58 protein-coding genes and 1 tRNA gene are annotated in these 54,432 nt (G+C 67.1%); 28 read left to right on the forward strand and 31 right to left on the reverse strand.

Annotation, left to right across the window (positions count from 1 at the left end; translation table 11 throughout):
- Together GQE99_RS18730 and GQE99_RS18735 are read right to left on the reverse strand one after the other, a co-directional pair.
- On the reverse strand, positions 1 to 91 hold a 91-nt coding region (locus tag GQE99_RS18730), incomplete at its 3' end, for a GTP-binding protein (protein ID WP_202530955.1).
- 222 nt (positions 92 to 313) lie between these two features.
- The gene (locus GQE99_RS18735) at positions 314 to 1,054 is read right to left on the reverse strand and encodes a hypothetical protein (RefSeq protein ID WP_161353442.1); all 741 of its coding nucleotides are present in this window, start codon (positions 1,052 to 1,054) and stop codon (positions 314 to 316) included.
- Between the two features lie 98 nt (positions 1,055 to 1,152).
- Here GQE99_RS18735 and GQE99_RS18740 point away from each other — a divergent pair, with 98 nt between their 5' ends.
- Positions 1,153 to 2,526: a cytochrome P450 gene (locus tag GQE99_RS18740; RefSeq protein WP_161353444.1), complete on the forward strand. Its 1,374-nt coding sequence runs from the start codon at positions 1,153 to 1,155 to the stop codon at positions 2,524 to 2,526.
- Here GQE99_RS18740 and GQE99_RS18745 read toward each other — a convergent pair.
- From GQE99_RS18745 to GQE99_RS18755, 3 genes are read right to left on the reverse strand one after another with little or no spacing between them, the layout of a single operon-like run.
- On the reverse strand, positions 2,523 to 3,701 hold the full coding sequence (locus GQE99_RS18745; RefSeq protein ID WP_202530958.1) for a M48 family metallopeptidase: 1,179 nt from the start codon (positions 3,699 to 3,701) through the stop codon (positions 2,523 to 2,525). The two genes, GQE99_RS18740 and GQE99_RS18745, sit on opposite strands and share 4 nt — an antisense overlap.
- Positions 3,698 to 4,894, reverse strand: a complete 1,197-nt coding sequence (locus tag GQE99_RS18750) for a DUF898 family protein (protein WP_161353446.1) — start codon at positions 4,892 to 4,894, stop codon at positions 3,698 to 3,700. The genes GQE99_RS18745 and GQE99_RS18750 overlap by 4 nt, the downstream gene beginning before the upstream one ends.
- 3 nt (positions 4,895 to 4,897) lie before the next feature.
- The gene (locus GQE99_RS18755) at positions 4,898 to 7,351 is read right to left on the reverse strand and encodes a DNA topoisomerase IV subunit A (protein ID WP_161353448.1); all 2,454 of its coding nucleotides are present in this window, start codon (positions 7,349 to 7,351) and stop codon (positions 4,898 to 4,900) included.
- 177 nt (positions 7,352 to 7,528) lie between these two features.
- Between GQE99_RS18755 and GQE99_RS18760 the strand changes: the two genes are divergently transcribed.
- From GQE99_RS18760 to GQE99_RS18785, 6 genes are all read left to right on the forward strand, one after another.
- Positions 7,529 to 8,089, forward strand: a complete 561-nt coding sequence (locus GQE99_RS18760) for an SH3 domain-containing protein (protein WP_161353451.1) — start codon at positions 7,529 to 7,531, stop codon at positions 8,087 to 8,089.
- Complete coding sequence (locus GQE99_RS18765; RefSeq protein ID WP_161353453.1) at positions 8,086 to 8,919, forward strand: SDR family NAD(P)-dependent oxidoreductase; 834 nt, start codon at positions 8,086 to 8,088, stop codon at positions 8,917 to 8,919. Before GQE99_RS18760 ends, GQE99_RS18765 begins: the two co-directional genes overlap by 4 nt.
- Positions 8,920 to 8,981: 62 nt before the next feature.
- Positions 8,982 to 9,185, forward strand: coding sequence for a twin transmembrane helix small protein (locus GQE99_RS18770; RefSeq protein WP_161353455.1), 204 nt, complete (start codon positions 8,982 to 8,984; stop codon positions 9,183 to 9,185).
- Between the two features lies 1 nt (position 9,186).
- Entirely contained in the window at positions 9,187 to 9,759 is a 573-nt protein-coding gene (locus GQE99_RS18775) for a cob(I)yrinic acid a,c-diamide adenosyltransferase (RefSeq protein ID WP_161353457.1), read from the forward strand.
- Positions 9,760 to 9,920: 161 nt separating this feature from the next.
- Positions 9,921 to 10,754, forward strand: coding sequence for a cytochrome b/b6 domain-containing protein (locus GQE99_RS18780; RefSeq protein ID WP_161353459.1), 834 nt, complete (start codon positions 9,921 to 9,923; stop codon positions 10,752 to 10,754).
- Positions 10,751 to 11,503, forward strand: coding sequence for a molybdopterin-dependent oxidoreductase (locus GQE99_RS18785; RefSeq protein WP_161353461.1), 753 nt, complete (start codon positions 10,751 to 10,753; stop codon positions 11,501 to 11,503). Before GQE99_RS18780 ends, GQE99_RS18785 begins: the two co-directional genes overlap by 4 nt.
- A 4-nt stretch (positions 11,504 to 11,507) precedes the next feature.
- Here GQE99_RS18785 and fmt read toward each other — a convergent pair whose 3' ends face one another.
- From fmt to def (GQE99_RS18800), 3 genes are read right to left on the reverse strand one after another with little or no spacing between them, the layout of a single operon-like run.
- The gene (gene fmt, locus GQE99_RS18790; protein ID WP_161353463.1) at positions 11,508 to 12,407 is read right to left on the reverse strand and encodes a methionyl-tRNA formyltransferase; all 900 of its coding nucleotides are present in this window, start codon (positions 12,405 to 12,407) and stop codon (positions 11,508 to 11,510) included.
- Positions 12,404 to 12,901 (reverse strand): peptide deformylase, encoded by a 498-nt coding sequence (gene def / locus GQE99_RS18795; protein ID WP_161353465.1) that lies wholly within the window; start codon positions 12,899 to 12,901, stop codon positions 12,404 to 12,406. The genes fmt and def (GQE99_RS18795) overlap by 4 nt, the downstream gene beginning before the upstream one ends.
- The gene (gene def / locus GQE99_RS18800; RefSeq protein WP_161353466.1) at positions 12,901 to 13,422 is read right to left on the reverse strand and encodes a peptide deformylase; all 522 of its coding nucleotides are present in this window, start codon (positions 13,420 to 13,422) and stop codon (positions 12,901 to 12,903) included. The genes def (GQE99_RS18795) and def (GQE99_RS18800) overlap by 1 nt, the downstream gene beginning before the upstream one ends.
- A 93-nt stretch (positions 13,423 to 13,515) precedes the next feature.
- On the opposite strand from def (GQE99_RS18800), the gene GQE99_RS18805 reads away from it, so the two are divergent.
- Complete coding sequence (locus GQE99_RS18805) at positions 13,516 to 14,691, forward strand: MalY/PatB family protein (protein ID WP_161353468.1); 1,176 nt, start codon at positions 13,516 to 13,518, stop codon at positions 14,689 to 14,691.
- Between the two features lie 100 nt (positions 14,692 to 14,791).
- Here GQE99_RS18805 and GQE99_RS18810 read toward each other — a convergent pair whose 3' ends face one another.
- Together GQE99_RS18810 and GQE99_RS18815 are read right to left on the reverse strand one after the other, a co-directional pair.
- Positions 14,792 to 15,466: a DsbA family protein gene (locus tag GQE99_RS18810; protein ID WP_161353470.1), complete on the reverse strand. Its 675-nt coding sequence runs from the start codon at positions 15,464 to 15,466 to the stop codon at positions 14,792 to 14,794.
- A gap of 10 nt (positions 15,467 to 15,476) precedes the next feature.
- The gene (locus GQE99_RS18815; RefSeq protein WP_161353752.1) at positions 15,477 to 15,968 is read right to left on the reverse strand and encodes a DUF721 domain-containing protein; all 492 of its coding nucleotides are present in this window, start codon (positions 15,966 to 15,968) and stop codon (positions 15,477 to 15,479) included.
- 111 nt (positions 15,969 to 16,079) lie between these two features.
- Between GQE99_RS18815 and mutY the strand changes: the two genes are divergently transcribed.
- Together mutY and GQE99_RS18825 are read left to right on the forward strand one after the other, a co-directional pair.
- Complete coding sequence (mutY, locus tag GQE99_RS18820; protein WP_161353472.1) at positions 16,080 to 17,129, forward strand: A/G-specific adenine glycosylase; 1,050 nt, start codon at positions 16,080 to 16,082, stop codon at positions 17,127 to 17,129.
- 56 nt (positions 17,130 to 17,185) lie between these two features.
- Positions 17,186 to 18,325 carry an alkane 1-monooxygenase gene (locus GQE99_RS18825; protein WP_161353474.1) on the forward strand — a complete coding sequence of 380 codons (1,140 nt, stop codon included), beginning with the start codon at positions 17,186 to 17,188 and terminating at the stop codon, positions 18,323 to 18,325.
- A gap of 135 nt (positions 18,326 to 18,460) precedes the next feature.
- Here GQE99_RS18825 and GQE99_RS18830 read toward each other — a convergent pair whose 3' ends face one another.
- The 3 genes from GQE99_RS18830 to GQE99_RS18840 all read right to left on the reverse strand — a co-directional run bounded on the left by GQE99_RS18830 (position 18,461) and on the right by GQE99_RS18840 (position 20,947).
- Entirely contained in the window at positions 18,461 to 19,558 is a 1,098-nt protein-coding gene (locus GQE99_RS18830) for a site-specific DNA-methyltransferase (RefSeq protein WP_161353476.1), read from the reverse strand.
- Positions 19,559 to 19,658: 100 nt separating this feature from the next.
- Positions 19,659 to 20,282, reverse strand: coding sequence for a ribonuclease HII (locus GQE99_RS18835; RefSeq protein WP_161353478.1), 624 nt, complete (start codon positions 20,280 to 20,282; stop codon positions 19,659 to 19,661).
- A gap of 140 nt (positions 20,283 to 20,422) precedes the next feature.
- Entirely contained in the window at positions 20,423 to 20,947 is a 525-nt protein-coding gene (locus GQE99_RS18840) for a hypothetical protein (protein WP_161353479.1), read from the reverse strand.
- Positions 20,948 to 21,122: 175 nt separating this feature from the next.
- Here GQE99_RS18840 and GQE99_RS18845 point away from each other — a divergent pair, with 175 nt between their 5' ends.
- Positions 21,123 to 21,416, forward strand: a complete 294-nt coding sequence (locus GQE99_RS18845; protein ID WP_161353481.1) for a hypothetical protein — start codon at positions 21,123 to 21,125, stop codon at positions 21,414 to 21,416.
- The gene (locus GQE99_RS18850) at positions 21,388 to 22,092 is read left to right on the forward strand and encodes a winged helix-turn-helix domain-containing protein (protein ID WP_161353483.1); all 705 of its coding nucleotides are present in this window, start codon (positions 21,388 to 21,390) and stop codon (positions 22,090 to 22,092) included. The genes GQE99_RS18845 and GQE99_RS18850 overlap by 29 nt, the downstream gene beginning before the upstream one ends.
- On the opposite strand, the gene GQE99_RS18855 is transcribed toward GQE99_RS18850, so the two are convergent.
- Positions 22,093 to 22,731: a lysoplasmalogenase gene (locus tag GQE99_RS18855; protein ID WP_161353485.1), complete on the reverse strand. Its 639-nt coding sequence runs from the start codon at positions 22,729 to 22,731 to the stop codon at positions 22,093 to 22,095. It lies immediately after the preceding gene.
- A 323-nt stretch (positions 22,732 to 23,054) separates the two neighbouring features.
- Here GQE99_RS18855 and GQE99_RS18860 point away from each other — a divergent pair, with 323 nt between their 5' ends.
- The 6 genes from GQE99_RS18860 (at position 23,055) to GQE99_RS18885 (ending at position 28,172) form a co-directional block, all read left to right on the forward strand.
- Positions 23,055 to 24,224, forward strand: a complete 1,170-nt coding sequence (locus tag GQE99_RS18860; protein ID WP_161353486.1) for an ABC transporter substrate-binding protein — start codon at positions 23,055 to 23,057, stop codon at positions 24,222 to 24,224.
- A 58-nt stretch (positions 24,225 to 24,282) separates the two neighbouring features.
- Positions 24,283 to 25,146, forward strand: coding sequence for a branched-chain amino acid ABC transporter permease (locus tag GQE99_RS18865; protein WP_161353488.1), 864 nt, complete (start codon positions 24,283 to 24,285; stop codon positions 25,144 to 25,146).
- Positions 25,143 to 26,129: a branched-chain amino acid ABC transporter permease gene (locus GQE99_RS18870; RefSeq protein WP_161353490.1), complete on the forward strand. Its 987-nt coding sequence runs from the start codon at positions 25,143 to 25,145 to the stop codon at positions 26,127 to 26,129. The genes GQE99_RS18865 and GQE99_RS18870 overlap by 4 nt, the downstream gene beginning before the upstream one ends.
- Positions 26,126 to 26,881: an ABC transporter ATP-binding protein gene (locus GQE99_RS18875; protein WP_161353492.1), complete on the forward strand. Its 756-nt coding sequence runs from the start codon at positions 26,126 to 26,128 to the stop codon at positions 26,879 to 26,881. Before GQE99_RS18870 ends, GQE99_RS18875 begins: the two co-directional genes overlap by 4 nt.
- Positions 26,874 to 27,587, forward strand: a complete 714-nt coding sequence (locus tag GQE99_RS18880) for an ABC transporter ATP-binding protein (protein WP_161353494.1) — start codon at positions 26,874 to 26,876, stop codon at positions 27,585 to 27,587. The genes GQE99_RS18875 and GQE99_RS18880 overlap by 8 nt, the downstream gene beginning before the upstream one ends.
- Positions 27,588 to 27,665: 78 nt before the next feature.
- Positions 27,666 to 28,172, forward strand: coding sequence for a MarR family winged helix-turn-helix transcriptional regulator (locus GQE99_RS18885; RefSeq protein WP_161353496.1), 507 nt, complete (start codon positions 27,666 to 27,668; stop codon positions 28,170 to 28,172).
- Between the two features lie 40 nt (positions 28,173 to 28,212).
- On the opposite strand, the gene GQE99_RS18890 is transcribed toward GQE99_RS18885, so the two are convergent.
- The 8 genes from GQE99_RS18890 to GQE99_RS18925 all read right to left on the reverse strand — a co-directional run bounded on the left by GQE99_RS18890 (position 28,213) and on the right by GQE99_RS18925 (position 36,514).
- Positions 28,213 to 28,629, reverse strand: coding sequence for an acyl-CoA thioesterase (locus GQE99_RS18890; RefSeq protein ID WP_161353498.1), 417 nt, complete (start codon positions 28,627 to 28,629; stop codon positions 28,213 to 28,215).
- Entirely contained in the window at positions 28,629 to 30,047 is a 1,419-nt protein-coding gene (locus GQE99_RS18895; RefSeq protein WP_161353500.1) for a phenylacetate--CoA ligase family protein, read from the reverse strand. Before GQE99_RS18895 ends, GQE99_RS18890 begins: the two co-directional genes overlap by 1 nt.
- A gap of 49 nt (positions 30,048 to 30,096) precedes the next feature.
- Positions 30,097 to 31,296: a thiolase family protein gene (locus tag GQE99_RS18900; protein ID WP_161353501.1), complete on the reverse strand. Its 1,200-nt coding sequence runs from the start codon at positions 31,294 to 31,296 to the stop codon at positions 30,097 to 30,099.
- 85 nt (positions 31,297 to 31,381) lie between these two features.
- Entirely contained in the window at positions 31,382 to 32,836 is a 1,455-nt protein-coding gene (locus GQE99_RS18905; RefSeq protein ID WP_161353503.1) for an aminomethyl transferase family protein, read from the reverse strand.
- A 198-nt stretch (positions 32,837 to 33,034) separates the two neighbouring features.
- Positions 33,035 to 33,111 (reverse strand) — tRNA-Arg (locus GQE99_RS18910).
- A gap of 40 nt (positions 33,112 to 33,151) precedes the next feature.
- Positions 33,152 to 34,204, reverse strand: a complete 1,053-nt coding sequence (locus GQE99_RS18915; protein WP_161353505.1) for a LacI family DNA-binding transcriptional regulator — start codon at positions 34,202 to 34,204, stop codon at positions 33,152 to 33,154.
- A 200-nt stretch (positions 34,205 to 34,404) separates the two neighbouring features.
- Positions 34,405 to 35,181, reverse strand: coding sequence for an inositol monophosphatase family protein (locus tag GQE99_RS18920; RefSeq protein ID WP_161353507.1), 777 nt, complete (start codon positions 35,179 to 35,181; stop codon positions 34,405 to 34,407).
- Positions 35,168 to 36,514 carry a TldD/PmbA family protein gene (locus GQE99_RS18925; protein ID WP_161353509.1) on the reverse strand — a complete coding sequence of 449 codons (1,347 nt, stop codon included), beginning with the start codon at positions 36,512 to 36,514 and terminating at the stop codon, positions 35,168 to 35,170. The genes GQE99_RS18920 and GQE99_RS18925 overlap by 14 nt, the downstream gene beginning before the upstream one ends.
- A gap of 118 nt (positions 36,515 to 36,632) precedes the next feature.
- On the opposite strand from GQE99_RS18925, the gene GQE99_RS18930 reads away from it, so the two are divergent.
- Both GQE99_RS18930 and GQE99_RS18935 read left to right on the forward strand, forming a co-directional pair.
- Complete coding sequence (locus GQE99_RS18930) at positions 36,633 to 37,385, forward strand: SDR family oxidoreductase (RefSeq protein WP_161353511.1); 753 nt, start codon at positions 36,633 to 36,635, stop codon at positions 37,383 to 37,385.
- The gene (locus tag GQE99_RS18935) at positions 37,382 to 37,987 is read left to right on the forward strand and encodes an enoyl-CoA hydratase/isomerase family protein (RefSeq protein WP_161353513.1); all 606 of its coding nucleotides are present in this window, start codon (positions 37,382 to 37,384) and stop codon (positions 37,985 to 37,987) included. Before GQE99_RS18930 ends, GQE99_RS18935 begins: the two co-directional genes overlap by 4 nt.
- A gap of 55 nt (positions 37,988 to 38,042) precedes the next feature.
- Here the strand turns inward: GQE99_RS18935 and GQE99_RS18940 are convergent, their stop codons facing one another.
- A complete protein-coding gene (locus GQE99_RS18940) occupies positions 38,043 to 38,357 on the reverse strand; it encodes an HNH endonuclease (protein WP_161353515.1) in 315 nt (104 codons plus the stop codon).
- Positions 38,358 to 38,371: 14 nt separating this feature from the next.
- On the opposite strand from GQE99_RS18940, the gene GQE99_RS18945 reads away from it, so the two are divergent.
- Entirely contained in the window at positions 38,372 to 39,535 is a 1,164-nt protein-coding gene (locus GQE99_RS18945; RefSeq protein WP_161353517.1) for a TIGR03862 family flavoprotein, read from the forward strand.
- Here GQE99_RS18945 and GQE99_RS18950 read toward each other — a convergent pair.
- The 4 genes from GQE99_RS18950 to GQE99_RS18965 all read right to left on the reverse strand — a co-directional run bounded on the left by GQE99_RS18950 (position 39,532) and on the right by GQE99_RS18965 (position 44,565).
- Positions 39,532 to 40,128, reverse strand: a complete 597-nt coding sequence (locus tag GQE99_RS18950; protein ID WP_161353519.1) for a glutathione S-transferase family protein — start codon at positions 40,126 to 40,128, stop codon at positions 39,532 to 39,534. The two genes, GQE99_RS18945 and GQE99_RS18950, sit on opposite strands and share 4 nt — an antisense overlap.
- Positions 40,129 to 40,373: 245 nt before the next feature.
- On the reverse strand, positions 40,374 to 41,399 hold the full coding sequence (gene holA, locus GQE99_RS18955) for a DNA polymerase III subunit delta (protein ID WP_161353520.1): 1,026 nt from the start codon (positions 41,397 to 41,399) through the stop codon (positions 40,374 to 40,376).
- A 15-nt stretch (positions 41,400 to 41,414) separates the two neighbouring features.
- Positions 41,415 to 43,961 (reverse strand): leucine--tRNA ligase, encoded by a 2,547-nt coding sequence (leuS, locus tag GQE99_RS18960; protein ID WP_161353522.1) that lies wholly within the window; start codon positions 43,959 to 43,961, stop codon positions 41,415 to 41,417.
- An 85-nt stretch (positions 43,962 to 44,046) separates the two neighbouring features.
- Positions 44,047 to 44,565: a DUF3576 domain-containing protein gene (locus tag GQE99_RS18965; RefSeq protein ID WP_161353753.1), complete on the reverse strand. Its 519-nt coding sequence runs from the start codon at positions 44,563 to 44,565 to the stop codon at positions 44,047 to 44,049.
- A 308-nt stretch (positions 44,566 to 44,873) separates the two neighbouring features.
- Between GQE99_RS18965 and GQE99_RS18970 the strand changes: the two genes are divergently transcribed.
- Positions 44,874 to 45,728: a porin gene (locus GQE99_RS18970; protein WP_161353524.1), complete on the forward strand. Its 855-nt coding sequence runs from the start codon at positions 44,874 to 44,876 to the stop codon at positions 45,726 to 45,728.
- 98 nt (positions 45,729 to 45,826) lie between these two features.
- The gene (locus GQE99_RS18975) at positions 45,827 to 46,480 is read left to right on the forward strand and encodes a YggS family pyridoxal phosphate-dependent enzyme (RefSeq protein WP_161353526.1); all 654 of its coding nucleotides are present in this window, start codon (positions 45,827 to 45,829) and stop codon (positions 46,478 to 46,480) included.
- On the opposite strand, the gene GQE99_RS18980 is transcribed toward GQE99_RS18975, so the two are convergent.
- Both GQE99_RS18980 and ribA read right to left on the reverse strand, forming a co-directional pair.
- Complete coding sequence (locus GQE99_RS18980) at positions 46,471 to 46,995, reverse strand: L,D-transpeptidase family protein (RefSeq protein WP_161353528.1); 525 nt, start codon at positions 46,993 to 46,995, stop codon at positions 46,471 to 46,473. The two genes, GQE99_RS18975 and GQE99_RS18980, sit on opposite strands and share 10 nt — an antisense overlap.
- The gene (gene ribA / locus GQE99_RS18985; protein WP_161353530.1) at positions 46,992 to 48,077 is read right to left on the reverse strand and encodes a GTP cyclohydrolase II; all 1,086 of its coding nucleotides are present in this window, start codon (positions 48,075 to 48,077) and stop codon (positions 46,992 to 46,994) included. Before ribA ends, GQE99_RS18980 begins: the two co-directional genes overlap by 4 nt.
- 140 nt (positions 48,078 to 48,217) lie before the next feature.
- Between ribA and GQE99_RS18990 the strand changes: the two genes are divergently transcribed.
- Positions 48,218 to 48,904 carry a response regulator transcription factor gene (locus GQE99_RS18990; RefSeq protein ID WP_161353531.1) on the forward strand — a complete coding sequence of 229 codons (687 nt, stop codon included), beginning with the start codon at positions 48,218 to 48,220 and terminating at the stop codon, positions 48,902 to 48,904.
- Positions 48,905 to 49,097: 193 nt separating this feature from the next.
- On the opposite strand, the gene GQE99_RS18995 is transcribed toward GQE99_RS18990, so the two are convergent.
- Positions 49,098 to 50,414 (reverse strand): MFS transporter, encoded by a 1,317-nt coding sequence (locus GQE99_RS18995; RefSeq protein WP_161353533.1) that lies wholly within the window; start codon positions 50,412 to 50,414, stop codon positions 49,098 to 49,100.
- Between the two features lie 51 nt (positions 50,415 to 50,465).
- Entirely contained in the window at positions 50,466 to 51,413 is a 948-nt protein-coding gene (gene thpD, locus GQE99_RS19000) for an ectoine hydroxylase (protein WP_161353535.1), read from the reverse strand.
- A 292-nt stretch (positions 51,414 to 51,705) separates the two neighbouring features.
- Here thpD and GQE99_RS19005 point away from each other — a divergent pair, with 292 nt between their 5' ends.
- From GQE99_RS19005 to GQE99_RS19020, 4 genes are all read left to right on the forward strand, one after another.
- The gene (locus GQE99_RS19005) at positions 51,706 to 52,503 is read left to right on the forward strand and encodes an exodeoxyribonuclease III (protein WP_161353537.1); all 798 of its coding nucleotides are present in this window, start codon (positions 51,706 to 51,708) and stop codon (positions 52,501 to 52,503) included.
- Positions 52,504 to 52,580: 77 nt separating this feature from the next.
- Positions 52,581 to 53,495, forward strand: a complete 915-nt coding sequence (gene trxA, locus GQE99_RS19010; protein ID WP_161353538.1) for a thioredoxin — start codon at positions 52,581 to 52,583, stop codon at positions 53,493 to 53,495.
- Position 53,496: 1 nt separating this feature from the next.
- Positions 53,497 to 54,135: an LON peptidase substrate-binding domain-containing protein gene (locus GQE99_RS19015; RefSeq protein WP_161353539.1), complete on the forward strand. Its 639-nt coding sequence runs from the start codon at positions 53,497 to 53,499 to the stop codon at positions 54,133 to 54,135.
- A complete protein-coding gene (locus GQE99_RS19020) occupies positions 54,132 to 54,314 on the forward strand; it encodes a Trm112 family protein (protein WP_161353540.1) in 183 nt (60 codons plus the stop codon). Before GQE99_RS19015 ends, GQE99_RS19020 begins: the two co-directional genes overlap by 4 nt.
- Positions 54,315 to 54,432: the final 118 nt, after the last annotated feature.

Raw genomic sequence — 54,432 nt, forward strand, 5'->3', positions numbered from 1 at the left:
CCGCCGTCAGCGTCGTCTTCCCGTGGTCAACGTGGCCGATGGTGCCGATGTTGACGTGCGGTTTGGAGCGTTCAAACTTTTCCTTAGCCATTGGCCATGCGCCTCGTCTGTCTTTGGGGGCCCACCGCGGGCCCGGTTCAATGCACGGTGGGGCAAGTAGCCAAAGAACGGGGGAAAATCAAGCGCAGAAGGATCACCGACGCGCCATGCACGGCTTTCGGGGCCTACCGGGGCCGGGCGGTCACAGCCGCAGGTCTGAAATGCGCGGGGCGCGGCATTGCCACGCCCCGAAAAAGCCGGTTGAAACGGTCCGTCAGGAGGACGGCTGGGTCGCCTTCGCCTCGGCGTTCTGGGCCGCGTCGGTCTTCACGCCGGACGAGGTTCCGCCGACCTCTTCGCCACCCGACAGAGTCGCGCCGTCTTCGCCTTCCTCGACGCGGGCGAACTGCGGCGGGATGGTGCCGGCGGTCGGCGCCGGGCGCCCGGCCGACGTGGTCTCGGGATCCATCAGGGAGGCGTCGCCGAACCACTCGGGGTTCTCCAGCATCCAGGTGTGGATGCTCTTGGCGAGCGAGCGGGCCAGCGACAGCATCTGCTCGTCGGCGGTCTTGGTCAGGCCGGTGCCGATCAGCTGGTCGAAGCCCAGTTCCTCGGACACCGTGATGATCTCGGGCTCCTCGTTGATCGGGGCCCCCTTTTCGTCGTCCCAGACGGTGACCGAGGCCACCAGCACGGACTTCGGCGTGAAGATCAGCGGCACGCCGATCATGGCGAGCGCGTAGCCGTCGACCTTGGTCGCGATGTGGAAATACTTGTCACCGTCGTAGCGCCCGAACCGCTCCTCGATGGCGAAATCGATCGCGGCCTCCCAGGCTTCGTCGGTCGCTTCGCGCGAGAACGGGCCGATTTCCGGCTCTTCGACGACGGTCACGACATGGCCGAGGAGGAAACGCCCCATCGGCTCCGGGACGTTCTCGAGATCGCTCGTCGTCGCGCAGGCCGACAGCAGGAACGCGGCGGCAACCGGGGCAGCAAAAGATGTCAGGCGGGGCATGCTCACTCCTAGCAAGGTTTACCTGTGCATACCCTTTGACACGAAACGGTTCAATTCACGTCCTTGCTTGTGGCGCCGAAGGCGGCGAATGTTGCTTTATGGACGCCAGACCCGACCCCCGGCGCACGCCGGTCGCCGTGCCGATTCCCGAGCGCCCCCGCCGCTTTCTCGAAGCCGTGCGCGCCATGCAGCACAATGCGCTGGCGCTCCTGCCCCGCATCGCGTTCACCCAGCCGATCGTGTCGGGTCACGTCGTGCGCCGGTTCCACATGGTGATGGATCCGCCATCCCTGCGGCGTATATTGAAGGACGCACACGAGGATTACCCGAAGAGCGAGGAAGCCTCGGCCATGTTGCGCCCGGCCGTCGGCAACGGGCTCTTCCTTGCGGAAGGCGCGCATTGGCGCTGGCAGCGGCGCGCGGCGAGCCCGATCTTCGCGCCGCGCAACCTGACTGCTCTGACCCCCGTGATGACCGAGGCGGCCGAGGCCGGGTGTCGGCGGATCGCCGCCCATAGCGGCCCGCAGAACCTCTATGACGAGATGCTGCGAGTCGCGTTCGAGGTCATCGCGGCGGTGTCGATGTCCGAGGACACCGCCATCCCGCGCGAGGTCGCCCACCGCGCCATCGAGCGCTACGTGGACACGGCCGCGCGCGCCTCGATCCTCGACATCCTCAAGGTGCCGGGCTTCGTGCCCCGGCCAAGACGCGAATACGCCAAGCTCGCGATCGGCGAGCTCAAGCGCGCGACCGACGCGGCCATCAAGGCGCGCATGGGGCGTCCCCCGGCCGATCCGCCGCCGCTTCTCGACCTGCTCATCGGGGCCTCGGACCCGGAGACGGGGCGTACGATGAACGCGCTCGAGCTGCGCGACAATCTCCTGAGCTTCCTGGTGGCCGGCCACGAGACGACCGCGCTCGCCCTGTCCTGGGCGCTCTATCTCATGGCTTTCGACCAGGACGTGCAGGAGCGCGCCCGGGCGGAGGCGCAAGCGGTGCTTGGCACGCGGGCGGCGGGCGACGCGGACATGCCGAAGCTGCCTTACCTGCGCCAGATCGTGCTCGAGACGATGCGGCTCTATCCCCCCGTGGCCCTGCTCGCGCGGACGGCGGCGAAACCCGACCGGCTGCAGGACCGCGAAGTGCGGGCGGGCGACGTGATGCTGCTGCCGTTCTACGCGCTCCACCGCAACGAATGCATCTGGGACGACCCCGACACCTTCGACCCGGGGCGTTTCGCCGACGAGAAGGCGATCGACCGCTATGCCTACCTGCCGTTCGGGGCGGGGCCGCGCGTCTGCATCGGGATGGATTTCGCGGTCCAGGAGACGATGATCGTGCTGGCCACGATGCTCACCCGCTTCCGGTTCACGCCGGTTCCCGGCCGCGAGCCGGAGCCGGTGATGATTCTCACTCTGCGCCCGCACGGCGGTGTCTGGCTGAACGTCGAGCCGCTGTCGCCGGACGCCTAGTTGCGGCCGCCCAGCCGCCCCTCCGACTCATCCTGCGCTCCTGGGCTGTCCGAATCCTGCGCGGCGCGCGGGCCGCAGATCTCGCGCAGGTCCTGCCACTCGGCGTCGGTGATGACCGGGCGGTCGTAGACCCCGCCCTCGGCCGCCGCCTGCGCGGCCTCGATCCGGTCGACCATCTGCGGGTGCGAGGCGAAATGCGCCATGATCCCCTCCGCATCGCCATATTCGTCGAGGAGCCGCGCGAAAATGCGGCCCAGGGCGCCCGGATCGACCTCGGCCTCGCGCATCAGGTCGTGGGCGTAATCGTCCGCCGCCGCCTCGGCGGCCTGGGAATACTTGGCGTTGATCAGCTGGTTGGCCAGCAGGAGCACCACCGTGCCGCCGGCGAAATCGCCGAACAGCAGCCCCAGCACCCCGATCGACCCGGCCGAGCGTAGCGCGTCGCGGGTCGGGTCGCGGTTGACCACGTGCCCAACCTCATGCGCGAGGATCGAGGCGACCTCGTCCGCGCTCTCGGCCTCTTCGATCAGGCCGCGAAACAGGATCACGCGCCCGCCGGGCAGTGCGAAGGCGTTGACCAGGTCGTGGTCGAGAACGGCAAGACGCACGTCGTAGGGCAGGTCGGCGGAAGGATCGAGCCGCGCCATCATCGCGTCGAGCGCAGCCCGTCCGGCCGGCGCTTCGCATAGCCGGACCGGCGCTGCCTCCCGGCCCAATGCGCCGCGGATCTGCTCGAAGGTCGCGTCGCCCAGCGCGCGCTCGCCTTCGGGGGGCAGGTAGGTGGCCAGCTGGTCGGCCATGATCGGGACAAGCACGAAGATGATGACCGCGACGCTTGTCAGCGCGCCGCCGGCCCAGCCGAAGATCCTGCCCCAATTGCCCACCGGCGCGGACCGCGACAGGTTCGGGGCCAATCCGCGCAGTTCCCGCGCCACGTGCGGGTTGTCGATCACGAGCCGCGCGGTGCCGGCGTGCCCGTCGCTCAAAACAAGCCCGTCGGCATAGGCCTGATCCGGCAGCGCGCGCAGGTCCTCGAGCGCCCAGTAGAGCGTTTCGCCCTCGGGCAGCGTGATGTGCAGGTGCGTGCGCGACAATTGCAGCGACACGCGGTGCGTCACCGCGTCCGTGCCGTCCACGAAATCGGCATAGACCGGCTGCGCCCCTTCCCCGCTCAAAACGCGTCACCCAGCGGGAGCGCGTCGGCGAAGCCCTCGGCCTCGGCGAACTCGTCACGGCTGCGCTGGCGCACGGCGTTGAGCGCAGCGGGGTTCACGATCTCGGTCACCTCGGCGAAGTGATGGGCGAGCGGCAGGGTGATGAAGGTCTCCTTCAGCACGTTCCACATGATGAAGACGCCGAAGTAGAGGATGATCCCGGTGACGATCGGGATGATCGGCGGGATCGACCCCAGCGTCGAGATGTCGACCTCCTCGCCCAGCGTGTCGAAGGCGAAGCCTGTGATCGCACCGATGATCGCCAGGACGATCCCGCTCACGATCATGCCGAGGATGAAAAGCCCCACCATCGCCCCCCAGCCGCCGGCATAGATGCCGATGATCCGCCCGGTGCGCGGCTGGGTGCGCAGCCCCGCCTCACCCAGTGTCTTGGTCTCTGTAAGCGCCTTGAAGGTGCCCGCCTTCCAGGCCCCGAGCCCGTAGAGGAACCAGCCGAAACCAAGCACGATCAGCGCCGCGAAGCGCGGGTCTTCGGCCACGCCGATGGCGACACCCGCCCCGACCATGAGCGCGACCGACAGGTAGAGGTTGAGCATCGGGCGGATCAGCATCCGCCAGGACCCGCCCTGGTGCATCCGGTGATCGCCGTAGAACGTCCGGTCGGTGCGGTATTTCTCCAGCCAAAAGGTCTTCACGGGCCACCACAGCCCCAGCGTCACCACGGTCAGCCCCCAGTGCAGGAGCGAACGCCAGACGAACCCGGCCACCCCCGGCTCGAGCCCGAAGCGGATGCCGCGCCAGCGCGTGCGTGCAAGCACGTAGCGCCGTGCGCGGTACTGGGCGAAGAAGATGAGTGGCGTGATCCCCAGAAGCGACAGCGCGTAGGCCGGCGTGTTCCCCTCGAAAAGCGAGAACGAGAAGAACATCAGGATCAGGTTCACGATCCCGATGTAGAAGGCGAGGAAGACCACGGCGGTGAGAAAACCCAGGAGCTTCTCGGTCGCCCGCCCGGCGTATTCCAGCGGCATGCCCCCGGGGCGGATCGCGCTCCAGTAATACCGTCGCATTCGGGTCTTCATCCAGAAGCGGTAGAAGCCCGCGGTCAGAACCGTGCGTATTCCCGTGACCAGCGCCAGGCGGAACAAGGGCGCCTTGGATCCCTTGTAGTCCGTCTTGAGGTCCGCGAAGGTCATGGCTCAGGTGAAGGTGTTCGACTTCGGAAATCCATGCGGGGGCTGCTTGCCCACCGTCGCACGTTTGCCGATCCAGGGTCCCATGTCCACCTCGGTGCGCGTCCGGTCGCCCGTCGCGGCCCAGGACAGGCCCTTTGCCAGGTCGAAGGTCGTCAGGTCCGACAGCCCGCCATCGAGGTCGAGCGTTCCCTGCCGCCCACGCGCCATGTTGTACTTCTGAAGCCGCACGCCCTTGCCGCGCCCCATCTCGGGCAGTTCGGAGAGCGGGAAGACCAGGAGCTTGCGGTTCTCGCTGACCACCGCGACGTGATCGCCGGTCACCGGGCGCACCACCTTGGCGATGCTGTCGGAGACATTGAGCACCTGTTTGCCGTTCTTGGTCTGGGCCACGACCTCGGCCTCGGGCACGACGAAGCCGTTGCCCGCCTTCGAAGCCACGATGAGCTTGCGGTCGGGCTGGTGCACGAACATGTCGACGATCTCGACATCGTTGGGCAGGTCGACCATCAGGCGCACCGGTTCACCCATCCCGCGCCCGCCGGGCAGGTTCGCCGCCGACAGGGTGTAGAACCGGCCATTCGCGCCGAAGAGGATGATCTTGTCTGTCGTCTCGGCGTGGAAGGCGAACCGCGGGCCGTCGCCGTCCTTGAACTTGAAGTCGCGCCCCAGGTCCACGTGACCCGACATGGCACGGATCCAGCCCATCTGGCTGCACAGGATCGTCACCGGTTCGCGGTCGATCATCGCCTCGAGCGGCACGTCGGGCACCTCGGTCGCCTCGGCGAACTGCGTGCGGCGCGCGCCGCCTTCGTAGTCCTTGCCGAACTTCTTCTTGGCGTCCTTGAGCTCTTCCGTGATGCGCCCCCACTGAAGGTCTTCGCTGTCGAGAAGGTCCTCGAGCCCGGCGCGTTCCTCCATCAGCGCGTCGCGTTCGCGCACGAGCTCGATCTCCTCGAGCCGGCGCAGGCTGCGCAGACGCATGTTGAGGATCGCGTCGACCTGCACATCCGACAACCCCTCGGAGCGTCCCGCGAAACGCCGGGGCGTCGTGGTGGTCGCCCCGGATTCGGCGATGACGCCCCGCGCCACGGCGTCGGGATCCTCGCGCAGCTCCAGCGACGAAACATCGACACCAGTGAGCGGCGAGACATAATCGCTTTCCGACGTGGCGCGCGGAATCGTCTCCTGGTGCGGGCGCGACCAGTCCTCGTACATCAGCGCGGCCTTGGGATCGTCGTCGTAGCGGATGATGTCGATCACGCGGTCGAGGTTGAGGAAGGCGATGATGAAGCCCTCCAGCACCTCGAGCCGGTGGTCGATCTTCTCCATCCGGTGCTTCGACCGGCGGATCAGGACCTCGCGCCGGAAATCGAGGAAGGCGCGGAGCACTTCCTTGAGCGAACAGACCCGCGGCGTCAGCCCGTCGATCAGGACGTTCATGTTCAGGCTGAAGCGCACCTCGAGGTCCGAGTTGCGGAACAGGAGCCCCATGAGCATCTCGGCCTCGACATTGCGCGACCGGGGTTCGAGCACGATGCGGATGTCGTCGGCGCTTTCGTCGCGCACGTCGGCCAGGAGCGGCACCTTCTTGGTCTGGATGACCTCGGCCAGCTTCTCGATCAGCTTGGACTTCTGGACCTGGAACGGAATCTCGGTGACCACGATCTGCCACTGGCCGCGGCCCAGGTCCTCGACCTCCCACTTGGACCGCAGCCGGATCGACCCGCGGCCCGTGCGATAAGCCTGCGCGATGTTCTCGCGCGATTCCACGATGACGCCGCCGGTCGGGAAATCCGGGCCGGGGATGTAGTTCAGAAGCGTGTCATCACGCGCGTCGGGCGTGCGGATCAGGTGGATGCAGGCATCGACCAGCTCGGTGATGTTGTGCGGCGGAATGTTCGTGGCCATCCCCACCGCGATCCCGGCGGCACCGTTTGCCAGCAGGTGCGGGAAGGTCGCCGGCAGGACCACCGGCTCGCGCAGGGTGCCGTCGTAGTTCTCGCGGAAATCGACGCTGTCCTCGTCCAGCCCCTCCAGCATCGCCTCGGCGACACTGGTCATGCGCGCCTCGGTGTAGCGGCTGGCGGCCGGGTTGTCGCCGTCGATGTTGCCGAAGTTCCCCTGCCCGTCGACCAGCGGGTAGCGCACGTTGAAGTCCTGGGCGAGACGCGCCATCGCGTCATAGATCGCGGCGTCCCCGTGCGGGTGGTAGTTGCCCATCACGTCGCCCGAGATCTTCGACGACTTGCGGAACCGCCCGCCCGAATTCAGGCGCAGTTCACGCATCGCGAACAGGATTCGGCGGTGCACGGGCTTCAACCCGTCGCGCGCGTCGGGCAGCGCCCGGTTCATGATCGTCGAGAGCGCGTAGGTCAGATATCGGTCGCCGATGGCGCGGCGCAGCGGCTCGGCCATTTCGGAGATGGGATTGTCGGGATCGTCCACCATGTCGGTCATGAAATCCCAAATACGTGAGGAACGGAATCCCGTAAAGCGCGTTTCAACCGTGAGCGGAGCCGATCAGCCGACGCGCCACGAATTGGCCCGGTTGCCCCGCCATCATTGATGCGAATCATTGCCAGCCCCGAAAGGCGGCCGGTAACCTTTAAGACCTTGGGAAAGGGTAGCGGTCCCATGCAACTTGTTCGTCTCTCCCTCTTCACGATCGTGGGCCTCGTGGCCGCGATGGCGTGGTTCGGGCGCGACACGGGTGTTCCCGACCAGCCCATCGGACGCGCCACGCCTCTTGTCAGCGACAACCTCATGGCCACCTTCACCGGCGCGATCGACGACAACGGCCGCGACGAACGGCTCGCCCGTGCGCTCGCCTCGGATTCCAGCCCGGAGACCGCGACCCTCGTGACCTTCGAGCCGGAGACCGAGTCGGAGCCTGCACCCGAGATCGCGCCGGAACCCGCGGTCGCGTCCGGGTCCGAGGCCAAGCTGACCCTCGCGGCCGCCGAGGCCGAGCCGCAGGCACCCGCCCCCGCACCGGACTACCTCGTCGTCACCGGCTCCTACGTGAACATGCGCGGCGGGCCGACCACGAACGAGGGCGTCATCGCGACGCTGAGTGCCGGCACCCGGGTCGAGGATCTCGGCGCGGCCAAGGACGGCTGGCGCGAAGTGCGGTTGACCGGGAGCGGAGAACGCGGCTTCATGGCGGCGCGTTTCCTGGCTCCCGAGGCTCCTTGACCCCGAAATCCATCCTGATCACCGGCTGCTCCTCCGGCATCGGACACGACGCGGCGCATCACCTCGCCACCCGCGGCTGGCGCGTCTTCGCGACCTGCCGGGCCGAGGACGACTGCGCACGCCTGCGCGGGGAAGGGCTGGAGAGCTTCCGGCTCGACCACCAGGACCCGGACAGCATCGTGGCGGCCATCGCCGAGGCGACAGCGCGCACCGGCGGCACGCTCGACGCGGTCTTCTGCAACGCGGGCTACGGCGTGCCGGTCCTGGCAGAAGACCTGCCCACCAGCGTCCTCAAGGACATGTTCGAGACCAACTTCTTCGGCGTCCACGAAATCGTGCGCCGCGTGATCCCGATCATGCGTGCCCAGGGCGGCGGCCGGATCGTCAACTGCTCCTCGACCCTGGGCCTTTCCGCGATCCGCTGGCGCGCGCCCTACGTGGCCTCCAAGTTCGCGCTCGAAGGCTACACCGATACGCTCCGGCTGGAGCTCGCGGGCGACGGCATCCACGCGGTGCTGATTGAACCGGGGCCGATCACGACGCGCTTCCGGCTGAATTCCAAGGCCCAGTTCGAGGCACATATCGACTGGAAGTCATCTGCCAACCGCGCGGGCTACGAGGCGAAGATCCTGCCGCGCTTCGCCCGCGACATCGACGCGAAGGATCCGTTCGAACTGCCCGCCTCCGCCGTCACCGCCAAGCTCGTGCGCGCGCTCGAGACGCGGCGGCCGAAGCCGCGCTACCTGGTGACGGTGCCGACCTACATGAGCTACTGGGCGCGCCGCCTGCTGCCCACGCGGCTGGCCGACTGGGCGCTCTCCAAGGCGTGAGCCGCCACCCCTCGCCAAGCGCGGGGGAAACCTGTATCCCTCCCGGCAAACGAGGATAGCCGATGTTCGAAGACCCCCTTCTCCTGCTTCCGCTGGGCGCCGTGCTCGTCGTGGCGCTCATCCTGCTCACCGGCATCGGAAGCTTCGGCCGGGGCGGTGATTTCAACCGCCGCAACGCCAACCGCCTGATGCGCTGGCGGATCTATGCACAGGCGGTCGCCATCGTGCTCATCCTGTTCTACATCTGGCTGCGCTCGGGGGGATGACATGGTCGTACTGAACAAGATCTACACGCGGACCGGCGACACCGGCGAGACGGCCCTGGGCGACGGCACCCGCGTCGCCAAGCATTCCCCGCGGGTCGAGGCCTACGGGACCGTGGACGAGGCCAACGCCACCATCGGGATGGCCCGCCTGCATGCGACCGGCGAAACCGACGCGGCGCTCGCGCGCATCCAGAACGACCTGTTCGATCTCGGCGCCGACCTCTGCCGGCCGGGCATGGAGCTCGACGACCAGGCCGAGTACCCGCCCCTGCGCGTCTCCGGCGCCCAGGTCGCCCGGCTCGAATCCGAGATCGACGCCATGACCAAGGTGCTCGAGCCGCTGAGAAGCTTCGTCCTGCCCGGCGGCTCGCCGCTGGCCGCCCACCTGCACCTGGCTCGCACCGTATCGCGCCGCGCCGAACGGCTGGCCACCGACCTCGCGACCTCCGAGGACGTGAACCCGGCCGCGATCCGTTACCTCAACCGCCTGTCCGACTGGTGTTTCACCGCGGCGCGCATGGCCAACGACGAGGGGCGCGCGGACGTGCTCTGGGTGCCCGGCGCCAACCGCTGAGCGCCCGCCCTTTCATCTTTCCCGAAATACGCCGGGGGTTTGGGGGCTGGCCCCCAAACCACGCCAGCGTTTCACCCGATCCCGGGTGAAACCATTTCCCGCCCTGCCCCGTTGTTATGGGGGAACGGCCGCGCTTTGGCCGGAACCGACAGGGAGGAAGCATGGCAAGCGCTGACCATGATGCCGCGCTCGCGGGCGGGGACCGCGTCTACCGCCACGCGACCGGAACGCGGCTTTGGCACTGGACCACGGTCGTGACCTTCGTGATCATGCTCATGTCCGGGCTGATGATCTTCAACGCGCACCCCCGGCTCTACTGGGGCCAGTACGGCGCCAATCCGGACCCCGCCTGGATGGAGATCGGCAACGAGGGTCCGCGCGGCTACCTGCGCGTGGGCGAACTGGAGCTGACGACCACGGGCGTTCTCGGCGTGGTCGACACCCGGGCGGGCGAACGCACGGCGCGCGCCTTTCCGTGGTGGGCGACGATCCCCTCCGGCTACAACCTCGCGCGGGCCCGGCTGTGGCACCTGACCTTCGCCTGGGTTCTGGCCGTAGGGATGGCCGCCTACCTCATCGCCACGATCTTCGGCCGCCACCGCCGCGACCTCCTGCCCACGCGGGGCGAGGCACGGCCCGGCCACATCTGGCAGGACATCAAGGATCACGCCCGCCTCCGCTTTCCCAAGGGCGAGGCGGCGGCGCGCTACAACATCCTGCAGAAGCTCGCCTACCTCGCGGTGCTGCTGGTCCTGTTTCCCGGCATGATCCTGACCGGGCTGACGATGTCGCCGAACCTGAACGCCAAGCTACCCGTCCTGCTCGACCTCTTCGGCGGACGCCAGTCGGCCCGCTCGCTGCATTTCATCTTCGCCTTCGGGCTGGTGGGCTTCGTGGTCATCCACCTCGTGATGGTCGTCCTCGCCGGCCCCGTGAACGAAATCCGCTCGATGCTGACCGGCTGGTTCCGCCTGCCCAGGGAGAAAGACACATGAGCCGCGTTCTGACCCGTCGCCGCCTGATCACCGGGCTGGGCTATACCGCCATCGCCGGCACGGTCGGCGGGCTCGCGGTGAGCCCGTCCTTCCGCGACCTCGTCCTCAAGGGGGGTGAGACGCTGGCCTACAACACCCATCGACTGGTGGGCCGGGATGCTCTGGTGCGCGAGTATTCGGAGGCGGAGATGTCGCCGGACTTCCGCACCAACGGCAACACCACGGGTGCCACGCCGGCATGGGAGGCGGCCCGCGACACGGGCTTTGCCGACTGGGAACTCGAAGTGTCGGGCCTTGTCGAAAATCCTGCGCGTTTCGGCCTCGACGCGCTGCGTGCCATGCCCGCACGCACCCAGATCACCCGCCACGATTGCGTGGAAGGGTGGAGCGCCATCGGCAAGTGGACCGGCGTGCCCCTCTCCGAGGTGCTGGACCGCGTGACGCCGAAACCGAATGCGCGCTACGTGGTGTTCCGCTGCGCCGACCGCTTCGGGCTGTCGCTCTACTACGAGAGCATCGACATGATCGACGCCTACCATCCGCAGACCATCCTCGCCTACGGCATGAACGACGCCGACCTGCAGATCGGCCACGGCGCCCCGATCCGGCTTCGGGTCGAGCGGCAGCTGGGCTACAAGAACGCGAAGTTCATCATGAAGATCGAACTGGTCGAGAGCCTCGCCGGGATCGGCGGGGGCAAGGGCGGGTTCTGGGAGGATCGCGGCTACGAATGGTACGCCGGGATCTGACCTCTCAGCTCACCCGTTCGGGCATCTGGAAGCCGCGCAGGAACTCCTCGGCCTCCATCGCGCGCCCACCGGGTTTCTGCGCCCGGGTGATCTCGACCGCGCCGTCGCCGCAGGCGATGGTGAGCGGACCGATGACCGTGCCCGGAGCCATGTCGCCGGGGGCGCGCCGCGAGCCCAGGAGCTTCACGCGCATCCCGTCCATTTCGCACCAGGCCCCGGGAAAGGGCGACAGGCCACGGATCAGCCGGTCGACCTCTTCGGCCGGGCGCGTCCAGTCGATGCGCGCTTCGGCCTTGTCGATCTTCTCGGCATAGGTGACGCCCGTTTCTGGCTGCGGCTCGGGGTCGAGATCGTCGAGTTGGCCCAGCGCCTCCACGATCGCCGTCGCGCCCAGCGCGGACAGCCGATCATGCAATTCGCCGGTCGTTTCTTCGGCCCCGATCGGCGTCGTGCGCCGCAGGAGGACCGGGCCGGTATCGAGCCCGGCCTCCATCTGCATGATGCAGACGCCGGTTTCCGCGTCACCGGCGAGGATCGCGCGGTGGATCGGCGCGGCGCCGCGCCAGCGCGGCAGGAGCGAGGCATGGATGTTGAGGCAGCCTTGCGTCGGCGCGTCGAGCACCGCCTGCGGCAGGATCAGCCCGTAGGCCACGACCACGGCGACATCTGCACCCAGCGCCGCGAACTCTGCCTGCTCGGCCTCGCCTCTCAACGATTTCGGGTGACGCACCGGCAGGCCCAGCGCCTCGGCGCGTGCCTGCACGGGGGTCGGGCGGTCCTTCTTGCCGCGCCCTGCCGGGCGGGGCGGCTGGCAGTAGACACAGGCGATCTCGTGCCCGGCCTCGACCAACGCGTCGAGCACCGGGACCGAGAAATCCGGGCTGCCCATGAAAATGATCTTCATCGCTTCGCCTTCCGCGCCTTCGCGATCAGCCGGTCGCGTTTCAGTTTCGACAGGTGATCGAAATACATCCGGCCGTTCAAGTGGTCGATCTGGTGCTGGACGCTCGTGGCCCAGAGGCCGACGAAGTCCTGCTCCTGCATCTCGCCATCGGCGTTCATGAAGCGCACCGTCACCGCGCGGGGCCGTTCGATCCGGGCCCAGACGCCCGGCAGGTTGGGCGAGGCTTCGTCGTGGCCGTTCAGTTTCACGCTGGCGTGGAGCACCTCGGGATTGGCCATCCGCACCGCCTGCCCACGCTCCTCGGACGCGTCGACGACCGCGAGGCGCTGCATGACGCCCAGCTGCACGGCGGCGAGGCCCACGCCCGGCATCGTCTCCATCGCGTCGATCATCTCGTCCCAGATGGCGCGCACGTCGTCGGTCACGGCCTCGACCGGCGCGGCCGGGGTGCGCAGCCGCTTGTCCGGCCACATGACGAAGGGACGGTGGGCCATCAGGCCCGCGCCCGCTCGCGTTTCAGCTTCTGGGACTTGCGCGTCATCATCTGGCGCTTCATCGGCGACAGGTAGTCGATGAAGAGCTTGCCATCGAGGTGGTCGATCTCGTGCTGGACGCAGGTCGCCCAGAGCCCCTCGAAGTCCTGCTCGCGCTCGTTGCCGTGGCGGTCCACCCAGCGCACCTTGACCTCGGCCGGGCGGGTCACCTCGGCGTACTGGTCGGGGATCGACAGGCACCCTTCCTCGTAGACGTTGGTGTCGTCCGACGCGTCCACGACCTGCGGGTTGAACATCACCATCGGCTGCGGCGGCTCGCCCTCGTCCTTGACGCAGTCGAGCACGATCAGCCGCTGCAGCACGCCCACCTGCGGCGCAGCGAGACCGATCCCCGGCGCGTCGTACATGGTTTCGAGCATGTCGTCGGCCAGCTCGATGAGCTCGTCGGACAGGTCGTGCACGGCGGCCGCCTCTTTCTTGAGGCGCGGGTCGGGGTGGATGAGGATCGGGCGTATCGACATGCACGTTCAATTAGGGCAGCCGAACGGGTTTCGCAATGTCCCCTTGCGCTCCGCGTTGTCGCAGATAGCTTTGCCGCCCGAAACGGAGGCAGCATGACATACGATTTCGACCGCATCATCGACCGCGTGGGCACCCATTCCGCCAAGTGGGACAAGATGGAGCCGCTCTACGGCGTTTCACCGCAGGACGGCATCCCGATGTGGGTCGCCGACATGGATTTCGCCGCCGCACCCCCGATCCAGGCCGCGCTCGACCGGATGCGCGAGGTCGGGGTGTACGGCTATTACGCCGACGACAGCAGCTACCGCGCCGCGATCCAGTGGTGGATGAAGAACCGCCACGGCTGGGAGATCGACACCGATGCGATCTTCACCACGCACGGGCTGGTCAACGGCGTGGCGCTGGCGCTCGAGACGTTCACGGACCCCGGCGACGGTGTCGTACTGATGACTCCGGTATACCACGCCTTCCACCGGATCATCCGCGCCTCCGGGCGCAGCGTGGTGGAATGCCAGCTCGCGCACGGCGAGGGCGGCTACGAGATGGATTTCGACGCCTGGGACGCGCAGATGACCGGGCAGGAGAAGGTCGTCATCCTGTGCTCGCCGCACAACCCGGGCGGGCGCGTCTGGCGGCGAGACGAGCTCCAGGCGCTGGCGGATTTCGCCCGCCGCCACGACCTGCTGATCCTTTCGGACGAGATTCACCATGACCTGGTCTTCCCCGGGGCCACGCATACGCCGATGGCGCTGATCGACGGGATCGGCGACCGGCTGGTGATGATGACGGCCACCTCCAAGACCTTCAACATCGCCGGCTGCGACACCGGCAACGTGATCATCCACGACGAGAAGCTGCACGCTGCTTTCGCCAAGCGCCAGACCGCGCTCGGGCTGTCGCCCAACGCCTTCGGGCTCAACATGGCCGAAGCGGCCTATTCCCCCGAAGGCGCGGCCTGGGTGGATGCGCTGATCGGCTACCTCGACGAGAACCGGCGCATCCTCGACGCCGGTCTGAACGCCATCCCGGGCGTGAAGAGCATGCCGATGGAAGCGACCTACCTGGCCTGGGTGGACTTCGCCGGCACCGGCATGGCGGCGGAAGAGGCGATCCGGCGGGTGCAGGAAGACGCGCGCATCGCGGTCAACCACGGCGCCACCTTCGGCGCCGGGGGCGAAACCTTCCTGCGCTTCAACTTCGCCACGCCCCGCGCGCGCGTCGAAGAGGCCGTCGCGCGCATGCAGGAGGCGTTCCGCGACCTTCAATAATGTCCCGCTTCCCTCCGGGGAACATGAAGAACCCGCGACCGTCCCTCGACGGCCGCGGGTTTTCTTTGTGCGTCTGCCCCGGGCGACCGGGGCGGACGGATCACTCTTCGAGCAGGCCGTCGAGGATCTCGGTCAGATCCGCGTAGGTCATGTTCGAGTACTTCTCGCCGTTGATCAGGAAGGTCGGCGTGCCGGTGATCTCGTCGGCGGTCGCGTTCTCCTGGTAGGCGGCGACCATCGACTGCGCCATCGACTGGTCGTTGAGGCAGGAGTCCAGCTCCTCTTCGTTGAGCCCCGCCTTCTTGCCGATCGTTTTCAGGTTCTCGAGGATCGTGGCTTCCTGCCCGTCGCCGATCCAGTCGGACTGCTGCTCGAACAGCATGTCGGAGATGCCGAAATACCGCATTTCACCGCCGCAGCGCGCGACCATGCCGGCCCAGAGGCCGTACTTGTCGAAATAGACCTCGCGGTTCACGAACTTGACCTTGCCGGTCTCGATGTAGTCGGCCTTCAGGTCTTCCCACACGCGGTCGTGGAAATCGGCGCAGTGCGGGCAGGTGAAGGACGCGTATTCGATCATGGTGATCGGTGCATCTTCCTCGCCCATGACCATGTCGGGGGCCGGTTCGACCTGGTTCTCGGCGTCCTGGGCCATTGCCGGTTGGATCGGCGAAAGGGACGACGTGCCCGGGGCGTTGCCCGTCGTCGTCGCGACATAGGCACCGCCGCCGATCAGGACGGCCGCGCCAAGGGCGATGGGAAGGATCTTGTTCATGTCTTCTGCCTCACGATTTGGATGCGTTGCGTGTGTAAACGTTGGCGGCAAGGGTTTCCAGCGCGGCCCGAAGCTCGTCGCTGGCCACGCCGTCCGTGGTGGTTTTCGCCCGGTCGCGGACCTCGGGGTCCGGCGCCGGGGCCGGCTCGGGCGCGCGCGGCGTGAACTGCGCCTGCCCCTCGGCGAAGCCCGTGGGCGCGGTCTGGGTGAGCCGGATACGTGAAATGGCGGAGTAGCCGTAGATCGCGTTGACCCGCTCGCGCAGCGCCTCTTTCTGCATTTCCAGCATCGGCGCATTCGCGCCGGTGGTCAGCAGGGTCAGCGTCGCTCCGAACCCGCCACGGCCGTAGGAGACCTCGACGGGGCGGCAGACCTGCGCGATCGACTCGCCCGCGATCTCCTCCCAATGGGTGACCAGGCGCGTGACGGCGAAGCCCCGCGACTCGCCCGCCTTGCGAATCCGGCTGCCCAGCAGCTTGCTGGTCCGTTCGAAGCCGCGCATGCGGCGCTCGGGTTTCGATCGCGTGTCCGTCACTGGCCACTCCCTGTCGGCCCGGATACTAGTTGTCCAGCCCAAGGGTGACTATGGCCGTTGAAGTTACAAGGATAAAACATGCGTGACGCGGGGGTGATGGCCCGGGAACTTCTGGACTGGTACGACCGCCATGCGCGCGAGATGCCGTGGCGCGTGGGGCCCGCGGACCGGGCCGCTGGCGTCGCACCGGATCCCTATGCTGTCTGGTTGTCCGAGGTGATGCTGCAACAGACCACGGTCGCCGCGGTGCGCGATTACTTCACCCGGTTCATGACCCTCTGGCCCACGGTCCACGACCTGGCCGCCGCCGAGGATGCGCGCGTCATGGGGGAATGGGCGGGGCTCGGTTACTACGCCCGGGCGCGAAACCTGCTCAAGTGCGCCCGCATCGTGTCGGGCGAACTGGGCGGGGTGTTGCCGGACACGCTCGACGGGCTCAAGGCGCTGCCGGGGATCGGACCCTACACCGCCGCCGCCATCGCCGCCATCGCCTTCGACCGGAGCGAAACCGTGGTCGACGGGAACGTCGAGCGCGTCATGGCCCGGCTCTTCTGCATCGAGGCGCCGATGCCGGGTTCCAAACCCGCGCTGCGCGACGCGGCTGCCGAACTCACGCCCGACGAGCGGCCGGGCGACTACGCGCAGGCGGTCATGGACCTGGGCGCCACGATCTGCACCCCGAAGTCGCCCGCCTGCGGTATCTGCCCGTGGCGCGACGATTGTGCCGGCCGCGCGAAGGGCGTGCAGGCCGCGCTCCCCGCCCGCGAGGCGAAGAAACCCAAGCCGGTGCGCCAGGGCATCGCCTATGTCGCGCGGCGCACAGACGGCGCGTGGCTGGTCGAAACACGCCCCGAGCGGGGACTTCTGGGCGGTATGCTGGGCTGGCCCGGCGGCGACTGGGGCGAGGTGGCCGAGGACACGCCGCCAACCGATGCGGACTGGCACGACCTGGGCGAAGAGGTGCGCCATACCTTCACCCATTTCCACCTGCGCCTGGCGGTCAGGGTGGCGGAGCTGCCGATGGACGCCGCACCGGAGCGCGGTCATTTCGAACCTCGCCTCGCGCCCTCGGATCTTCCCACGGTGATGCGCAAGGCCTTCGACCTGGCCCGCGGACAGCTGGGCTGACGCGCCCGTTGTCTCGGAAAAAGACCGGGCGTAGGGTGTTTTGAAGGAGAGCTCGGATGGCCGCGACGGACACCGCGATAGACTTCAAACACGCCGCGCCCTTCTGGGTGTCGTTGCTGGTCGTGCCGCTGATCGCGATCGCGGCGATCTACGGCGGCTGGGCGCTGCTCTTGCCCATCGCGGGCACGTGGTGGGCCTTCACCGGGCTCGACGCCCTGATCGGGCGCAACACCGACAACCCGGACCCAACCGCGACCGACGCGCATCTCTACTGGTATTCGCTCATCACATGGATCTGGCTGCCGGTGCAGGTCATCACGCTCTACACCATGATCGGCTGGATCCCCCGGGCCGAGCACCTGGCCCTGTGGGAGAAGTTCGGCGTCTTCGCGGGCGTCGGCGTGATGAGCGGGACGATCGGGATCGTCTATGCGCATGAGCTCATGCACCAGAAGGACAAGCTGGAGCGCTGGCTTGCCGACCTTCTGCTCGCGACCGTGCTCTATTCCCATTTCCGGACCGAGCACCTGCAGGTCCACCATCCCTGGGTCGGCACCTCCCGGGACGCGGTCACGGCGCGCTACAACGAGGGGTTCCACCACTACTTCCTGCGCGTGCTCGCGACCGGCCCGATCTCGGCCTGGCGGGCGGAACGGGCGATGCTGGCGCGCCGCGACCTCAGCCCGTGGGATGGGGCGAACCCGTTCTGGCGCTACTGGGCGCTTCAGGGCGGCGCGCTGATCCTCGCGCTCCTGATCGGCGGCTGGCTGGGCCTTGCGCTGTTCGTCTTCCAGGCCTTCGTCGCGGTCTGGCAGCTGGAGCTGACCAACTACGTCGAGCATTACGGGCTGACGCGCAAGCACCTGGGCGACGGGAAATACGAGCCCGTGCGCCCGCATCATTCGTGGAACGCGGACCACCAGGCGACGAACTGGCTGCTGATCAACCTGCAACGCCACTCCGATCATCACTACAAGCCCGCGCGCCGCTTTCCCCTGCTCCAGACCTACGGACCGGAGGCCGCCCCGCAGCTCCCGTTCGGCTACCCGCTGATGGCCACGGCGGCGATGATCCCGCCCCTGTGGCGGCGGCTGATGAACCCCAAGGTGCGCGCCTGGCGGCGCCAGCATTATCCGGAGATCACGGATTGGGAGCCTTACAAGCGCGCCGAACTTCCGATGCCGGGCCCACGCTAGAACGCCGGGCGCTGGCCGAAATCCCAAGCCCGGATACAAAAAAACCCCGCCACAAGGGCGGGGTCAGTTGCGCCGTGGCATAAGCCACAGGCACAGGCGGTACGCCGGTCGCCGCGTTGCTGCGGCGTGTTCGGTTCAGCGCATTTCCGCGCGGATCTGTTGGCGGAGCACGTCGATCGAGACGGTCTTCCCGTCACGCTTGAAGTGCCAGTAGGTCCACCCGTTGCAGGACGGCGCGCTTTCCAGCGCCGCCCCAACCTGGTGGATCGAGCCGCGGGCCTCGCCCGAGATGAGCGTGCCGTCGGCGCGCACCTTGGCGACATGGCCACGCGGGCTGATCAGCGTTTCGCCGGGGCGCAGCATGCCGCGCTCGACCAGCTGGCCGAAGGGCACGCGCGGCTCGGCGCGCTTGGAGGTCGAGACCGACAGCGATTCCTTGTCGTACTTGCGGATCTTCGCGAGCCGCTTCTCGGCGACCTTGCGATAGCTTTCCTCCCGCTCGATCCCGATGAATTCGCGACCCAGCATCTTGGCCACCGCACCCGTGGTACCGGTGCCGAAGAACGGGTCGAGCACGACGTCGCCGGGGTTGGTGGTGCCCACGAGCACGCGGTGCAGGAGCGCCTCGGGCTTCTGGGTCGGGTGCGCCTTGTCCCCGTTGTCGTCCTTCAGACGCTCGCCGCCGCTGCAGATCGGGATCATCCAGTCCGACCGCATCTGCACGCCTTCGTTCAGCGACTTCAGCGCCTCGTAGTTGAAGGTGGGCTTCGATTCCTCGCTCTTCGACGCCCAGATCAGCGTCTCGTGCGCGTTGGTCAGACGCTTGCCGCGGAAGTTCGGCATCGGGTTCGACTTGCGCCAGATCACGTCGTTCAGGATCCAGTAGCCCTGGTTCTGAAGCTCGGCGCCCATGCGGAACACGTTGTGATAGGAGCCGATGACCCAGATCGCGCCATTGGGCTTCAGGAGCCGGCGGGCGGCCTTGAGCCATTCGCGGGTGAAGTCGTCGTAGATCTTGAAGCTCGCGAACTGGTCCCAGTGATCGTCGACGGCATCGACGCGGGAGTTGTCGGGGCGATGCAGGTCCCCCTTGAGCTGAAGATTGTAGGGCGGGTCGGCGAAGATGAGGTCGACCGAGCCTTCGGGAAGGCTGTTCATCACCTCGATGCAATCACCGTCAAGAATAGTGTTCAGCGGAAGGGCGGGCCCTTCCACGGGGGTCATTTTGTTCATGTCGTCTGCCTCATTCCCCGGCGCCTTATGGCGCTCGTTGTTGTGGATAAGTTTGAGTCAGACGCGATTCGCAGTCAATTTCTTTTTTTAAATCAGGGGGTTATGGTTTCTCTGGACACAAGATATTGTGCACCGGCCTGAACGATCGCCTATGGTGTGGGGTCACCCCTAAATCTTTGAGCGCCGAAACATGGCTTTTCGACGGGTAACCCGCGTTGCTCTCCCAGCCGTAGCCCGGATGCTGTTGCGCCAAGTCCACCATGAGCCGATCGCGCGTCACCTTCGCGATGATCGAAGCCGCGGCGATGGAGAGCGATCTTCCGTCGCCTTTTATGACCGCGTCGCAGGGCAGCTTGTTCCCGTCGGGGATCATGTTGCCGTCGATCAGAAGGTGGTCGGGCGTCGGCATCAGGGCGGCCACCGCGCGCATCATCGCGATGTGGGAGGCACGCAAGATGTTGTGGCGGTCGATCTCTTCCACCGTCGCGTGGGCCACCGAAACCACCGCGCAGTCCATGATCACGTCAAAGAGCGCCTCGCGGGCCGGCTGCGTGAGCTTCTTGGAATCGTTCAGCCCGGGCGGGATGTTCGCCGGATCGAGGATCACGGCGGCTGCCGTGACCGGCCCGGCAAGCGGCCCGCGTCCCACCTCGTCCACCCCGGCCACACGCATCAGGCCACGGGCGTGGATAGCGGTCTCGAGGGTGAAATCCGGGATGGTCATGGCCCTTTGATTTGCCCAGCCGCCGCGCGGCGTCAAGCGAGAAGCGGGCAAGAAAAAAGCGGTGGGCCGAAACCCACCGCCAGTCGAGAGCGGCCCTGGAAGATCGGGGGACAGACTGACCGCTCCCTGCTCGATATTCCTCAGCGGCGCGCGACCGAGTATCCGGCCTGCTTCAGGCAGCGGCCGCGGTAGGCGTTACGGCTGTTGCCCGTGCGCGGGTTGTAGATGTTCACCTTGCAGTGGCGCGGCAGGTAGTCGGCGCCGACGAAGTTGCGCTTGAGGCAACGGTTCGCGAACAGGACGCCGCCATGGTTGGTGTTGCGGATGATGCACTTCGCCGGGAGCTGCTTGTAGTGGCGCGCCCGGTGCCCGCCGCGCCCGTCATGGCGCCCGCCGTGCCGGTGATGGTCGCGGTCGCGGTAGTGCCCGCCCCGGTACCGGTCCTCGCGCGGTGTGTAATGCGAGTTCGAGTCGAGCCGGAACGACCCGTTGCCCGACAGCGCCTGCGAAGCGATGGCGCCCAGGATGATGGTGCCGATCGCCCCGGCGATGAGAGCCTCTTCGCTGCCGGCGCGCGCTTCGGTCGCGGAGACCGGAGAAAGCGCGACGGCGCCGGCCAGGATGGCGGCGGTCGCGGGCCGCGTGATCTTTTGAATGAGTTTCATGGCGATAATCCTTTCGGGTCTGATCGTCTCTGTGCAGGTGGTCTGCGATGTCGATGGGATCAGCCTGGCCGGGGCGGACCCGGATAAGGAATATCGGCGCGTTGACATGGGATAGCGGGCCGGAAATGGTGGTTTGATATTGGATATCAATCGCGGCCGGGGCATCTGTAGCGCCATGAAAACGCTTCTTCTTTCCACGGCGTTCATCGCCGCCACCGCGCTTGCCCAACCGGCCGGCGCGGCCTGCTATGCCGACTACAAGGCCAAGCGGGACAACCCCCTGCAACTCCACTATGGTGTGATCGAATTGCCCGACCCGGCCTGCGGCTCGGTCGAGGATGCGACCCCCGTGGTGGCGGATCGGATCGGCACGGATGGCTGGACGCTCCTGGGCGTCCTGACGCTGTTCGGTGCCGACGGGCTGGAGGAGAAAGAAGAAAGTGCCGGAGACTTCTACCTTCGCTACTGACGCGAAACTGGGCGGCAACCGCGTGGTCGCCCTCGGCATCGCCGCGATCGTCGCGATCCTCGGGGTCGCGGCGCTGTTCCTGTTTCGCGCGCTGCCTGACGCAAACGCGTTCAACGCGCGGGTGGAGCGGATCTTTCTCGAAAACGATGCGCTGACCGGCCAGGCCGAGATCAAGCTGCTCGAAATCCTCGCCCAGTCCGGCACCGCCTTTTCCGACACGCTCACGAGCTACCGGGTGGTGATCTTCGTCCTGATGCTCTTCGCCGCCGCATTGCTTGTCGCGGCGCTCGTGTTCCTCGTGATCATAATCACGCTGAACCGTCGGATGGACGAGATCGAGCGCGCGGGCATCCAGGTCAATTCCCTGATCATCAGCCGCGAAGAGCGGACCGTCTACCTCAACAACATGGAATTCACGCTCACGGAGGCCGCGATCGAAACGTTGTCCGTGCTGGCCGAAGCGCGGATGGACGAGGACGTTCTGACGGGGGCCGAGCTCGAGGCGGTGATCTCCGGTCGCGATGCCAGCGATTGCGAGGAAGCCGCGGGCGCGACCCGGATCAAGCGGCTGCGCGATGCACTCGGCAACCAGATGATGGCGGAGCTGCTGGTCAAGACCATCGCCCGGCGCGGCTACATGCTTTCGATCGACAAGGACGTGATCCGGATGGTGTGATCAGCGCGTGCCTTCCGGCCGGCTGAAACCCCACATGAGCGCGAACTGCGCCAGCCAGTAGCTGGGCCAGACCAGCGCCCATTGCAGCGCGAGATACACGCCCTCGTTCGGCCAGACGAAGAGCCCCAGCGCGAGCACCGTGTCCGACAGGATGAAAAGCCCCGCCCCGGCGAGCAGCACGGGCATCTGCGCCCCCGGCCGCTGGGCGAGGGCCGACAGCCCCATGCCGATGATGATCACGAGATAGGCCATGACCGGCAGCCGGAGCGCCCCGGTCCCGTCCCACAGCAGCACGGCCATCACCGCGCCATAGACAACCAGCATCGCCATCGGCACGAACCGCGCCCGCCCGGAGAGCGCGAGAAACAGCCCGATGTAGAACAGGTGAGCCAGCGCGAAGGCGCCCATGCCAGCGATGAACCAGGTCTCGCCGGGCCGGCTGAGGCAGAAATCACCGAGCGCGCCCAATGCGAGCGCCGCCACCAGGAGCGGCCTGCGCTGCGGCAGCGCCGACATGGCGAGAAGCGCCACCGGGATCGTCTTCACGACCGAGTTCAGCATCGACCCGTCGCCCCCGATCGGCGGCACGAGCCAATAGACGAGCGCGACCAGCGCCGATGCGATCCAAAGGTAAATCATCCGTCCCCCCTGCCCGCCAGGCTAGCAGCGCGCACCGCGCGTCTCCCAGCGTTTTCCACCGCGCCGTTGCGTCACCCCCTCACCCCCGTGTCTCACATCGCGCGCTGCGATCAATCCGCTTACCGGGCGGCCGAACTGCCTCGGCCAAGCGGTGCCCAAAACGGGAGAGAGGCAACGCCCGTCGTGACCAAGGAACACGGTGGGCGCACATTACAGCATGACGCCATGCGACGTCCGAAAGGCGCTCGGGGTTGACATCGCAACCAAACTTGGTTCTTCTGTTGTCGTCGGCACGGAGGAAACGCCGGCACAGGGAGGACATCATGACATCCAGAATTATCCGCCTTTCGGCGGCCGCTACCCTTTTGCTTTCCACCGCCGTCGCGGGGCATGCCGAGACGATCAAGGTCGGCGTCGTCGCGCCCTTCTCGGGGCCCTTCGCGCTTTACGGCAAGCAGTTCCAGGAGGCGATCGAGGTCTACCAGGCGCAGCACGGCACCAGCGCCGGCGAGCACGAGATCGAGTTCATCTACAAGGACGTGGGCGGGCCGAACCCGGACCAATCGCGCGCGCTGACCCAGGAGCTCCTGATCAAGGACCAGGTCGACTACCTCGCGGGCTACGTGTTCACGCCCAACGCGCTGGCCGTCGCCCCGCTGCTCGACCAGTCCGAGACGCCGCTGGTGATCTTCAACGCGGCCACCAGCGCGATCAACGCGCAGTCCGACTTCTACCTGCGCACGTCCTACACGCTCTGGCAGGTCTCCGCCCCGCTGGCGGAATGGGCCTATGAGCAGGGCATCCGCGAGGTCGTGACGACCGTCACCGACTACGGCCCCGGCATCGACGCCGAGAACGCCTTCGTCGCGGCCTTCGAAGAAGCGGGCGGCACGATCCTGGATTCCATCCGGATGCCGCTGTCGACCACCGACTTCACGCCGTTCATCCAGTCGATCCGCGAACAATCGCCCGACGCGCTGTTCACCTTCCTGCCGGGCGGTCCCCCGACCTTCGGCTTCACCAAGACCTACAACGAGAACGGCCTGCGCGACGAAGGGATCATGTTCCTTGGCACCGCCGAGACCGAGGAGTCGAACCTCCAGGCCTTCGGTGACGCCGCGATCGGGCTCACGACCGCCTATCACTACTCGGCGGACCACGACTCGGACCTGAACCGCGAGTTCATCGCCAAGAACACCGAGTTGCACCCGGACTCGGTCACCAACTGGGCCACGATCGGCGCCTACGACGGCACGCACGTGATCTACCAGATGGTCGAGAACGCGGGCTCCGACGGCCCGGCGGCCGTGGAAAGCGTGCTCGGCATGGAATGGGAAAGCCCGCGCGGCCCCCTGACGATGGATCCCGAGACCCGGACCGTGATCCAGAACGTCTACATCCGCGAAGTGGAACGTGACGAGGAGAGCGGCCTGCTGGTCAACCGCGAGAAGGGCGTGATCGCCACCGTGGGCGACCTGGGCTGGCCCGAGTGAGACTGACCGCGGGCGGCCCATCGGGCCGCCCGCTTTCCCGAATACGACGCAGGCGCACATGTCGCTCTTTCTCAACATCCTGATCGACGGGATCGCCTACGGCATGATCCTGTTCATGATCTCGGTCGGCCTGTCGGTGACGATGGGGCTGATGCGGGTCATCAACCTCGCGCACGGCGGATTTGCCCTGGTCGGCGGGGCCGTGGCGCATTGGCTGATCATCGCGCAAGGCCTGTCGTTCTGGTTGGCCGCGCCCCTGGGCGTGGCGGCGGCCGTCGCGCTCGCCTGGCCGCTCGAGCGGCTGATCTATCGGCGCATCTACGGTTTCGGGGATCTTCAACAGGTGCTGGCCACCATCGGCCTGACCTTCCTGATGATCGCCACCGTCAACCGGCTCCTGGGCTCCACCCTGCTGGCGCTGCCCCTGCCCGAGCTTCTGGCCCAGAGTGTCGACCTCGGCTTCCGCACGCTGCCGCTGCACCGGCTGGTGGTGATCGGCGTGGGGTTGGCCGTGATCGCCGGGCTCTGGCTTCTTATCGACCGTACCCGTTTCGGCATCCGCCTGCGCGCCGCCGTGGACAACCGCGCCACCGCTTCGGCGATCGGGATCAACACGGGGCTGATCTATTCCGCGACCTTCTGCCTGGGCGCCGGGCTGGCGGCCCTGGGCGGTATCCTCGGGGCCGAGATGCTGCCGATCGAGGCCTATTACCCGCTGCGCTACATGGTCCTGTTCCTGATCGTGGTGGCCGTGGGCGGCATGGGCTCGATCTCGGGCTCGTTCACGGCCGCGCTTGGTCTCGGCATCCTCGACACCGCCACGCGGTACCTCGTGCCCGGTTTCGGCACCATCTTCTTCTACGGCTGCATCATCCTCTTCCTGGCGCTGCGGCCCAACGGTCTGTGGGGGCGCACGGCATGAGCGACACGACCCTGACCCCGAAACGCACGCGCACCATCGCGGGTATCCCGTTCCTGGGCGAAGCGATTCTCATCGCCGTCGTGATCGGGGCCTATTTCCTGTTTCCCTACAACCTCGCCTTCCTGACCCGCATCCTGATCATGGTGCTTCTCGTCCTGTCGCTCGACCTCGTGCTGGGCTTCGCGGGCATCGCCACGCTGGGACAGGCGGCGATGTACGGCACCGGCGCCTACGCGGCGGGGCTGTTCGCGGTGCATGTCACCGGGGCACCGCTGCCCGGGCTCGTGGTCGGCGCCGTGGCCGGTGCGGCGCTCGCCTTCCTGTCGGGCCTAGTCCTGATGCGCGCCAAGGGGCTGACGCTCATCATGCTGACCATCGCGGTCGCCTCGATCTGTCACGAGATAGCGAACAAGGCGCGGGACGTGACCGGGGGCGCGGACGGGCTGCGCGGCATCCGGATGGAGCCGGTCGCCGGCCTGTTCGAGTTCGATTTCATCGGCAAGACGGCCTACTGGTACGTCTTCGTGGTGGTCTTCGTCGTGTTCCTGCTGCTCAAGCGGTTGGCCAACGCGCCGCTGGGCCAGTCCCTGCGCGGTATCCACGAAAGCCCGGAGCGGATGGCCGCAATCGGCGCGCCGGTCTACCGCCGGCTGGTGCTGGCCTACACGCTGGGCGGCGGGATCGCCGGGCTTGCCGGCGCGCTGGCGGCGCAGGTGACGCAGCTCGTCAGCCTCGAGGTCTACAGCTTCAACCTCTCGGCCGAAGCGCTGATCATGCTGATCCTCGGCGGCACCGGGCGGCTCTACGGCGCGATCATCGGAACGGTGATCTTCATGACGGTGCACCACGTCGCCGCCGCCGCCGATCCGTTCAACTGGCTGTTCCTGATCGGGCTGATGGTGCTGGGCGTCGTGTTCTTCCTGCCCAAGGGGCTGGCGCACCTCCCGACGGCGCTGACGCGACTGGTGCGGGGGCGGACATGACACAGGCAACCGGACTCCGCGTGCGTGGGCTGAACAAGAATTTCGGCGGCCTGACCGTGGCGCAGGACATCAACCTCGACCTGCCGCCGGGCGCGCGCACCGCGCTGATCGGGCCGAACGGGGCGGGCAAGACGACGTTCTCGAACCTCATCACCGGCATCCTCACCCCGAGCGCTGGGGAGATCACGTTGAACGGCCACGACCTGCGCGCGCTGAACGAAGCGCAGAGGGTCAAGGCGGGCGTCGCCAAGACGTTCCAGATCACCACGCTCTTTCGCGACCTCACGGTGCGCCAGAACCTGCGGCTCGCCCAGCAGGAACGCGACGGCCGCGCGCAATCTTGGTTCAGGCGCGCCGATAGCTGGCCCGAGGCCGAGGACGAGATCGACGCCCAGCTTGCCGCCTTCCGGCTTTCTGACATGGGCGACAAGCGGGTCGATGACCTGGCCTATGGCCAGCAGCGGCTGGTCGAGATGGCGATGACGCTGATGCTGAAGCCCCGCGTGCTGATCCTCGACGAGCCGGCCGCGGGGGTGCCGTCCTCGGACAGCCACCTGATCACGGACGCGATCGAGCGGCTGCCGGACGACCTGGCCGTGCTGATCATCGAACACGACATGAAGCTCGTCTTCCAGGTCGCGCGCTCGATCGTCGTGCTGGTGAACGGCGCGATCCTGACGCAGGGCACGCCCGACGAGATCGCGGCCAACCAGCAGGTGCGCGACCTGTACCTCGGAGGGCACCATGACTGAGCCGATCCTGTCTCTCGAAAACGTCGTCGCCGGCTATGGCGACACCACGGTGCTGCACGGCATCAGCTTCGATGTGCCCGCGGGCGAGCGGCTGGCGATCATCGGGCGCAACGGGGTGGGCAAGACGACGCTTCTCAAGACCGTGATGGGGCTCACACGGCTGCATTCCGGCGAGATCCGCATGAGCGGCGAGGTCATCAACAAGGTGCCCCCGCACCGACGCGCGGGCACCGGGCTCGGCCTCGTGCCGCAGACGCGCGACATCTTCCCGTCGCTCAGCGTCGAGGAGAACCTGCTTTCCGGCATGAAGGGCGACGCGACCCTGGAGGAGGCCTACGACCTGTTCCCCCGCCTCAAGGAGCGCCGGCGCAACGGCGGCGGGCAGCTGTCGGGCGGGGAGCAGCAGATGCTCGCCATCGCGCGCACGCTGATGGGGCGGCCGGCGGTCCTGATGCTGGACGAACCGCTCGAAGGGCTGGCGCCGGTGATCTGCGACATGTTGATGGAGACGTTCGAGACGCTGGCCGCGGACGGCCGCCACACGCTGCTGCTGGTCGAGCAGCACACCGAGCTGGCGCTCGCCTTCGCCGACCGTGTCATCATCCTCGACGCGGGCGCGGTGGTCCATGACGGCCCGGCCCAGGCGCTGCGCGACGATCCCGCGATTCTTGAACGTCACGTCGGTGTCGGTCTTGCCGAGGTCTGATCTCGCCCGTTCCCCGACGTGGCGGGTCACGGGACCCGCGGGGTCCGCCACCGCGCAGGGTCGAAAGGGAGACGCGTTTTGAAAGACGACAGGTCAGCCTGCCCCGAGGGCCGAATCTCGAACCCGACGCGCCGGCACCCGGACGGGCGGGACGTGGTCGATATCGACACCTATATCCCGTATTTCCTGTCCTCGGTGAACAATGCCCTCTCGCTCGGCGCCTCCTCCGAATACCTGAAGACCTTCGGGGTCGGCATCGCCGACTGGCGCGTGATCTCGATGCTGGCGATCGAACCGGGCATTCCCGCCGCGCGCATCGTCGAGGTCATCGCCATAGACAAGGGCGCGACCAGCCGCTCGCTCAACAAGCTGGACGAGCTGGGGTTGGTGGAATTCGAGACGATGGCCAGCGACCCGCGGCGACGGATCTGGGCGTTGAACGACGAAGGCTACGAGATGCACGACCGCATTCTGGCCGCCGCCCTGGAGCGCGAGAAGAAGCTGATCGAGGGGGTGGATCCGGACGACCTCGAGGCGTTCCTGCGCGTGATCCGCATCATGCGCCGCAACGTCGACCGGCTCTGAGGAATGTCGCCCCGGGCGGCGCCCGGGACGACGAAGGGGATCAGGCTTCGGCCTTGAAGCGGGCGACGAGCTCGTCCGGGATCGGCGCGGACTTGATGCCGCGCTCGGGGTCCTTGACCGTCCAGACGCGGGTTTCCGTGCCCTCGACGCAGACCTTGCCGTCCTTGGTGAGCGTGTGGCGGATGTCGAAGCTGCGCTCCTTCACCTCGGCGATTTCGGTGGTGATCTCCACGTCGTCGCCGTAGCGGCAGGGCGCCTTGAAGGTGGCACGGGTGTCCACGAGCGGACAGCCTGCCGCGTCGAACTTCGCCAGCATCTCCTGCTTGGGCCAGCCCGCGGCCTCGTAGAGCATCGTCGTGCCGTGGTCGAACCAACGGAAGAACTGCGGGTTGAAGACGATGCCGGCGGGGTCGCAATCGCCCCATTCGACGCGGCGGGTGAGGGTGCTCTTCAGCATCACTTGTTCCTTTCGTCGAAGACGCGTTTCGCCTTCATTTCGGTCTTGGGCAGCGTGTCGGGCGCGACCACCTCGACGGCGCAGCGGATTTCGCAATGCGAGCGGATCGCCTTGGCGATCTCGTCGGACTTGCCCTGGTCCGGGTGTTCCACGACCACGGTCATCACGTCGAGCCCGTCATCCTTGGTGGTGAGCCGGATCTGGAATTCGTCGCCCGTGCCCGGGTAGGCGCGCACGGCTTCCTCGATCTGGACCGGGAAGAACTTGATGCCGCGCAGGTTGATGAGGTCGTCCGACCGCCCCGTGAGGCAGCCCATGCCGCGCACGTGGCTGCGCCCGCAAGCGCAGGGTTCGTGGCTGAGGCGCGTGTAGTCGCCCACGAGGAAACGCAGCTGCGCCGAGCTTTCCGAGTTGAGGTTGGTGCAGACCGTGAGGCCGCGCTCGCCCTCGGCCACCGGGTTCAGCCCGTTCGGGTCCACCGTTTCCCAGACCTGGATGTCCTCCATCAGGTGGATGAAGGGCTCGTCGCCTTCCTGGTATTCCGGGCAGGAGTACCCGCCGCAATGGGGCGAGGCCTCGGTGCAGCCGTAGAATTCGAGCGACTTGGCGCCCCAGAGATCCTGGATGCGCTCCAGCGTGCCCGAGACGCCGGAGAAGGGCTCGCCCCCGGTGACCAGCCATTTCACGGAGGTCTTCGCGGGGTCCTTGCCCATGTCCTGCATCACCCGGCCCAGGTAGAGCAGGTAGGAGGGCGTGCAGATCAGCGTCGTGGGGTTGAAGCGTTCGATCATCGCGGCGCGCGCCTGGCCGTCCATGCCGCCGCCGGGCACCACCGGCAGGCCCATCTTGGCCAGCGTGTATTGCACGCCCCAGGCGAAGACGTGCGGGCCGAAGCCGACCATCGGGAGACCGCTGTCGCCCTTGCGCAGACCGCCGGAGTAGAGCGCGCGGGCGTTGGCCTGTTCCCAGTACTGGCGGTCGAAATGCGTGTAGCGGAAGACGCGCGGCGTGCCGGTGGAACCGGACGAGGAGAAGAGCATCCAGCCCCGGTCGGCCCATTCGGCCTCACCGCAGGTGGTGTAGGTGCCATAGGGCGGGTGCGCCTCGGCGTCTTCCATCATTTCCTGCTTGGTCACGACCGGCCAGTTGGCGATCATGCTGTCCACATCCCGAAGGTCCGTCGGCGCGACGCCGAGCCTGTCGAAGCGGCGGCGGTAGAAGTCGCTGTTTTCATAGAGAAACGGCGCAACGGCGGCGATCTTTTCGTCCTGCACCGCGCGGATCCAGTCGCGCGACCAGGTGTCTTTCTCGGACCAGTAGTTTTCGTTCAGCGGCGTTTCGCGGTCCTCGTGGTACTTCTCCAGCACCGCTTTCCACGCCGTGCGGGTCTCATCGGCCCGGCTCGTTGGATGTGTCATGTTTTCCTCCCAAAAAACGTGCCCGGCGGCGCACCGCCGGGCTGATCCCTCAGCGCACCTCGACGATCACGGCCATGCCGGTGTCGCCCGCCGCGCAGCCCTGGAACAGGCCGATGCCGCCGCCGCGCAGCTCGAGCTCCTCGATCATCTCGATGATGGCGCGGACGCCGGTCGGGCCCTGCGGGTGGCCCCAGATCAGCGAGGAGCCGTAGTTGTTCATGTCCTTCCAATCGAGCTGGAAGGCCCGGGCGAAGGCGATATCGTTCACCGCGAAGGGGTTGTGCGACTTGATGACGTCGACCTGGGCCATGTCGAGCCCCGCACGCTCCAGCGCCTGCTTGGCCGCGAGGATCGGCGCGGCGGGCATGAAGGCCGGGTCTTCGCGGCCGGAGCCGGTCGACAGCACCTTGATGGTGGGACCGCCCGGGACCGGGGAAAGCTCCTTCGCCTTCTCCTCGGTCGCCGTCATGACGATCGCCGCGTTGCCGTCGGCCGGGTGCGTCTGGCCCGCGAAGGTGACGGTGCCGCCCTCGCGCATTGGTTTCAGACCCGCCATCTTCTCGGGCGCGGTCGGGTAGATGCCCTCGTCGCCCTCGAGCACCTTCATGGTCTTGCGGTACTTCGCGTCCGGCACTTCGAACTCGGCCGCCATGTAGCGCTTCTGGAACGCCCGGTCGTCGGCCAGGGCGGCCTGGTACTGCTCGTGACGGTAGAGCGCCACGTCGTGCTGCTCCTCGGTCGTGATGCCGAACTTCCTGGCCACGTTTTCCGCGGTGTCGACCATGGCGCACTTGGCGAAAGGGTCGTCCATGAAGTTGTCGAACATCACGTTCTCGGTCACGCCCGCGCCGCCTGGCGCGTGGGGCGCGGGGTAGTAGACCTGCGCGGCGTTCGACGTCTTGTCGCCCGACATGAGGAGCGACACCTCGCTGTTGCCCGCCGCGATCTCGCCCATCCCGGTGGCCACGAGCCGCGCGCCGGTGGCGCAGACCTGGTTGATGGTGGGGCCCGGCAGGTGCTCCGCCCCCATCATCGCTGTGACCCAGGGAAGGCCGTAGAAGGAATGGTGCTGGATCATCGTGATCCCGAGCGCCGCGAAGTCGAACAGGTCGAGATCGAGATTGCGCGCGGCGAGTTCCTTCTTCGCCGTGTGGGCCAGGAATTCCATCGAATGAAGATGCGAGAGCGACCCCTGCCAGCGGGCAAAGGGCGTCGACCAATACGCACCGTAGGGAATGTAGGCTGCCATGATTGTCCTCCTCCGCCGCCGGGCGCGGGCCCGGGGTCCTTCTCGGATGGATGCCCCGGCAGCGGACCGCCGGGGCATCCGGATCTTACGCGTCTTCGAGCGAGCCGCGCTTGATGCCGATCTCGGAGCGGTAGCTCTGCGCCGCCTTCGAGATCGGGCTGGGCGCGACGGTGGCGCGGATCTTCACCTGGCGGTGCGGCTCGACGTTGCCGTCGCTGCGCGACCCGCCGCCGTCCTCGCCCCAGATGAGCACCACCTCGGTGCCCGGCTCGGCGAAGTCCATGTCGACCGAAGCGAGCGACATCATCGCGCGTTCGTTCGCGGTGTAGGCCGGGTAGGTGGCCAGGCCGATCAGGTTGCCCTCCGTGTCCTCGACCCGGTCGTAGTGCATCCGGGCGATGGCCGCGAGCGGCATGGTGATCGGCAGCGGCGGTGTCTCGCCGGTGTCCTCGAGCATCGACTGCTGCACCTGCATCACGTCGTCCGCGTTCCAGACCAGCGTCACCTTCTTGCGGTGCGGCTTGTCCTTCATCGCCTCGAGCGCCTCGCGCCCAATGTAATCGTGGTCGAACTTGATGATGTGGCCATAGTTCACGTCGTAGGGCGTGACGTAGTAATCCTCGATGTTCTCGGAATAGAGGCTCCCGCCCAGCGACATCCGCATCGAGGCGTGCTTGGGCGACATCCACTGGCGATAGCCCTCGGTCCCCTGCCCCGTGTAGACGCCCGACACCGGCACGGCCCACCAGCCGGACTCAATGACGGTGGTGAAGTAGGCGATGGAGCCGACCATGCGCAGGTCGTATTTCTTGCCCGTCTTCTGGATCAGGCGCTTCACGTCACGGTATTCATCCCACGGCCCGTAGATCTCGAGGCCGGGCATCCCGCCCATCGAGTGGCGCATGCCACGCGCGGTATGGTCGCCCAGCTTGATCTCGGCCGACTTGAAGAACTTGATCTCGGGCAGCGGACCGCCGTTCAGCTCTTCCAGAAGCTCCCAGGCTTTCGGGCCCTCGACCTGGAAGCGGTAGAACTCGCGACGCTTGTTCTTGTTCAGCGTCCACATCGGGTCGAGCTCGGTCGTGACGTCGTAATCGAGCGTCTCGGCGTTGTACTGCACCCAGTCGGTGGTCGCCGGGTTGCCCACGACCATGTAGTCGTTCTCGGCCATGTGGTAGAGGATCGCATCGCCGATCAGGTAGCCCTCGGGCGAACAGCAGACGAGCTGCTTGGCCGCGCCGATCTCGAAGTTCTTGAACGTGTTGACCGACAGGTACTGCGTGAAGGCCAGCGCGTCCGGGCCGCGCACGTGGAGCGACTGCATATGGTAGCTCTGGTCATGCACCGCGATCGAGTTGCGCCAGGCGAGCTGTTCGTCGCGCCAGGTGGTGAACTCGGGACGCACGCCATCGCCCGGCATCATCTGGGTGTAGATGGTGAGCGCGTTTTTCGGCGGGTTCTTGAAAAGGTGATCGGTGACGTTCGGAATGGTCTCCATCAGCTCCGCGAGCGACTGGGGACCGTCGGATTGAATGGCCATGAGTGTCCTCCCTCCATGACGAAAATGGGCGCAGGCCGCGTGCGAGACGTGCCGGACCCCTTGCGGATGATCGGAGCACATCACGTGTTGCGCTGTCAACGCATTGGACAATGCGGCAGCCGAGTTGCGATGTCAACCCAAGGTTCACCCTGCGTCGATCAAAGTCGCGGCGCACCGGATATCGTTCTGCAGGATGCCTGGCGATCCCGGCAGGATTCGAACCTGCAACCTGCCCCTTAGGAGGGGGCTGCTCTATCCAGTTGAGCCACGGGACCGCGCGCAGGCTTGATGCCTCGCGCCCCGCGGCACGTCAACTCATTCCGGGTAATCCGCGTCACGCGGTTTCTTGCGCAGCGTGTCGCCGTGTTCGATCTTGGGCGTGAGCTCGATGTTCTGGCCGCTCGGCCCCGCCTCGTCGCCCTCGACGCGCGCCAACACGATCTCGGCTGCCTTGCGCCCGATCTCTTCGCGGCAACTGTCCATCGTGGCCAGCCGGCGCGGCAGCCCCTGAAGAAGCTCGACCCCGTTGAACCCGGCCAGGCCCAGGTCGTTGGGCACGTCGATCCCGTTCTCGAGGCAATAGAGAAGCCCGCCGGCCCCGATCATGTCGTTCGAGTAGTAGAGGAAATCCAGGTCCGGCGACCGTTTCAGGATCGTCTCGGTCATCTCGCGCCCCTTGCCCAGCGCCGATCCGCCCTCGTAGAATTCCTGGTCGGCGATCTCGAGCCCGGCCTTGGCCAGCGCTTCGGTGAAACCTTCGAACCGTTTGCGGGCGCGGTGGTCGAGCGGCATCTTGGTCCCCAGGAACCCGATCCGGCGGTAACCCGCCTTCAGGATCGCCTCGGCCATCATGCGCCCCGCACGGCGGTGGCTGATGCCGACCGCAGCGTCGATCGGGGTGCCGTCCGTATCCATGATCTCGACCACGGGAATGCCCGCCCCGCGCAGCATCGCCTTGGACGCGTCGGAATGTTCGATGCCGGCGATGATCACACCCGAGGGCCGCCAGGACAGCATCTCGTAGAGCACTTTTTCCTCGCGATCCTTGCGGTAGTTCGTGACCCCCACGACCGGTTGAAGCGGCGTGTCGTCCAGCACGTCGGAGATCGCCGAGAGTACCTCGGGAAAGACCATGTTCGACAGCGACGGGATGATCACCGCCACCAGGTTGACCCGCTGGCTGGCCAGCGCTCCCGCGATCTTGTTGGGCACGTAGCCCAGCGATTTGGCCGCCTCGAGCACTTTCTGGCGCGTCGCCTCGGACACGTCGCCCCGGTTGCGCAGCACCCGGCTGACCGTCATCTCGCTCACCCCCGATGCCTCGGACACGTCGCGCAGGGTCAGGGGGCGTTTCGCGGGTTCGGCCATGTCATGTCCTCTCGTGCTCGTTATGCTCCCGATGTTAGGCGGGGAACCGTGGCGGCGAAAGTCCTTTTTCCATGGATGTTACCGACGTTGATACCCGCTAACACGAAACCGCCGGGACATCGCGCCGGACGTGCGCCCGTCCGGTCCTGCGCGGCCGTGGCGCGGCAGGTGGGACAGCACATTTCAAACGGGAGAAGGTCTCAGAGCAGGCGCGCCACCAGGTCGGCATGCACCCCGGCGCCGCCCGCGACCACGCCGTTGACCTGCGGATGACGGTTGTTGAAGGCCAGCCGCCCGCCCTTGCGATCGCTCACCTGCCCCCCGGCCTCGGCCACCAGGAGCGCGCCGGCGGCCACGTCCCATTCCCAGGTCGCGCGCAGGGTCAGCATCGCGTCCTTGCGCCCTTCGGCCACCAGCGCCATGCGGTAGGCCAGCGACGACCGGAACTGCGGTTTGAAATCCGGCACCGCTGCATCGCGCCAGTTGTGCGGCTCCATCACGGGGCGTGCGGCCAGCACCTCGGCGCCCGCGAGCGCGCCCCGGTGCGAGGCCCGCACGGGCTCGCCGTTCAGGGTGCATCCCGCACCCTCGGCGGCAGCATAGAGACGGTCATGCATGGGCAGGTAAACGACCGCGGCCGTCACCCGCCCGCCGGTCACGACGGCCAGGGAATGCGACCAGGTCGGATTGCCTTCGATGAAGGCGCGGGTGCCGTCGATCGGATCGACGACGAAGACCTCGTCGGTCTCGAGCCGGTCAGTGGCGTCCGGCGTTTCCTCGGACAACCAGCCATAGCCGGGGCGCGCATCGCGCAGCCGCGCCTTGAGCATCTCGTCGACCGCAAGGTCGGCCTCGGTCACCGGCCCCTGCCCGCCCGACTTGTCCCATTGCTTCGGGTCGCGTCGGAAGAACCCTTTCGCGATCTCGCCCGCCGCGCGGGCGGCGTCAGCCAGAAGATCGCGGTCAGCTCCCGGCAAGGGTCATCCCTTCGACCAGGAGCGAGGGCACCTGCCGCGACTTGTGCAGCTCCGCGTCGTTTGCCGGGGTGATCCGCATCAGCATGTCGAGCAGGTTTCCGGCAACGGTGCATTCGTTCACCGGGTAGGCGATTTCGCCGTTCTCGATCCAGAACCCGAAGGCCCCGCGCGAATAGTCGCCGGTGTTCGGATTGATGGTGGAGCCGATCAGCCCGGTCACGAGGAGGCCCGTACCGATCTCGGCCATCAGCTCTTCGCGGCTCTTGTCACCCGGGGTGAGCCGGATGTTCGAAGCGCCCGGCGACGGCGGCGCGCCTGTGCCGCGCCCGGCGTTCCCGGTGCTCTCGAGCCCCAGCTTGCGCGCGGTGGCAAGGTCCAGGATCCAGCCGTTGAGGATGCCGTTCTCGACGAGCGCGCGGTCCTGCGTCGGCAACCCTTCGGCGTCGAAGGGGCGCGAACCGGTAGCGCGCACGCGATGCGGGTCCTCGATCAGCGACAGCGCTGCGGGCAGAACCTGTTCGCCCATCTTGTCGCGCAGGAAGGACGAGCCGCGCACGATGGAGCTGCCGTTGATCGCCGACAGAAGGTGCCCGATGAGCGACGCCGAAACGCGCTCGTCGAAGATCACCGGGTAGCTACCGGTATGCGGCTGACGCGCGCCGCGCCGCGCCGCGGCGCGTTCGCCGGCGATACGTCCGATTTCCTCGGCGGATGGCAGGTCGGCCTGGAAGATGCGCGACTCGCCGTTGAAGTCACGCTCCATCTCGGCCCCGGTCCCGGAAATCGCGGCCAGCGATATCGCGCGCGTCGTGCGCCCGTAGCCGCCGGAAAACCCGTTCGACATCGCCAGGTGTATGTCCGTGCGCCCGTAGCCGGCCGAGGTGCCCTGCACCTGGCTTACGCCGTCGACCGCCAGCGCCGCGGCCTCGGCCGCGCGCGCGTCCTCTTCCAGCGCCTGCGGGTCGGGTTCGGGGCTGTCGTCGGCGATCTCGAGCGCGGCGATGTCCCAGTCGGTCGCGTATTGCGACGGGTCGGCAAGCCCGATGGTCGGGTCCTCCGGCGCCTCGCGCGCCATCGCGACGGCGCGGGCGGCCATTTCGGCGATCGTGTCCGCAGAGATGTCCGAGGCCGAGACGTTCGCCTGTCGGTGGCCGATCATCACGCGCAGGCCGATGTCGACCCCTTCGGAGCGTTCGGCCTGTTCCAGCGTGCCCTTGAGCACGTCGATGGACAGCGACGTGCCGGAGACCGCCATCGCGTCGGCACTGTCGGCGCCCGCCTGCCGGGCGGCATCGAGAAGCTGCTGGGTGAGATCGGAGAGCGAAGCCTTCATGTCGGTCCTTTCGGGGTTTGGTTTCAGGTAACCGCGGATCACACGCCCCGCAAGGGTCGGGCACTGGTGAAGCCTGCGCCCGCGCATTAGGGTCCGGTCAAAACAGGGGAGAAATCCGATGGACATGACAGGCAAGACGGTGGTGATCACCGGGGCCAGCCGGGGCATCGGCGAAGCCGCCGCCCGGGTCTTCGCCGAGGCAGGCGCGAACGTGGCGCTGCTGGCGCGCTCGGGCGATGCGCTGGCCACGCTGGCCGAAGAGCTGGGCGAGGGCGCGCTGGCGCTCGAATGCGATGTCGCCTCGTTCGAATCGGTGCAGAACGCGGTGGACGAGACCATCGGCCGTTTCGGCGGCGTCGACGTGCTGATCAACAACGCCGGGGTCATCGAACCGATCGCCCATATGGCCGACAGCGATCCCGACGACTGGGACCGGGTAATCGATATCAACCTCAAAGGCGTCTACCACGGCATGCGCGCCGTCCTGCCCGCGATGCAGAAGGCGCGCGGGGGTACGATCCTGACCATCTCTTCGGGGGCCGCGCATGGCGCCCTGGAAGGCTGGAGCCACTACTGCGTATCAAAGGCGGGCGTCCACATGATGACCAAGGCGCTGCACAAGGAAGAGGTCGGCAACGGCATCCGCGCGATCGGCCTCAGCCCCGGCACGGTGGCGACCGAGATGCAGCGCGAGATCAAGGCCTCCGGCGTGAACCCGGTAAGCCAGCTCGACTGGTCGGACCACATCCCCGCCGACTGGCCCGCCAAATGCCTGCTGTGGCTGTGTGGCCCGGACGGCGACGCCTGGCTCGGCCAGGAAGTATCGCTGCGCGACGAGGACGTGCGCCGTGCCGTGGGACTGGTCGCATGATCCGGCTGGAGCGCGATGGCGCGCTGTGGGTCGTCACCCTAGACCGGCCCGACAAGGCAAATTCGTTGACCCGCGAGATGCTCGAGGAGCTGGCGAAGATCGCCGAGGCGGCCGCCGAGGACGCGCAGGTGCTGGTGCTGACCGGCGCGGGCCGCGTCTTCTCGGCCGGCGCCGACCTCGACGAGGCGCGCGCGGGGCTCGCAACCTCGCCGCTGTGGGAGCGGCTGTCGGGCGCCATCGCCGGTGCGCCGATCCTGACCATCGCCGCGCTGAACGGCACGCTTGCGGGCGGCGCGATGGGCATGGCGCTGGCCTGCGACCTGCGCATCGCGGTGGCCGAGGCGAAGTTCTTCTATCCGGTCATGAAGCTCGGTTTCCTGCCGCAACCTTCGGACCCGAAGCGGCTTGCGGCCCTCGTGGGCCCGGCGCGCGCCAAGATGATCCTGATGGCCGGACAGAAGGTCCGCGCGGAGGAAGCGCGTGACTGGGGCCTCGTCGACCGGATCGTCGAGGGTGACGTGGTCGACGCGGCGCGGGAGCTGGCGGCGGACGCTTTGGCGGCGCGGCCCGAGCACGTGGCCGGGATCAAGGGGCTGATCTGATTTCAGCGTCAGGGGCTGCCCGTCTGACAACCGGGATATTTCGGACCGGAAAGCCCTAGCGCCGGGGGCGCCGTTTGCCTTCACTGCGCGACAGGAAGGCGGGCGGGCGCTTGGCGACCCACCTGGCGAACTTCGCGATCCGGGGATGGGTCAGAAGCGCCTCGGGCGTGTTGTAGAGGCGCGCGAGCTCCGCCTCCGACAGCGTCGCGTGGATTTCCTTGTGGCAGATGTGGTGGAGCAGGACGGTGGGCCCATCCTTCCCGCCCTTCAGGCGCGGGACGAGGTGATGGCGCGACTGCGGCACGTCCGGCGGGATTGGCCGGCCGCAGATCGGGCAGATCGGGTCGCTTGTGTCGCCCTGCGCTTCCATGCACAGAAGGTGGAATGAACGAACGCGCACGGCAAGCATTGGTGATCGGGGCGGGGCCGGCCGGCCTGATGGCGGCCGAAGCGCTGGCGCGCGGGGGCTGCAACGTGGTGATCGCCGAGGCCAAGCCCTCGGTCGCGCGCAAGTTCCTGATGGCGGGCAAAAGCGGCCTCAACCTCACGAAGGACGAGCCGGCCCAGCGCTTCCTGGGCGCCTTTACAGGCAGCTGCGCGCCGCTGGTGCGGGACGCCGTCGCGGATTTCGGCCCCCAAGCGGTGGCCGATTGGGCGCGCGGGCTGGGGCAGCCGGTCTTCACCGGGTCGTCGGAGCGGGTGTTTCCCGAAGCGATGAAAGCCTCGCCCCTTCTGCGGGCCTGGTTGGGGCGGCTCGACGGCGTCGAGATCCGCACGCGCTGGCACTGGCGCGGATTCGAGGACGATGGCTACGCCTTCGACACGCCGGGCGGGCCCGTGGTGGAACACCCGGACTTGTGCATCCTTGCGCTCGGTGGGGCGAGCTGGGCGCGGCTGGGCTCGGACGGGGCGTGGGTTCCGTGGCTCGCGGCGCGGGGCGTGGACATCGTGCCGTTCGCGCCGGCCAACGCCGGGCTGAAGGTCGACTGGTCGGCGCATATGGCGAAGCAGTTCGGCGCACCGGTCAAGGTGGCACGGCTCACGGCCGGGGACACGTCGGTGCGCGGAGAATTCGTGATCTCGTCACGCGGCCTCGAGGGGTCGGCGATCTACGCCGTATCGCGTCCCGTGCGCGAGGGCGCGCCGTTGACGTTGGACCTGTGCCCGGACTGGACGCGGGACGAGGTCGCGCGACGCCTGGCCCGCCCGCGCGGCAAGGCGACCGTGGCCGCCCATCTGCGAAAGACGCTGAAGCTGGACCCCGCCCGGCTGGCGCTCCTGATGGAGTTCGGACGTCCCCTGCCCGACGACCTCGCCCCGCTGATCAAGGCGCTGCCCGTTCGCCACGACGGGCTGCGGCCGCTGGACGAGGCGATTTCGTCCGCCGGGGGGATCACCGCCGGGGCGCTGGACGGCTACGCGGTGCGCGCCGTGCCGGGGCTCTTCGCCTGCGGCGAGATGCTGGATTGGGAGGCGCCGACGGGCGGCTATCTCCTCACCGCCTGCTTCGCGACGGGGCGGGCGGCGGCGCTGCAGGCGTTGGGTTAGCTCTTGGCCAGCGCCGCGGTGCGCCGGAAGGCATCGCGGCCGCGCATGCGCTTGGCGAAGGCGTTGAACACCTCGTTCTCCAACGGATACTTCGCGGCATGGGCCCAGCTCGCGCAATGGGCGGCGAGGATGTCTGGCACCGTCATCGTGTCGCCGGTCAGGAACGGCTGGTCGCCCAGCATGGCGGCGCAGCGGTCGACGGACTGGGCGAACTCCCATTTCAGCGAATCGCGGATCTCGGGCATGCGGCGCTCTTCCGGCAGAACGAAGACGTGGCGCGCGCCCATCCAGAGCAGCGCATCCATCTCGTCGATGAGGAAATTGGTGATCGCATCCTGGCGCGCGCGTTCGATGGTGCCCGCCGCGTAGGTCAGGGCCCCGTGCCGGTCGGCGAGGAATTCCATGATGGCGACCGAATCCGTGATCGGTTCGCCATCCACGAGCATCACCGGCACCTTGCCGGAGCGGTTGTGCTGCGTCACCTCCGGGCTGCGCGGGCCGGCCTTGATCCAGTCATAGTGTTGGCCGATCTCCTCGAGCATCCACAGGACGCGGAACGCGCGGGTGTCGAGCTTGCCGATAACGGTGTACATGCGGTGTCCTCCCTTTGGGTGAAAGGGAGGCACGGTGGCGGTCGTGCGGCAAGCGTGACGTGGCGACGAGCGCGCGGCCTTGGGGCGGCCACGCCTCCCGCAACGGCGGTTTTTCACTTTTCCGGTTTTCCGGAAAACCGGAAAAGCGATGGGTGAGGCAACCTCGATATTCCAGATGGTTGCGAGCCCCGTTGAGGCGCGGTTTCACCTGTTCTCAACGTTTTCAGTGAAGCGCCATCCCCGGCTCACCCCCGCGCGGCCATGAAGGCCAGCCGGATCAGTGTGCGTTCGATCAACGCCATCTGTGGCGCTTTCGAGGTCGAGCGCAGCGTCAGGTCCGCCTCGATGATCATGTCGAGCGCCGTCTCCAGCTTCGATGCGCCCCAACGGCTCGCCTGCCGGGTCATCCGGTCGCGCGACTTGAAATGAACCGGCGGGCGGGCACGGAAGATGCCCTTGTTCGGCCCCTCCGGGTCGCTGGCCGCCATGTGCAGCGTGCGGAAATGGTTGGTCGTGGCGATCGCCAGCCGCGTGGGGGCGATTCCCTGCGCCTCGAGCCGCGACAGGAGCGGCCCCAGCTCCGGCGCGCGCCCCTCGGCCGTGGCATGCAGCAGGTCGTCGAGCACCGCCTCGGTCGAGGCGGGCGCGCAGGCCTGCACGTCGTCGGGCGTCACGGTCGACGGATCGCCGAGCTTGTAGAGCGACAACTTCTCGACCGTTTGGCGAAAATCGCCGGGATCGAGCGCGCGTGCCAGCGCTTCGAGGTCGCGCATCGCCTCCCCGTCGACGTTGTTGAGCCCGGCCTTCGACAGCTCCGTCTGGACCTCGTCACGCGACATCGGGTCGTCGTAGATGCCGACGGCGAAGGCAAAGGGATGTTTCTCGAAGTATTTCCGCAACTTGCCGGTGGGCTTCAGGTTGCCCGCGGTGACCACCACGTGCGCGTCGCCCGATTGCCAGTCCTCTAGCGCCGGGATGATCTTGTCGGCCAGCGCATCGGTCGCATCCTCGACGAAGACCGCACGCGGGCCCGGGAAGAAGCCCTGCGCCTTGACCGCGTCGGAGAGTGCGGCGGGGTCCTGGCGCAGCTCGCCCGCGAGCATGCGGGTGAGGCGCATTTCCTCCTCCGCACTCTCGCCCAGCAGGTTCTTGAGAAGATCCTGCCGTTTCAGCGCCACGCGCATGGCGTCGGTGCCGAAGATCAGCGTGCCGGTGGTGTCCGGCGCGGGCTTTGCGAAGTGGCGGTTGGCCTCGTGGGTCTTGAGCTTCATGCCCGCACTTTGGCGTTACGCCACCACATTCACAATCCGGCCCGGCACCACGATCACCTTTTTCGGCGCGGCGCCGTCGAGCGCGCGCTTCACGCCCGCGGTCTCGAGCGCCAGCTTCTCGACCTCGTCCTTGCCCATGTCCTTGGCGACCGTGATCTCGTCACGCCGCTTGCCGTTCACCTGGATCGGCAGCGTCACGGTGTCCTCGACCAGCATCGCCTCGTCAGCCGCCGGCCAATCGGCCTCGGCCACAAGACCCTCGCCGCCCAGCATCGACCAGACTTCCTCGGCCAGGTGCGGGGTCATCGGGGCCATGAGCTGCGCCATCACGCGCATGGCCTGCTTGCGCGTCTCGGCCCCGGCCTTCGACTTGGCGAGGGTGTTGGTGAAGCCGTAGAGCTTGGCGATCGAGGTGTTGAAGGCAAAGCCCTCGATCCCGTCGGTGACCGCCTTGATGGTCTTGTGCATTTCGCGCAGCAGCGCCTCGTCACCCTCGCCGGCCCCGGTCGCTTCGGCGATCTCGGCGGCGATGCGGTAGACGCGGGCGAGGTGCTTGGACGCGCCTTCCGCGCCCGACGCGGTCCATTCCACGTCCCGCTCGGGGGGCGAGTCGGACATGACGAACCACCGCGCGGTGTCGGCGCCGTACTGTTCGATGATCGCAAGCGGATCGACCACGTTCTTCTTGGATTTCGACATCTTGGCAGAGGGGATGATCTCGACCGGCTCGCCGGTGGCCTTGAGCCGTGCGCCCTCTTCGGTCTCTTCCACGTCCTCGGGGAAGTGGTAGACCGCGCGCCCGTCGGCATCCCGCGTCTGGTAGATCGCGTGCGTCACCATGCCTTGGGTGAAGAGCGCGTTGAACGGCTCCTTGGACTTCTCCGGCAGGTGGCCGCAGATGTGCATCGCGCGGGCGAAGAAGCGCGAGTAAAGCAAGTGGAGAATCGCGTGCTCGATGCCGCCGATGTACTGGTCGACGTTCATCCAGTAGTCGGCCTCTTCCATCACCGTCGGCGTCTCGGCGCGCGGCGCGGTGAAGCGGGCGAAATACCACGAGCTGTCCACGAAGGTGTCCATCGTGTCGGTCTCGCGCCGCGCGGGCTTGCCGCAGGACGGGCATTCGCAGTCGCGCCACGTCGGGTGACGGTCCAGCGGGTTGCCCGGCGTGTCGAAGCTGACATCGTAGGGCAGTTCGATCGGCAGGTTCTCTTTCTTCTCCGGCACCACGCCGCAGTCGTCGCAGTGGACGACCGGAATCGGGCAGCCCCAGTAGCGCTGACGGGAGAGGCCCCAGTCGCGGAGACGGTACTGGGTGTGGCCCGTGCCCCAGCCCTGTTTCTCGGCGAACTCGACGGTGGCGGCGATCGCCTCTTCCCCGGTGGCCACGTCGAGACCGGCGAAATGGTCGACCCACTTCACCTTTTCCGTCTTGGGCGGCACGAATGCCTCGTTCTCGACCGGCTTGGGGTCGTCGAGGGCGAAGAACGTGTCGATGACCGGCAGGCCGTACTTCCGGCAGAAGTCGAGGTCGCGCTGGTCATGCGCCGGGCAGGCGAAGATCGCGCCGGTGCCGTAATCCATGAGGATGAAGTTCGCGATCCAGACCGGCAGTTCCCAGTCCGGATCCAACGGGTGTTTGACGGTGAGGCCGGTGTCATAGCCCAGCTTCTCGGCCGTCTCGATGGCTTCGGCGGTCGTGCCGCCCTTGCGGGCCGTGGCGCAGAACTCGGCGACCTTGGGATCGGCGGTTTCCAGTTCGCGGGCCAGCGGGTGATCGGGAGAGATCCCCACAAAGCTCGCGCCCATGAGCGTGTCGGGGCGGGTGGTGTAGACCTCGATCGGGTCGCCGCCGTCGGTGCGATCGAACGCGAATCGCAGACCCTGGCTCTTGCCGATCCAGTTCGCCTGCATCAGGCGCACCTTTTCCGGCCAGTCCTTGAGCGTGTCGATGGCCTCCAGCAGTTCCTCGGAGAAATCGCTGATCTTGAAGAACCACTGGGTAAGCTCGCGACGCTCGACCTCGGCGCCAGAGCGCCAGCCCTTGCCGTCGATGACCTGCTCGTTCGCCAGCACGGTCATGTCCACGGGGTCCCAGTTCACCACGGCGTTCTTACGGTAGACGAGGTCTTTCTCGAGGAAATCGATGAAGAGCGACTGCTGCTGTCCGTAATATTCGGGGTCACAGGTGGCGAATTCGCGGGTCCAGTCCAGCGACCAGCCCATCGGCTTCATCTGCGCCTTCATCTCTTCGATGTTGTCGTAGGTCCAGTCCTTCGGATGACCCCCGGTGGCCATCGCCGCGTTTTCGGCCGGCATCCCGAAGGCGTCCCACCCCATCGGGTGCAGCACGGAGAAGCCGGAGGCGTTCTTGTAGCGCGCGACGACGTCGCCCATCGTGTAGTTGCGCACGTGGCCGATATGGATGCGGCCCGAGGGATAGGGAAACATCTCGAGAACGTAGAACTTCGGCTTGTTCGGATCGCGGACGGCCTGGAAGGTGCCGGCCTCGTCCCAGGCGGCCTGCCATTTCGGCTCGATGGTCGATGCGTCGTAGCGGGACATTTCTTCTGGTCCTTCGGAAAAACAAAAACGCCGGGCTGGGCCCGGCGCTTGGTCTACTTGGATGCGTGCCCGGGGTCTACCCGCGTTACAGGTTGTAGTCCTGGATGCGCAGCTGACGGGCCCGGCCGAGGATTGCGTCCTCGATCGCGTGCTGGGTGGCGCTCGAAACGGCCCGGCCGCCGCGCGTCTGCAGCGCGACGTTGAGACCGCGTGCGTCGAGTGCCGGATCGGAAACGTGCACGGTGGCACGGTAGGCCTGCCCGCCACCAGGCGGGGTGCCATAGCCGAAGACGATGACGCCGGTGAACGGGTCTGCGGCTTCGATGGGCATGAAGTCGAGAACGTCGAGCGAAGCGTTCCACAGGTACTTGTTCACCTCGACAGTGGTGTTCGGATCGTCCGTGTCCGTGAACAGGTCCCAGATCGTCTCGCGGCCCTCCTCGCGCGCGGCGCGCTCCGGACGCGGCACCTGGGTGCCGTCGATCGCGGTCACCGTGTCGCTTTCGTTCCCGCCGAACATGTTGGAAATCCCGCCGGAGCAACCGGCCAGCGCGACCAGACTGCCAAGAAGGAGTGCCTTCGCGGTGAGCCGCCCATATGTCATGTGAATGCCCCGTTCCATCGTTTGCTCCTACCTACCCAAGCGAAAAAGCTCGGGCAAGCGTTTTCCCGGACAACGGATGGTAGGGCCCGTGGCCGGCGACTCCATATATACGCGACTTGGCCGCCCGAACCGCCGCGATTTCCGCCCCAGTGAAGGGGACTGTGGCAACTCTGCACCACGCCGCGAAGCTTTGAGATCGGCGCGCGGGCCGCGCTTGCATCGAAAGCCCGAAAGAGAGAGGAAACAGCATACTCAATTCGGATTCCCCTGAATTGAGGTGCACCTTTAGATAAACGAGGGAAAACGAAATGAAAAAGATTCTTCTCGCTTCGACGATGCTGGTGGGCACCACCGGTTTCGCCGCTGCTGACGTCTCGCTGACCGGTGCCGCCTACGTGGGCGGTGCTTACTCCTGGGTCACCGGCGGCGCCACCACCGGTCCGGTCATCGACTTCCGCACGTCGTTCCGCGCTGGCATGATGACGACCACCGACGGCGGCCTGGAAGTGGGCGCTGGCATGGTTGTGCTTGGGCCGTTCTTCAACATGGAGAAAGACCCGGACGACGTCGACTTCGGCACCTACACCGCGTTCTCGGGCATCACCCTTGCCGCTTCGAACGTCTACATGTCCGGCGAGTGGGGCAAAGTTAACGTTGCCTACAACTCGAACGCCGACGGCGCTTCGTCGACCCCGGGCGACTGGGAACTGACCACCACCTACACCAACACTTGGGGCGCCTTCGGCGTTGAAGTGTACGGCGTGTGGGAAAACAACGCGGTTGCCACCACCAACGGTGACTTCGGCGCCAAAGGCACCTACTCGTTCGGCGACTACTCGGTCTACGTCGAGTACGGCTACGACGCCAACGATGGCGGTGCGTTCTCGCACAACATCGGCGCCGGTGCCTCGCTCGCCATGAGCGGCTTCTCGGCCAACGCCGATGTCGACTACGACCTGACCAACAACGCTTGGGGCTGGCACGTCGACGTGGGCTACGCCACTGGCCCGTACTCGGTCATGGCGTTCCTGAACGACGGCCTGAACTACGGCGTCGAAGGTGCTTACGACCTCGGCGGCGGTGTGTCGATCAAAGCTGGCTACGCCGGCAACCAGGCGACCACCACCAACGCTGTCTACGCTGGCGTTTCGATGGCGTTCTAATCCAACCGGATTTGAACAGGGAAGAGCGGGCCTTGCGCCCGCTCTTTTCTTTTTGGGCCTCTCGTGGTTTGTCAGGGCGAAACGAGAGGTGACACCGAATGGCCCTGTCCGACATCCTTCAGAAAATCCGTGACGAAGAGGCCCGCACGGGCCGCGCCCCGGGCTCGACCCGCCTTGTCGCCGTGTCGAAGGTGCAGCCGCTCGAGCGCGTGATCGATGTGCTCGACCAGGGTCACCGGCTTTTCGGCGAGAACAAGGTCCAGGAGGCCGCCGGCAAGTGGCCGGACCTGCGCGACCGCTACGACGGGATCGAGCTCCACCTCGTGGGCCCGCTTCAGACCAACAAGGCCCGCCAGGCGATGGAGTTGTTCGACGCGATCGAAACCATCGACCGCCCCAAGCTGGCACGCACCATCGCGCGCCTGAAGGAAGAGCTGGGACACTGTCCGAAGCTTTTCGTCCAGGTGAACACTGGCGAGGAAGAGCAGAAGGCCGGCGTCCTGCCTGCCGACGCCGACGCCTTCATCGCCGAATGCCGCGACCTGGGGCTGGAGATCGACGGGCTCATGTGCATTCCGCCGGTGGACGAGGAACCGTCGCTCCACTTCGCGCTCCTCGCCAAGATCGCGGCGCGCAACGGAATCGACGACCTTTCGATGGGCATGTCGGGCGATTTCGAGAAGGCCGTGGCCCAGGGGGCGACCTACGTGCGCGTGGGCTCCGCCATCTTCGGCGAACGCGTCTACGACTGAGGCCCCTGCCCCCGCACGACCACGCGGCTGCGCGGCGTCCAGCGCGCAAGGATCCAGCGCAGGTGATCGGGACGGAAGGCCAGGCAACCCGCCGTCGGTTTGCGTGGCCCGCGCCAACAATGAACGAAGATCGCCGACCCCCGGCCCGGCACCGCGTCGGGCCAGTTCCAGTCTGACACGAGCACGATGTCGTAAAGCCCGTCTCCGCGCCGCAGGCGCTCATGCGACGGCCCGTAGGGGGCGCGCACCGCGTGATTGTACGCGTTGTCGTCGGGGTCGTCCGACCAGAGGTCGAGCGGCCCCACCGCGCGCATGTCCAGCGGTCCGTCGGGCGCCGTGACGCGGTCGGCACGGTAGAAGCCGGTCATCAGCCGCCAGACGCCCACCGGCGTCGCCCCGTCGCCCTCGCGTTTGTTGCCGGTGAACCCACCACGCCCGATGGCCACGGGGAACCGGCGGCCGAGGAACCGGGCACCCTGCCGCGTCACGACAAGATCGCAGCGCCGCGCCTTCACAGCAGGTGGCCGGACTTCGCGGCCTTGGTGTCGAGGTAGTCGGTATTGTGCGCCCCACGCCCGACCTGAAGCGGCACGCGCTCGGCCACGCGGATGCCGTTGGCCTCCATCATCGCGACCTTGGCGGGGTTGTTTGTCATCAGGCGCACGGCGGAGAAACCCATCTGGGCAAGGATCTCGGACCCGATGCGAAAATCGCGCTCATCGTCCTCGAAGCCCAGCCGGTGGTTGGCCTCCACCGTGTCGAACCCCTGGTCCTGCAGGGAATAGGCCCGCATCTTGTTGGCAAGCCCGATGCCGCGCCCCTCCTGGTTGAGGTAGAGCAAAACCCCGGTCCCGTTCTCGCCCATCGCCGCGAGCGCGGCGCGCAGCTGCGGGCCACAGTCGCATTTCAGGCTGCCCAGCAGGTCGCCGGTGAAGCAGGCCGAATGCAACCGGGCCAGCACGGGCTCGGACCGGTCGGGCCGCCCGATCTCCACCGCGTAATGCTCTTCCCCGCCGTCCTCGGGCCGGAAGATGTGCAGCCGCCCGGCATCGGACACTTCAAGCGGCACGCGCGCCGACACGATCTCGCGCAGCGCCGTCAGCGGCGGGTCGTCGGGCCGATCGGTGAGGTCCACGCGCGTCAGGCCGTGCTGGGCCGCCACGGCGGCGCCGTCCTCCACGATCACCACGAGCGCGGCGGGCAGAAGCATCGCCGACTTGGCAAGCGCGATGGCGGCGCGCGCGACCGATTCGTCGCCGCCCCGCTCGGTCATCAGCGGGCCCTTCATGGGCTTCATCAGGTCGTCTTTCGGGTCGGCCAGCCCGACGATCCAGTCAACGTCGACATCGTCAGGCACCACGACCCGCGCGACGTGGTCTGAATAGGCCCGTGCCTTGAGCGTTTCGGCCCGGCGCGGGGTGATCGCAAGGCGCAGGGGGCCGAAGCCCCGCAGATCGCCCAGACGCGCGCGCGTCACCGTCTCGGCCGCCGCGACCAGGCCGGCCACGCCGTCGATTTCGATCACGACGGGAAGGCCCATGCGCAGGTCTGCGCGGGCACGTGCGGTGAGTTCGGTCTGGGTCGGTATGAGCGTCATCGTGCCTCTTGATACGGGCGGGTATCGGGAAAGTGAAACATTTACAGTGATCCCGACACGTCCCCGTGAACGTATTGCCACAAACATTGCCGGCACCGTGACTGCACCCAAGTCACCAGAAACGACAAGGAGGACCCGCGATGGCGACCCAGAAAAACATACTTCTCGTCGATGACGACGAGGATCTGCGCGAAGCGCTGGCCGAGCAGTTGGTCATGACCGAGGACTTCGAGGTCTTCGAAGCCGCGAACGGCGCGGACGCGATGCAGAAGGTCAAGGAACAGATCCACGACCTGGTGATTCTCGACGTCGGCCTGCCGGACACGGACGGGCGCGAGCTGTGCAAACTGATGCGCAAGCAGGGGGTGAAATGCCCGATCCTGATGCTCACGGGGCATGACAGCGATGCGGACACGATCCTTGGGCTCGATGCGGGCGCCAACGATTACGTCACCAAGCCGTTCAAGTTCCCGGTCCTGCTGGCCCGCATCCGCGCCCAGCTGCGCCAGCACGAGCAGTCGGAAGACGCCGTGTTCCAGCTTGGGCCCTACACGTTCAAGCCCGCGATGAAGATGCTAGTGACCGAGGAGGACCGGAAAATCCGGCTCACCGAGAAGGAAACCAACATCCTGAAATTCCTCTACCGCAGCCAGGAAGGCGTGGTCGCGCGCGACGTGCTCCTGCACGAGGTCTGGGGCTACAACGCAGGCGTGACGACCCATACGCTGGAGACGCATATCTACCGTCTGCGCCAGAAAATCGAGCCCGATCCCTCGAACGCGCGGCTGCTGGTGACGGAATCGGGCGGCTACCGGCTTGTGGCCTGACCGCAACAACGCTGCGACTGCGAACTGCCACCAGCCTCTTTCATATCTCATTCAGGTTTCAATGTGATAATGTGAAGGAAACGGTGACAGTGTTTTGAGATCCCCTTTCCGTGTCGGGGTAATGGCACGGTATCCTCCCTGTTGGACTGACCCGGCCACGCGCCGGGTCTTTTTTTGCCCGAACGGCCCGGCCTCAGCGCCCCGGCCAGGTTTCGTGCAGGTTGTCGATGACGAAGGCATGGCGATGGGTGCGTCGGCCCTTGAGATGCGGATGGTCGCGCGGCAGATCGTCGTGCCGGTGTTCCAGCACCACCGGATCGCCGGCCGGCCAGAGCGCGCGGGCGGCCAGCAGACCCACGCCCCCCAGGCCCGCCAGAACCAGAAGCGCCGCGACGGCGCCCAGCCCGGTCATCAACGCACCCGCGAGCGGATAGGCGATCAGCCAGCAGGCATGGCTCAGCGCGAATTGGGCGGCGAAGATCGCCGGCCGGTCCTCGTCATGCACGGACCGCCGAAGGAGCCGCCCGGACGGCGTGAGGATGGCGCTGTAACCGATCCCGGCCACGCCCCAGGCGAGGAGCAGCGCGGGCCACGATAGGCCCAAACTGCGTATCACCACGGCGAAGCCGACAAGCGCGGCTATCAGCACGAGCGCGCCGGAGAGCATCACCGGCCGGTCGTCGAGCCGGCCCAGGAGCCGGGGCAAGGCCAGCGCCGCCGCCATCGACCCGGCCCCGAAGGCCCCCATCGAGATCGCCAGGGCGCTTTCGCTGAGCCCAAGCTCAGCGCGCACCAGCACGACCGTGTTCACGAGCACCATCGCCCCGCCGGACGCCGCCGTGAGCGTGAGGGCGAGAAGCCCCTGAAGGCGCGGGGTGGCCAGGTATATGCGGATACCGGTGAAGGAGCGCTGCCAGATCGGCCGGCGCGCGGCGGGCTTCGGGCTGGGCAGAAGGACCGACACGACGAGAAGCGCGGAGGCGATGAAGCCCAGCATCGTGCCGAAGAACAACGTGTTGAAACTCACGATCAACAGCGCGGCTGCGGCGAGCATCGGGCTCAGGATGTTCTCGAGATCATAGGCCAGCCGCGACAACGACAGCGCGCGGGTGTAGCGCTCTTCATCGGGCAGGACGTCCGGAATGGTCGCCTGGAACACCGGTGTGAAGGCGGCCGAGGCCGATTGCAGCACCGCGATCAGGATGTAGACCTGCCAGACCTCGGTGACGAAGGGCAGGCAGAGCGCGGCCCCCGCCCGCACGACGTCCAGCACCACGAGCATGGCGCGGCGCGGCAGCCGTTCCGCCAGCGCGCCCGCGATGGGCGCGATGCTGACGTAGGCCACCATCTTGATCGTGAAGATCGTGCCCAAGACCGCCGACGCGCGGGCGCCGGTCAGGTCGTAGGCCAGAAGCCCCAGCGCCACCGAGGCCAACCCGGTGCCCACCAGGGCGATCACCTGTGCAAGGAAGAGGTGCCGGTAGGTGCGGTCGGACAGGATCGAAAGCATGGGGCGATCCTATCCGACGCATGGCTGCCGGCAAAGCAGCCTCACGGCGTATCAACCAGCCTTGATGCGCCCTTCGATCGGCTCGATCGGCCGGATCTTGTCACGGTTCGACAGCCAGGCCGGGCGCGGTTTCGGCGCGGCGAACGGATCGACCGGACGGTTGCTGATCGCGTTGAACACGAAGAACGCGTTCGAGCGCGGGTCGGGCGTGATGTTGCCGTTCGAGCCGTGCAGCGTGTTGCAGTCGAAGAAGACCACGGTGCCCGTCGGCCCGGTCGCAGTGTCCAGCCCAAGGTCCTCGGCGAAGCGGCGGATCGTTTCGGGCTGCGGCACGCCGATCTCCTGCGCCTTGAGCGAGCTCTTGTGGTTGTCCTCGGGCGTCTCGCCGAGGCAGGCGATGAACTCGTTCTGCGATCCGGGGATCAGCATCAGCGGCCCGTTCAGCTTCGAGTTGTCGGTCAACAGGACCGAGGCCGACACGGCGCGCATCCGGGGCATCCCGTCCTCGGCATGCCACGTCTCGAAGTCGGAGTGCCAGTAGAACTCCTTGCCCTTGAAGCCGGGCTTGTAGTTGAGGCGGGACTGGTGGACGTACACGCGGTCGTTCAACAGGAACTCGGCGACGCCGGCAAGGCGGGTGTCGGCGGCGAGCCGTGCGAAGACCGGCGAGTGTTCGTCCAGCCGGAAGACCGTGCGCACCTCGTCCGAGCTGGGTTCGGTCACGAAATCGGCGGGGCGCTCCGCCGGGTCGGTGTCGCGAAGGCGCTGTGCGGTGCTCACGAGACAATCGATCTCGTCGGCATCGAACAGGTCGCGGCGCACGAGGTAACCGTTCTTGTCGTAATGCTCGGCCTCTTCACGCGAAATCGGCGCGTCCTCCGACCATTCCGACCAAAGAACCGGGTCACGGCGTTCCTTGATGGCTTCGCGGTCCGGCAGACGGGTCGGATAGGCGTCTACCGCATCGTAGTTATCGAGTCTTTGCGTTGAGATATGCATGGTTTCGATCCTCTTTGAATTTTCACTCTTCAAGTCTCGGTCCCGTCAGGCGGGCATGCCCGGGCAACGCGGGGTTCCGCACAGGGGTTCCAGCGCTGCGGAACTTGTAATGTTCCGGCGGGAACGGGGCCCGAACCCCTTCAAAAGAAGGTCTTCGGGCGATCTCAACGGGAGTGGCACGTGGTTTACATAATAGGGCAACGACTGCAACCTTTGTGATCGCGCACCACGGGCACTGGCCATTGGAAATCGGGATGGATAGGGTCGCGCCGACACCAGAATGGGAGCCGTCATGTCCTTCACCCTCGCCACCTGGAACATCAACAGCGTGCGCCTGCGCGCCGACCTCGTGTCGCGTCTGCTGGCCGAGGAAACGCCCGATGTTCTGTGCCTTCAGGAATGCAAGTCGCCGGTCGAAAAGATCCCGCACGACATCTTCAAGGCGCGCGGCTACCACCACATGGTGGCGCGGGGGCAGAAGGGCTACAACGGCGTGGCGATCCTGTCGAAGCTGCCGCTCGTGGACGCGGGCGACATGGATTTCGCCAAGCTGGGCCACGCCCGCCACGTCGCCGCGACGCTGGAGAACGGCGTGACGATCCACAACTTCTACGTCCCCGCCGGTGGCGACAAGCCGGACCGCGAGGTGAACGAGAAATTCGGCCAGAAACTCGACTACCTCACCGAGATGCGCGACTGGTTCCGCGACGAGGCGCCGGAGAAGTCGATCCTCGTGGGCGACCTGAACATCGCTCCGCGCGAAGACGACGTGTGGAACCACAAGCAGCTTCTGAAGGTCGTCAGCCACACACCGATCGAGGTCGAGCACCTGGGCCAGACGCAGGAGGCCGGCAAGTGGGTCGACATCACACGCAAGGACATCCCCGAGGGCAACCTCTATTCGTGGTGGTCGTACCGCTCGCCCGACTGGGACGCGGCGGACAAGGGCCGGCGGCTCGACCACGTCTGGGCGACACCCGACATCGCGAACGCGGGACACGGCAGCCGCATCCTGCGCGAGGTGCGCGGGTGGGAGAAACCCTCGGACCATGCCCCGGTCTTCGCGACCTTCGACCTGAAGACGGAGTGATCGGGGCGCCTGCGGGCTTGGACAGCGCCGAATCCGCGCCCATATTGGGGGCAACACACAGATAAGGAGCCAGACACATGCTGGAACTGGGTCAGACGAATGGGGCCGCGCCCGCGGGCGGCTACGTCAAGGACATCACCGAAGCCGACTTCATGACCGAGGTCATCGAGGCGTCGAAGGAAACGCCGGTCATCGTCGATTTCTGGGCGCCGTGGTGCGGGCCGTGCAAGACGCTGGGACCCGCGCTTGAAGAGGCCGTGAACGGGCTTGGCGGCAAGGTGAAGATGGTCAAGGTCAACGTGGACGAGAACCAGCAGATCGCGGCGCAGATGCGCGTGCAATCGATCCCGACGGTCTACGCCTTCTCCGACGGCCAGCCGATCGACGGCTTCCAGGGCGCGCTGCCGCCCTCTCAGGTGACGGAGTTCGTGCAGAAGGTGGCCGCGTCCGGCCCCGAGGGCGACGGCGGCCTGGCCGACGCGATCGCCGCTGCCGAAGAGATGCTCGAAGCCGGGGCCGTGGACGACGCCATGCAGACCTTCGCAGCGATCGTCGAGGCGGACCAGAAGATGGCCGCCGCTTATGCAGGCCTCGCCCGCTGCCACATCGCCAAGGATGACATCGACGGCGCCGAGGCGGTGCTGAACGGCGTGCCCGCCGAGATTTCCGAGGCGCCCGAGATCGAAGCGGCCCACGCCCAGATCGAACTGGCACGCCAGGCCGAGAACGCGGGCCCTGTCGACGACCTGCGCGCCAAGGTCGAAGCGAACCCGGACGACCACCAGGCGCGCTACGACCTGGCACAGGCGCTCTATGCGTCCGGTCAGACCGAGGCCGCGGTCGAGGAACTGCTGGAACTCTTCCGCCGCGACCGCGCCTGGAACGACGAGGCGGCGAAACAGCAGCTCTTCACGATCTTCGAGGCCCTGCCACCGAACGATCCGATCGCGCTCAAGGGACGCCGCAAGCTCAGCTCGATGATCCTCGTCTGAGATGATCCCGCGCGCCGACCTTCCCGACGTGGTGCCGATCTTCCCGCTGCCGGGGGCGCTGCTCCTGCCGCGGGGTCGGCTGCCGCTGAACATCTTCGAGCCGCGATACCTCGCCATGTTCGACGATGCGCTGAAGACCGAGGCGCGGCTAATCGGAATGATCCAGCCGGCGGTGGCCGACGGATCGCGCCTGCACGCGATCGGCTGCGCCGGCCGGATCACGTCCTTCACCGAAACCGACGACAACCGCTACATGATCCAGCTCACCGGCGTGAGCCGGTTCCGGGTCGTCGAGGAGGTGGAAGGGTTCACCCCCTACCGCCGCGCCAAGGTGAAATGGGACGGGTTCGAACGCGATCTCGGGCGGACCGAGAAGGACCCCGGGCTGAACCGGGAGACGTTTCTCGACCTGCTCGCCCGCTATTTCGACGTGGCCGACCTGCGCACAGACTGGGGCAGCCTCAAGGAGGCCGAGGACGAGCTGCTGATCAATTCGCTCTCGATGCTCTGCCCCTTCGACCCGGAGGACAAGCAGGCGCTGCTCGAAGCCCCCTCGCTCACCACGCGGCGTGAAACGCTGGTCACGCTCATGGAATTCGCGCTGGCCCAGGGTCGCGGCGGCGAAGGCAGCCTGCAATGACGCGCCCCGCCCACGACCGCCACATGCTCGAGGCGCTGGTCTGCCCGGTGACCCAGCGCCCGCTCGAATACGATGCCGAAAAGCAGGAACTGATCTCGCCCACCGCGCGGCTGGCCTTCCCGATCCGCGACGGCATTCCGATCATGCTGGTGGACGAGGCCCGCAAGCTCGACGACTGAGCCGAAGGTGCGGGCTGCGCCCGCGCAGGTCTTGCGCGGCCCCGCCCTTGGCGGGCCCGCGCGGGGGCCGAGAGGGCCAGCCCTCTCGCGCTCTCCCGAAGTATTTATCGAACGATGA

It is taken from the genome of Maritimibacter harenae (assembly GCF_009882975.1).
Classification (GTDB): Bacteria; Pseudomonadota; Alphaproteobacteria; order Rhodobacterales; family Rhodobacteraceae; genus Maritimibacter; species Maritimibacter harenae.

Bases quoted from the DNA above. Each gene is read 5' to 3' on its own strand.
- GQE99_RS18915 (WP_161353505.1), bottom strand. From the start codon at position 34,204: ATGGCCGAACCCGCGAAACGCCCCCTGACCCTGCGCGACGTGTCCGAG.
- GQE99_RS18935 (WP_161353513.1), top strand. From the start codon at position 37,382: ATGATCCGGCTGGAGCGCGATGGCGCGCTGTGGGTCGTCACCCTAGAC.
- GQE99_RS18905 (WP_161353503.1), bottom strand. From the start codon at position 32,836: ATGGCCATTCAATCCGACGGTCCCCAGTCGCTCGCGGAGCTGATGGAG.
- GQE99_RS19015 (WP_161353539.1), top strand. From the start codon at position 53,497: ATGATCCCGCGCGCCGACCTTCCCGACGTGGTGCCGATCTTCCCGCTG.
- GQE99_RS18810 (WP_161353470.1), bottom strand. From the start codon at position 15,466: ATGAACAAGATCCTTCCCATCGCCCTTGGCGCGGCCGTCCTGATCGGC.
- GQE99_RS18945 (WP_161353517.1), top strand. From the start codon at position 38,372: ATGAACGAACGCGCACGGCAAGCATTGGTGATCGGGGCGGGGCCGGCC.
- GQE99_RS18880 (WP_161353494.1), top strand. From the start codon at position 26,874: ATGACTGAGCCGATCCTGTCTCTCGAAAACGTCGTCGCCGGCTATGGC.
- GQE99_RS18750 (WP_161353446.1), bottom strand. From the start codon at position 4,894: ATGACCTTCGCGGACCTCAAGACGGACTACAAGGGATCCAAGGCGCCC.
- GQE99_RS18865 (WP_161353488.1), top strand. From the start codon at position 24,283: ATGTCGCTCTTTCTCAACATCCTGATCGACGGGATCGCCTACGGCATG.
- GQE99_RS18830 (WP_161353476.1), bottom strand. From the start codon at position 19,558: ATGAACAAAATGACCCCCGTGGAAGGGCCCGCCCTTCCGCTGAACACT.
- GQE99_RS18875 (WP_161353492.1), top strand. From the start codon at position 26,126: ATGACACAGGCAACCGGACTCCGCGTGCGTGGGCTGAACAAGAATTTC.
- fmt (WP_161353463.1), bottom strand. From the start codon at position 12,407: ATGAAGATCATTTTCATGGGCAGCCCGGATTTCTCGGTCCCGGTGCTC.
- GQE99_RS18815 (WP_161353752.1), bottom strand. From the start codon at position 15,968: ATGCGCGGCTTCGAACGGACCAGCAAGCTGCTGGGCAGCCGGATTCGC.
- GQE99_RS19020 (WP_161353540.1), top strand. From the start codon at position 54,132: ATGACGCGCCCCGCCCACGACCGCCACATGCTCGAGGCGCTGGTCTGC.
- GQE99_RS18835 (WP_161353478.1), bottom strand. From the start codon at position 20,282: ATGACCATCCCGGATTTCACCCTCGAGACCGCTATCCACGCCCGTGGC.
- GQE99_RS18900 (WP_161353501.1), bottom strand. From the start codon at position 31,296: ATGGCAGCCTACATTCCCTACGGTGCGTATTGGTCGACGCCCTTTGCC.
- GQE99_RS18755 (WP_161353448.1), bottom strand. From the start codon at position 7,351: ATGACCGACATGGTGGACGATCCCGACAATCCCATCTCCGAAATGGCC.
- mutY (WP_161353472.1), top strand. From the start codon at position 16,080: ATGCGTGACGCGGGGGTGATGGCCCGGGAACTTCTGGACTGGTACGAC.
- GQE99_RS18990 (WP_161353531.1), top strand. From the start codon at position 48,218: ATGGCGACCCAGAAAAACATACTTCTCGTCGATGACGACGAGGATCTG.
- GQE99_RS18925 (WP_161353509.1), bottom strand. From the start codon at position 36,514: ATGAAGGCTTCGCTCTCCGATCTCACCCAGCAGCTTCTCGATGCCGCC.
- GQE99_RS18890 (WP_161353498.1), bottom strand. From the start codon at position 28,629: ATGCTGAAGAGCACCCTCACCCGCCGCGTCGAATGGGGCGATTGCGAC.
- GQE99_RS18965 (WP_161353753.1), bottom strand. From the start codon at position 44,565: ATGACATATGGGCGGCTCACCGCGAAGGCACTCCTTCTTGGCAGTCTG.
- trxA (WP_161353538.1), top strand. From the start codon at position 52,581: ATGCTGGAACTGGGTCAGACGAATGGGGCCGCGCCCGCGGGCGGCTAC.
- thpD (WP_161353535.1), bottom strand. From the start codon at position 51,413: ATGCATATCTCAACGCAAAGACTCGATAACTACGATGCGGTAGACGCC.
- GQE99_RS18760 (WP_161353451.1), top strand. From the start codon at position 7,529: ATGCAACTTGTTCGTCTCTCCCTCTTCACGATCGTGGGCCTCGTGGCC.
- GQE99_RS18950 (WP_161353519.1), bottom strand. From the start codon at position 40,128: ATGTACACCGTTATCGGCAAGCTCGACACCCGCGCGTTCCGCGTCCTG.
- GQE99_RS18825 (WP_161353474.1), top strand. From the start codon at position 17,186: ATGGCCGCGACGGACACCGCGATAGACTTCAAACACGCCGCGCCCTTC.
- GQE99_RS18840 (WP_161353479.1), bottom strand. From the start codon at position 20,947: ATGAAACTCATTCAAAAGATCACGCGGCCCGCGACCGCCGCCATCCTG.
- GQE99_RS18785 (WP_161353461.1), top strand. From the start codon at position 10,751: ATGAGCCGCGTTCTGACCCGTCGCCGCCTGATCACCGGGCTGGGCTAT.
- GQE99_RS18970 (WP_161353524.1), top strand. From the start codon at position 44,874: ATGAAAAAGATTCTTCTCGCTTCGACGATGCTGGTGGGCACCACCGGT.
- GQE99_RS18870 (WP_161353490.1), top strand. From the start codon at position 25,143: ATGAGCGACACGACCCTGACCCCGAAACGCACGCGCACCATCGCGGGT.
- GQE99_RS18895 (WP_161353500.1), bottom strand. From the start codon at position 30,047: ATGACACATCCAACGAGCCGGGCCGATGAGACCCGCACGGCGTGGAAA.
- GQE99_RS18855 (WP_161353485.1), bottom strand. From the start codon at position 22,731: ATGATTTACCTTTGGATCGCATCGGCGCTGGTCGCGCTCGTCTATTGG.
- def (WP_161353465.1), bottom strand. From the start codon at position 12,901: ATGGCCCACCGTCCCTTCGTCATGTGGCCGGACAAGCGGCTGCGCACC.
- GQE99_RS18845 (WP_161353481.1), top strand. From the start codon at position 21,123: ATGAAAACGCTTCTTCTTTCCACGGCGTTCATCGCCGCCACCGCGCTT.
- GQE99_RS18740 (WP_161353444.1), top strand. From the start codon at position 1,153: ATGGACGCCAGACCCGACCCCCGGCGCACGCCGGTCGCCGTGCCGATT.
- GQE99_RS18860 (WP_161353486.1), top strand. From the start codon at position 23,055: ATGACATCCAGAATTATCCGCCTTTCGGCGGCCGCTACCCTTTTGCTT.
- GQE99_RS18805 (WP_161353468.1), top strand. From the start codon at position 13,516: ATGACATACGATTTCGACCGCATCATCGACCGCGTGGGCACCCATTCC.
- holA (WP_161353520.1), bottom strand. From the start codon at position 41,399: ATGAAGCTCAAGACCCACGAGGCCAACCGCCACTTCGCAAAGCCCGCG.
- GQE99_RS19005 (WP_161353537.1), top strand. From the start codon at position 51,706: ATGTCCTTCACCCTCGCCACCTGGAACATCAACAGCGTGCGCCTGCGC.
- leuS (WP_161353522.1), bottom strand. From the start codon at position 43,961: ATGTCCCGCTACGACGCATCGACCATCGAGCCGAAATGGCAGGCCGCC.
- ribA (WP_161353530.1), bottom strand. From the start codon at position 48,077: ATGACGCTCATACCGACCCAGACCGAACTCACCGCACGTGCCCGCGCA.
- GQE99_RS18775 (WP_161353457.1), top strand. From the start codon at position 9,187: ATGGTCGTACTGAACAAGATCTACACGCGGACCGGCGACACCGGCGAG.
- GQE99_RS18780 (WP_161353459.1), top strand. From the start codon at position 9,921: ATGGCAAGCGCTGACCATGATGCCGCGCTCGCGGGCGGGGACCGCGTC.
- GQE99_RS18940 (WP_161353515.1), bottom strand. From the start codon at position 38,357: ATGGAAGCGCAGGGCGACACAAGCGACCCGATCTGCCCGATCTGCGGC.
- def (WP_161353466.1), bottom strand. From the start codon at position 13,422: ATGTCGATACGCCCGATCCTCATCCACCCCGACCCGCGCCTCAAGAAA.
- GQE99_RS18770 (WP_161353455.1), top strand. From the start codon at position 8,982: ATGTTCGAAGACCCCCTTCTCCTGCTTCCGCTGGGCGCCGTGCTCGTC.
- GQE99_RS18735 (WP_161353442.1), bottom strand. From the start codon at position 1,054: ATGCCCCGCCTGACATCTTTTGCTGCCCCGGTTGCCGCCGCGTTCCTG.
- GQE99_RS18995 (WP_161353533.1), bottom strand. From the start codon at position 50,414: ATGCTTTCGATCCTGTCCGACCGCACCTACCGGCACCTCTTCCTTGCA.
- GQE99_RS18975 (WP_161353526.1), top strand. From the start codon at position 45,827: ATGGCCCTGTCCGACATCCTTCAGAAAATCCGTGACGAAGAGGCCCGC.
- GQE99_RS18930 (WP_161353511.1), top strand. From the start codon at position 36,633: ATGGACATGACAGGCAAGACGGTGGTGATCACCGGGGCCAGCCGGGGC.